Below are 57,671 nucleotides of genomic sequence, written 5' to 3' on the forward strand. Positions count from 1 at the left end.
CCACTTCGTCTTTGGCTAAAATAGTTTCTAAAATTAGGTTTTCGTTTTCTCCAATGGTGTATGCGTTAATTCCTGTTTTGCCTTGATTCTGTCCCATGTTGTAGAAGGTTGGAACAATTAAAGGTGCATTCTGGAAGTTACTATTTTGTTTGTTTATCGGTGCCGAAAAAGCGTAAAACGTTCCCAATCGATTCGTAGTTGAACCTACAAAAACGGAATTGTCTTCGTATTGTAAAATGTTCGTAATTCCTGATAAAGTAAAACTTTCTTTTACATTTGGATATTGAAAATTAGTCACTTTTTTCTCAAAAACCGTTTGGTATAATGGATGATTAAAGTTGATTTTCGTGATTTGTTTTCCAGATGTTGAAAGTTCGGAATAATTCAATCCACCGAAGTTTTTTGCGAAAGCATTTAATAAAGAAGGTGAATTTTTTGCATTCGGAATCAAAACTATATTGCCGCCTTTTTCGTAAAAAGATTTCAGTGTTGTTCCTAAAGCAACTGGCAAATCTTCCAATTCATTCAACACAATCGCATCTTGATTTTCAATTTGATTGTAATCTAAAGTGGCTAATTCGGTGCTTTTAAAATTGAACTCATCAGCTGTGAAAATGCGACTTAAGAAATTGTTTTTATCTGAATTTCCGATAGCGATTATATTTGCTTTTTCAGGTTTAGAAATGCTTAAATAGTAATCGTTATCGTAGCTTAGACTGTTATCTTCAATACTAATATTTCCATGAAAATCGTTTTTTGGAATGGTGATTGCAATTTCAGTTTTCTGGTTTTCAAATTTTGCAATGGTTTTGGCAATCGCTTTGTAATTGCTAAATACAGAAAGTGGCACTTCATTCTCCGTTTCTCCAAAAGCTTGAAGCGTAATCTTTAATTCGTAAAATTGATCCAAAACTTGTGAAATAGCAACCTTGTCAATGCTGATGTTGGTTTTGTTTTGCGCTTCGGATTGGATGAAATACACGACATTATTTTCTGCTAAATCCAATGCTTTTTTACTTTCGGATTGAATGGCATCGGTAATGATAACGTAGTCTTTTTTGGTGTTTTTCTTTTTGGTTTCGACTTGATTAATCAAATAATCCAATTGAAACGGCATTGCTGAGTATTTCAAATTCTGCAATTCTTTTTGAATGGATTTGACATCCGTGTCCCAAAACACTTCGGAATTGGTAAGTAATGAGAATTGTTGGTTTTCAGGTAATTCTTCTAATAAATCTTGGATGCTTCGTTTGAGTAATTCGCCTTTTGCGCCTTTGGCTTGCATAGAAAACGAATTGTCTAATAAAATAATTAACTCGTTGCCTTTGTTTGTGGTGTCTTTGGCGTCAAAAAAAGGTTGGGAAAAAGCTAAAATTAAGCAAGCCAATAACAATAGGCGAGTAGCTAACAACAACCATTTCTTGATTTTAGAACTTTTTCGGGTTTGAATTTGAAGTTCTTTCAGAAGCTTTACGTTAGTAAAATATTCTTTTTTAAAACGACGTAATTGAAATAAATGCACCAAAATTGGTATCACCAACAGAAAAAGAAAGTATAGAATTTCTGGATGTTTGAACTGCATTTATTATTAGAATTTGTCAAAAGTACGAAATTCCATTTAGAATTTAGAAATTAGATTTCAGAAAATGTTTAGAAGCGTTTTGGAAGTGTAATTCCACCTTCGTCACTTCGAGTGTTTTGTATTTGTAAAGCCAAAGATTTACAAATGCAAAATGTATCGAGAACTAATGGAATTAAATCGTTTCTATAGTTCTCGATACAATTTTAGATTTCAAAAACTAGTGTTTTTAAAATCTAAAATCACTCGAAGTGACGATAGTGTTATATCGTTTCTGTAGTTCTCGATACAATTTTAGATTTCAAAAACTAGCGCTTTTAAATTCTAAAATCACTCGAAGTGACGATAGTGTTATATCGTTTTGATAGTTCTCGATACAATTTTTGAAAGTAAAAATTAGCATTTTTACTTTCAAAATCACTCGAAGTGACGGTGGTGTTATATCGTTTTGATAGTTCTCGATACAATTTTTGAAAGTAAAAATTAGCATTTTTACTTTTCAATATCACTCGAAGTGACGGTATAGTTGTAAGTAGTTTTAAAGTTTTTTATATTAATTAAAAAAACAATGGTTAAAGTGATTAGAAAATGTAATTCCACCTTCGTCACTTCGAGTGTTTTTTATAAAATTGCCTTAGCTATTTTGTAAAAAATGTATCGAGAACTAATGAAAATGTTTATTTGTCAAATCTTTTCTTCGCAAGATTTGGAAGTTCTTTGTAGTCACCATTTATTAGAGCTTCTTTTTTAGCTCTTGACCATTTTTTTATTTGTTTTTCTTTGTCAATTGCGTATCCTATATTAGTAAATTCTGCATAAAAGACTAATTCTACTGGTCTTCTTGAAGCGGTATAACAATCTGGAAAGTATGCGGAGTCATGTTGGTACATGCGTTGAACTAAATTGCTTGTTACTCCTGTGTAGTAGGAATCATCAGCGCATTTTAGTATGTAGACGTATGATATTTGCATGCGGCAAAAATAGATAAAAGTTTTTTCAGTTCTTCTCGATACAATTTTAGATTTCAAAAACTAAGGTTTTTAAAATCTAAAATCACTCGAAGTGACGAATGCTTTATATCGTTTCTATAGTTCTCGATACAATTTTAGAATATAAAATCTTAGGCTTTTATATTCTAAAATCACTCGAAGTGACGGCAGTGTTAGAAGGTTTTTACAGTTCTCGATACAATTTAAGATTTCAAAAAAAAAAATGGATTTTAATATCTAAAATCAAGCGAAGTGACGGAGGTGTTATATCGTTTTTATAGTTCTCGATACAATTTTAAAAAGCAAAAATTAGCATTTTTTCTTTTTAAAATCACTCGAAGTGACGGTAATGTTATGCGTAGTTATAAGAATTATTTCTTCTTTCTCTTCTCGTCTCTTTTACGTTCGATATTTCTATTTCTCGATTCAGTTTTACGTGGTTTACGTTTTCCTGGACCACCAAGGTTTACTTTAGCATTTTTATCTTTTTTCTTGTGAAAGGCTTCACCACCTTCTTTTTTAGGTGTTTTCAGCAAGAATTTCATTTTTTTCTTTTCCTTTTCGAAATCCAAATAGCGTTCTTCGATTTTTAAATCTTCGGGAAGTGGAAGTTCTTTAATTTCAGTATTCATTAATAATTCTACCTCAATTTTTGCTTCTACTTCACTTGGTGAAACCAAACTGATTGCAATACCTGTTTTATCAGCACGTCCTGTTCTACCAATACGGTGCATGTATTTTTCTGGCTCTTCGGTAAATTGTAAATTGATTACGTGTGTAATATCGGAAATATCTAAACCACGCGCCATAATATCAGTAGTTACTAAACCTCTTAATTCGCCCGCTTGAAAAGAAGCCATGGTATTTAAACGGTAATTTTGCGATTTATTCGAGTGAATTACACCAAATTGCTCTGGAAATTCTTCGTCTAATGTTTCAAAAACCAAATCAACAATACGTTTGTTGTTTACGAAAATTAAAACACGTTCCATGGTTTCGGTTTCACGAACCAAGTGTTTCAACATGTTTAATTTCGTAAGGAAATTTGGAACTTGATATACAATTTGTTCAATTTGTTCTAATGGAGTTCCACTTTGTGCCAAAGAAACTTCTTCAGGAAATTCGAAGTATTCATCTAGCATCGCATCTACTTCATCGGTCATAGTTGCCGAAAATAAGATGTTTTGTTTTTTCCCACGCATCATCGATAAAATCGAAGTCAATTGGGCACGGAATCCTAAGTTTAAGATTTCGTCAAATTCGTCAATAACTAATTTTTGTAATTCATCGAAACGTAAAACTCCGTCAAGACCTAAATCCATTACACGGCCTGGCGTTCCTACTAAAATATCAACACCTTGCGCTAATGCTTTTCGTTGCGTATTGATGTTAACTCCACCATAAATGCCAAGTGTTCTAACACTCATGTATTTGGTCAATTTTTCAACTTCTTCTACAACTTGTACTACTAATTCACGCGTTGGAACTAAAATAACAATTCTTGCTGATTCGTTATTTTGAAATTTCCATTGTTTTAGAATAGGAAGTAGATAGGCAAAGGTTTTTCCAGTTCCTGTTTGTGCAATTCCCATCATGTCTCTTCCTGAAAGAATTACAGAATGCGATTTTTCTTGAATAGGTGTAGCGTGAACAAAACCTAATTCGTCTAATGCTTTTTGTAGTGATTTTGGTAAATCGAATTCTTGGAACGTTTTCATGTGTGTAAATAAAATTGTTTGCAAAGGTACATAAACTTTTTGGAATGAATTTTAACATCTTGGAAGTGGTACTAAATTTGATTTTATAACGTTTTATCGGAATTGTGTAATAATTATTCGATTTTATAGTAATAGTTTTGTAGGGTGAAAAAGAATATCCTATTTTTTATTGTTTTTATCTTTTGTTTTCATTCTTCGGGCACTTTTGCTCAGAATGTTATACAAGAGAAGGATAGTATTTCTATTTATCAAGATATTAATGATTTTTCAAAAAAAAGTAAGTTTTCACGATTTATTTACAAACTATTATTTAGAGAATCAGCATTAAAAGCTGAGAATTTAATTCCTTCAAAACCTAAAAAGAAAGAAAAAGTTGTAAGTAAATATCAAGAAGGAAAGATTATCCGAAATATAACCATTGAAACACTGGATCCTTTTGGTTATTCCGTTACGAACGAGAAAAAAGTTCCGAAACGAAGTATGGAAAAATTTGGTAATTCAATTCATATCAGAACGAAAGAAGTTACTATTAGAAATATTATGCTTTTTAAGAAGCATGATAAATTAGATTCCAAGTTATTGCTCGAATCGGAACGTTTGATACGAAGTCAACGTTACATTCGTGAAGTTACGATTGTTCCAATAGATATTGCAAACAGTAAAGATTCCATTGATATAAAGATTCGAGTTTTAGATTCCTGGACATTAATTCCAACAGGTAGTTTGTCGTCAAGTGAAAGCAGTGCTAAATTAACGGAGCGTAACATTTTAGGATTTGGACATTTAATTAGTGGAAACATCAAAAATCGTTTTGACACAAAAGAGCGAGCAGTTTATGCGCAATATTCTATCAATAATATTAAAAACACTTACATCCGCTTGGATTTGGATTACGCAAATGATTACAATAACGATAGTAAGAGAAGTATCAATATTAATCGACCATTTTACTCCGTAATTACAAAAAATGCGGGTGGTGCTTTTTTTGAAAACCGATTGAGAACGGAACAATTTCCGGTATTAGACACTATTTCATTGCAAAATGTTTCATATGATTTTCAGGAATATTGGTATGGTAGAGCTTTTAAAATAAATCCAAAATCAAATCCTGAGCGTTATTTTAATAACATGGTTTTAGCGTTGACCTATAATCAAAAAGTTTTTGGACAAATGCCAGCGGCTGTTTTAGATCCTACTTCTTATTTTTCAAATGAAAAAAACTGGATAGGAATGATTGGTTTTTCTAAGCAAAAGTTTTACCAAGATAAGTTTGTTTTCAACTACAACATTACTGAGGATATTCCATATGGAGAAAATATTGCTTTAATTGTAGGTCATCAAGAAAAGAACAGCAATTCTAGATTGTATACTGGATTGAGTGTATCTTATGGAAAAAAATATTCTTTTGGTTATGCTAGTGGTTTTGCCGAATGGGGCAGTTTTTATGATGCAGGTTTAACAGAACAAACCACTTTTAAACTAGGATTGAATTATTTTAGTCCGCTTATTTCATGGGGGAATTGGCGTTTTAGACAGTTTGTGAAACCGACTTACGTTTGGGGAAATAATCGAGATGATTCGTTCAAAGACCGTTTGACTTTACTCGATGAAGATGGGTTGCCCGGATTTAACAATCGTTTGAACGGAACCCAAAAATGGACTGTTTCTTTTCAAACGCAATCTTATATTCCCGGTAGTTGGTATGGCTTCCGATTTAGTCCGTATTTCAACACGACACTTGGTTCTTTGGCAAACGAAAAAGCTTTATTCTCAAGTAAAGTGTATTCGAAATTTAGCATTGGTGCACTAATAAATAATGACTTTTTAGTGTTTAATAGTTTCCAAATTTCGTTTTCGTATTATCCAACAATTCCTTTTGAAGGTGATGGAATCAACAAGTTTAATTCGTTTGAAAACACGAATTTATCACTTTACGATTTTCAATTATCTAAACCAGGCTATATTCGATATGAGTAGTTTTTTGGTTTCAAGTTTCAAGTTTCAAGTTTTTACACAGAGATACACAGAGTTTTTTTTAACTTAGTTAACGTTGAAAGAGATACATGGAGACGTTTGACTTTTTCTTAATTCTCAAAACACTTTACGTCTAGTTTGTCATGCTGTCAAGCATCTCTTTTATGAACTTTACTCAACTTAACAATTCACTTTTTCCTTATATGACTTATATGTTTTTGTTTCAGGTTTTAAGTTTCAAGTTGAACTTAAATCGTCATTGAGAATAATTTAGTTTCTGGAGCTTTTCTAATTAAACGTAAATCAAATGCCATACAAATATTACGAACGAAAGGTTTTCCTTTTTCGGTAACCGTTATCGAGTTGTCTTGAATAGTAAGCAAACCATCCTCTTGCATTTCTTCTAAACTAGTTAAAACTGATGATAATTCAGGAAAATCTAACGCTTCATCTTTCCAAGAAGTAGTAAACTGACACATTAAATTCAAAATATGTCTTCTGATAATTAAGTCTTCGGCCGATAATAAATGTCCTCTAAAAACAGGTAATTGGTCTTCGGCTAAATGCGTATAATAATCTTCGATTGTTTTTTCATTTTGAGCAAAACTGTACCAACTATCGCTAATTGACGAAACGCCTAATCCAATCATTAACTGCGTTTTTGAGGCGGTATACCCCATGAAATTACGATGTAGTTTTCCTTCTTTGAATGAAGTAAACATACTGTCATTTTCTAATGCAAAATGATCCATTCCAATTTCGTGGTAACCATTTTGTGCTAGTTGTTTTTTGCCTTCTTCATACAACATGCGTTTTTCATCATCTTTTGGCAAATCCTCATCTTTAAAACCGCGCTGTCCGTTTCCTTTAATCCATGGCACGTGAGCATAGCTGTAAAATGCTAATCTATCGGGTTGTAAAGATTTGGTTTTGTCTATCGTGTCTTTCACATCGTCTAATGTTTGAAAAGGTAATCCGAAAATTAAATCGTGTCCAACAGAAGTGTAGCCAATTTCTTTCGCCCAAAACGTAACTTTTGCTACGTTATGAAAAGGTTGAATACGGTGAATTGCTTCTTGTACTTTTGGTGAATAATCTTGCACTCCAAAACTCACGCGTCTAAATCCTAAATCATATAGTGTTTGTAAATGGTGTCGAGTTGTGTTATTTGGATGCCCTTCAAAACTAAACTCATGTTCTTCGGCTTTTGTTGCATATTGAAAAATTCCGTTTATCAAGCGTTCTAAATTTTCAGGCGAAAAGAACGTTGGAGTTCCGCCACCTAAATGAATTTCTTTGATGATTGGTTTTCTTGGAAATAAATCACAATACAATTTCCATTCTTTAATTACGGCTGTAATGTATGGATCTTCAACCTCATGACGTTTTGTAATTCGCTTGTTGCAACCACAAAAAGTACACAAACTTTCGCAAAACGGAAGGTGAATATATAAGCTTATACCTTCGGTAGCATTTGATTCTTTAAAAGATTGTAGAAGCGTACGTTTCCAATCTTCTAAATGGAATTTTTCCTCTTCCCAATAAGGAACAGTAGGATAACTGGTATAGCGAGGTCCTGGAACGTTATATTTTTGGACGATTGAGACTGACATGACGATAGATTTTTAGCACAATACAAACTTAGCACGCTTCTAAAGAATAAAAAATGATAATTATCATATTGAACTTGTGTAACAAATATTACAGAAATAAAGTCTTTTGAATTGTATCTTTGAAATTGAAAAAATAAAGATTATGAACGCAAAATTTAATGATATAATTAACGGTAATGATTTGGTTTTAGTAGATTTCTATGCCGATTGGTGTGGACCGTGTAAAATGATGTCGCCTATATTGCAAGAAGTGAAAACTAATTTAAAAGAAGCTGTAAAAATTATAAAAGTGAATGTCGATCAACATCAAGATTTGGCTAGTCATTTTATGGTTCGAGGAGTTCCTACTTTGATGTTATTTAAAACGGGTAAAATGCTTTGGAGACAATCAGGAGTTTTAAGTTCAAAAGATTTAACAGATATTATCAGTAATCATTTGAATTAATTTTTTTGTATATTTAGATTCGAAAACATAAAAAAAATAGAATAATGAAGATAAAAGTATTGAGTTTAATGTTCCTTTTGTTAGGATTTACCTCTTGTTTGAAAAATCAAGCTGATGGTGTGCAAGTTTTAGATGTAGCCACTTATGAGAAAAAAATGACACAACCTGATGTTCAGTTGGTTGATGTTCGTACACCAGAAGAATTTAGTCAAGGTCATATTGAAAATGCTGTGAATATCGATTTTATGGCGGATGATTTTGATGCCAAAGTTGCAAGTTTAGATAAAGAAAAACCTGTAATGGTGTATTGTAAATCAGGTGGAAGAAGTGCTAAAGCTTCTGCGAGATTGAAAGAATTAGGATTTAAGACCATAACCGACTTAGAAGGCGGAATTACAAACTGGACAAGCGAAGAAAAACCAACCGTTAAATAAATTTAATACGTTAGATTATGAAGAAAAATATTGGAACTGCTGATCGTTTTGTTCGAGTTATGATTGGTGTTATTGCTATTATACTAGGACTTTCAGGAATTTTGGAAGGAAATTTAAAATGGATTGCTTTGGGTGTTGGAGCCGTTATGATTATTGTAGCTTCGGTACAGTTTTGCCCGTTTTACACCTTGTTTGGAATCAATACTTGCAAAGTAAAAGCAAAAAAATAAATACGATTTAACGTCTAATATAAGTATGATTTACTTCCGTAAATTGTACTTTTTTATTTTATAAATATGATAACTTGGCATGATTTTGAAAAAGTAGAAATGCGCGTTGGAACAATTTTAGAAGTTCAAGATTTTCCTAAGGCAAATAAACCAGCATATCAATTAACGATTTATTTTGGTGTTGAATTGGGCATCAAAAAATCATCTGCTCAAATTACCAAACGTTATTCAAAAGAAGATTTACTTGGGAAACAAATTATCGCAGTTGTCAATTTTCCTAAAAAACAAATCGCTGATTTTATGAGCGAATGTTTGGTTTTGGGTTCAGTAGGTGAGGAGAATGATATTGTTTTGCTGACTTCTGATGTACCGGTTGAAAATGGGTTACGAATTGGATAAAAAAAAATCCCAAACTCTTTTTTAGAATTTGGGATTTGTATTTTAAAATCTGATGATTAAATATCGTCAAAATCAATATTAGTAAAACTTTCTGCTGATTTTATTTCTTCGTTATCTTCAGCATAGATTTCTCTTTTGAAATCTTTTTGGTGTCTTTCCGAAATTACTTCTTCACCTTTTTGGTCTAAAACAAAATCAGTCATTTCGTCTAAAATTTCTCTGAAAGCAGCGAAATCTTCTTTGTACAAATAAATTTTGTGTTTTTTAAAGTGAAATGAACCATCTTCTTCTGTAAACTTTTTACTTTCAGTAATGGTAATGTAGTAATCATCTGCTTTTGTAGCTCTTACATCAAAGAAATACGTTCTTCTTCCTGCACGCAATACTTTAGAAAAAATATCTTCTTTTTCTAACATGTCATTTTCTCTCATAATCCTACTGTCAATTAATTAGTGTTATAGCGTCTCAAAAATCTAAAAAAAAATCGGATTAAACAAAAGTTTAGTCAATTTCTTTTTCCGAAAGTTGTTTTAAGTATAACTCTTTGTAGTAGCCATTTTGTTCTAATAGTTGATTATGAGTGCCTTGCTCAATGATTTTTCCTTTCTCTAAAATGATAATCCAATCCGCATTTTTAGCCGATGACACTCGGTGACTTACAATAATGGTAGTTTTGTCTTTGCAATATGCTAACAAGTTGTTCAGTATAGTTTCTTCGGTTTCTGTATCAATGGCACTCAAACAGTCATCTAAAAGTAATACAGGAGCGTTTTTAATTAATGCTCTAGCAATGGAAACTCGTTGCTTTTGTCCACCTGATAATGTAATCCCTCGTTCGCCTAAAACCGTTTCGTATTGCTGATTGAAATTCATAATGTTATCATGAACTACCGCTTTTTTTGCAGCTTCCATTACTTCTTCATCGGTAGCATTTTCGTTACCAAATTTGATGTTGTTTTTAATGCTATCCGAAAACAAGAAAGCATCTTGTGGCACCACACTAATTTGATTACGTAAATCGAATAAATTTAAGTCTTTAATGTCTTTGTTGTCGATATAAACTGTTCCTGAATTGGTGTCATATAAACGGCTAATCAAAGTTAAAAGCGTTGATTTTCCAGAACCCGTTTTTCCCAAAACAGCTAAGGTTTTTCCTTTTTTAACTTCAAACGAAATCTTGTCTAGAGCTTTGATATTAGTATCATCATATTCAAACGAAACATTGTCAAATTTAATATCACCTTCAATTGTAGAATGACTGCTGTTGGTGTTTTTAATCTCTGGTTCTTCTTTTAGGAATTCGTTAATACGTTTTTGAGAAGCTTCTGCCTCTTGAACCAATGACGAAACCCAACCTAAAGATGCCACAGGCCAAGTTAACATGTTGATGTATAAAATGAATTGGGCAATTACTCCAATACTATTAATTTCGGGGTCGTTATTAATGTACATAGAACCACCAACATACACCACAACCAAGTTACTCAATCCAATAAGTAAAATCATTAACGGACCGAAAAGCGAATTTACTTTAGCTAAATCCATTGCTTTTACCTTACTTTCATTGCTTAAATCGGTAAATTCTTGTTGTTTTTTATTCTCAATTGCATACGCTTTTATCACGCGAATTCCTGAAAAAATTTCTTGCGTAAAAGAAGATAATGTGGATAAATTTTGTTGAAAATCACCACTCTTCTTATGAATCATAGAGCTAATTTTGAAAATACTGTACGATAAAAGTGGTAATGGTAATAAAGAATATAAAGTAAGTTTAGGTGATATGTTATACATGTAAATCACCACAATAGTAAAACGCATTAAGGTATTTAATGAGTACATAACAGCAGGACCAACATACATTCTTACTTTTCCAACGTCTTCACTAATTCGACTCATTAAGTCACCAGTACGATTGCGTTTGTAGAAACTTTGAGTTAGGGTTTGGTAGTGATTAAAAATTTCATTCTTCAAATCAAATTCTACATGGCGCGACATTACAATTAAAGTCTGACGCATCAAGAATGTAAAAAATCCAGCTATAATAGTGGTAGCTAAGATTAAAAGAATGTTTTTTACTAGTAATTCTTTCTGAAAAGGAATATCATTTGTAGGGTGATTCACATAATCTTCAATCACTTTAATAGAGTTACCAATTAACTCAGGAGTGAATAAAGAAAATATTTGTGCGATTATAGTGATTAATATTCCTAGTAGGAAACGATATTTATATTTGACAAAGTATTTGTTTAAATATTGCAGTTCTTTCATAGTAATCTTTAGTGTGATAATGAATTGTTATCAAATTAATTAAAAAGGTAATCAATTGATAATGAATGATTATCGGTTTTTTTAGCTTTTCATTGCTAAATTATTAAAATAAATATAATTTTTTGAATCAATTTAAAATTATTCGTAATATTGTAATTAAATATTGAATAATTTTCAACCCAACTCAAATCACATGACAGCAGAATTATTAAAAGCGAATGAGCTTCATAAAGTAGACCCAGTATTCGGTCAGGTTTCTTTTGATGGTCATGAACAAGTTGTATTTTGTCACGACAAAGATACAGGATTAAAAGCAATTATTGGAATTCATAACACAGTTTTAGGACCTGCTTTAGGAGGAACTAGAATGTGGAATTATACTAACGAATGGGAAGCGTTAAACGACGTTTTACGTTTGTCTCGTGGAATGACTTTCAAAAACTCAATTTCGGGATTAAATTTAGGTGGAGGAAAAGCAGTTATCATTGGTGACGCTAAAACACAAAAAACTCCTGAATTAATGCGTCGTTTTGGACAATTTGTAGATTCATTATCTGGAAAATATATCACTGCAGAAGATGTAGGAATGGAAACTAAAGACATGGATACAGTAAATGAAGTAACGAAACACGTTGCGGGTATTTCAGTTGAAAGAGGTGGTTCTGGAAATCCTTCTCCTGTAACAGCTTACGGAGTTTTCATGGGAATGAAAGCAGCTGCTAAATACAAATATGGTTCTGATAGTTTAGAAGGAAAAAAAGTATTAGTACAAGGAATTGGTCACGTGGGTGAAGTGTTAGTACAACACTTAACAGAAAGTGGTGCTTTAGTTACGATTACTGATATTAACGAGGATAGAGTAAACCAAGTAGGAGCGAAGTACGGCGCTAAAATTTATACAGGTGCTGATTTATATAGTGCTGATGTAGATATTTATGCACCTTGTGCTTTAGGAGCTACTATTAACGATGCTACTATCAATAATATAAAAGCTTCTATCATTGCTGGTGCGGCAAATAACCAATTAGCAAACGAAGCAATTCACGGAAAAATCTTAAAAGAGAAAGGTATTTTATATGCGCCTGATTTCTTAATTAACGCTGGAGGTGTTATCAATGTGTATTCTGAATTAGTAAAATGGACGAATGCTCAGGTGATGGAAAAAACAGAAAACATCTATAACACAGCATTAGAGATTTTCAAATTTGCAGATGATAACAACATTACTACGCATCAAGCAGCCTTTTCAATGGCGCAAAAACGTATTGATGATGCAAAAAATGAATTAAAGAAGTAATTCGTTTTAAATAAAATTGTATTTTTGCAGAGCGAAAGAGGTAACTTTTTCGCTCTCTTAATTTTATAAAGTTCTTAATTAGTATGTTAAACAGAAGACATATCCGAGTAAAAGTGATGCAAAGTATTTATGCAATGCACCAACACCAATCTGATAATTTGGATAAAGAAGAAAAATTCCTTTTTCAAAGTATCGAAAATACCCAAAACTTGTATCTTTTATTGCTTTCAGCACTTATCGAAATCAAAAAGAAAGAAGAGGAATACATCGAATTGGCTTCTAAAAAACACTTAGCTACTAAAGAAGAGCGTCATCCAAATTTAAAATTCATCAACAATAAAGCTTTGGTTTTATTAACCGAATCAGAAGCATTAGAAACGGCTTTAGATGATAATAACATCAACAACTGGAAATTGAATGATGATATTATTTTAGGTTTAATAGACACTATTAAAGAAAGCGAATTGTACCAAAACTACATGGAAAAATCAACTAGTAGTTTTGAAGATGATAAAAACTTTATTGCCGATTTATATACCGAAGTAATTGCTCCAAGTGATCGTTTATACGATTATTTAGAAGATTATAAATTAACTTGGGTGGATGATTTACCAGGAATCAATACTTTGATTGTGAAGCAAATCAAACAATTAAAATCGGAACATGATGCATTGGTAATTCCAAAAGTGTATAAAGATTCTGATGATAAAGAGTTTGTAAAGAATTTGTTTAGAAAAACAGTTTTAAACGAAGTTGAATTATCTAAAGAATATATCGATAAAACACCAAATTGGGATGTAGAACGTATTGCCGAAATTGATACCATTATTTTAAAAATGGCAATTTGTGAGTTATTGAAATTTCCATCTATTCCTACTAAAGTAACAATTAACGAATATTTAGAAATTGCAAAAGAATATTCTACACCAAAAAGTAGTATTTTTATCAACGGAATTTTGGACAACTTAGTAAAAGAGTTTGACCGAGATGGAAAATTGAACAAAGCAGGTAGAGGTTTATTATAAAATTTTAAAAATATGATAAGAAAATCAGTTGGGTTATTCGCCCTTTCATTAATTGTGTTAGCAACAGCTTGTAAGCAAGAAAGTGCAGCAGATAAAATTACAGATGCTGATATGAAATCGATTGAAGCAGAGAGAGCTTTAATTGGTAAATTTCCTAAAGTAGAATTAGATAAAGAAGTTCACGATTTTGGGACCATTAATGAAGGTGATGTTGTTGAAACTGAATTTATAGTTAAAAATGTAGGTGAAACAGATTTAGTGATATCTGATGCTAAAGGAAGTTGTGGTTGTACAGTTCCAGAACCACCGAAAGAACCTATAAAACCAGGAGCTTCAGCACCAATAAAAGTGTCTTTTGATTCAAAAGGTAAACCAGGATCACAAGAAAAAACAGTAACATTAACGACCAATTCAGAAAATGGTCATGAAACGTTCAAAATTAAAGCAAATGTAACACCAGCTGCTAAGTAGTAGCTAAATAATAAATAAATTATGAATCCAAGTTTAGCAATACAAATTGTATTAATGATTGCCGTGTTTTATTTCTTGTTAATAAGACCACAACAACAAAGAGCCAAAAAAGAGAAAGCATTTGAAGCCGGATTAAAAGTAGGTGATAAAATCATCACTAAATCAGGAATTCATGGAAAAATTGCTGAAATGAATGATGATACTATCGTAGTTGAAACTATGGCAGGAAAAATCAAAATGGAAAAATCAGCTATTTCAATGGAAATGAGTGCTAAATTGAAAGCATAATTTCATTTTAAATAAAAGTAAAGCCGAATTTCAATTAAGAAATTCGGCTTTTTTATAATATATTATGTTTAATTATTTGCTAATTGATCCAGTAATTTCGGCAATTTTCACAATCACTTCAGTAGCTTTTACCATACTTTCAACTGGAACGTATTCGTATTTTCCATGGAAATTGTGTCCTCCAGCAAAGATATTAGGACAAGGTAAACCTTTATAAGACAACTGGCAACCATCAGTTCCACCACGAATTGGTTTAATTAATGGTTTTATGCCTAATTCTTTCATTGCTTTTTCGGCAATTTCTACGATATGAAAAACAGGTTTTACCTTTTCTTTCATGTTATAGTATTGGTCTTTTACTTCCGCAATTACGATTTCTTCACCAAATTGTTTTTTCCACTTTTTATTGAATTTATTCGCTAATTCGTGAATAAATTCTTTTCTTTCTTTGAATTTTTTTGCACTATGGTCGCGAATAATTAATTCTACCACAGTTTCTTCTATACTTCCAGAAATTCCAACTACGTGAAAAAATCCTTCATAACCTTTGGTTTTTTCTGGGATTTCGTTCTTTGGTAATTTCGAAATAAATTGATTCGCTAAAAGCATTGAGTTAATCATTTTTCCTTTAGCATAACCAGGGTGAACGCTTTTTCCTTTGAAAATAATTTTAGCTCCTGCGGCATTAAAATTTTCATATTCTAATTCACCAATTTGACTTCCGTCCATGGTATAAGCCCATTCGCAACCAAATTTTTCAACATCAAATTTATGTGCGCCACGACCAATTTCTTCATCAGGCGTAAATCCTACACGAATTTTTCCGTGTTTGATTTCTGGATGTTGAATTAAATGTTCCATCGCCGACATGATTTCAGTAATTCCGGCTTTGTCATCGGCACCTAGAAGCGTAGTTCCGTCAGTAGTAATTAAAGTTTGTCCTTTATATTGTAACAAGTCTTTAAAGTAACTTGGTGATAAAATGATGTTTTGTTTTTTGTTTAAAACAATATCACCACCATCATAATTTTTTACAATTTGAGGCTTTACGTTAGCTCCAGTAAAATCAGGAGTCGTGTCATAATGAGAAACAAATCCGATAGTTGGAACTTCATGTTTGACATTGCTTTCTAAAGTAGCCATTACGTAACCATTTTTATCAATAGTTACTTCAGTCATTCCCATTGCTTTTAGTTCTTTGACTAGTAAATTAGCAAGGTCTAATTGTTTTTTTGTACTTGGAGTAGTGTCAGAATTAGGATCTGATTCGGTATCAATTGTTACGTAGCTTATAAAGCGATCGATTATGTGTTGCATGAATTTTTAAATTTATACAAATATAGGGAATGAAGTAGTTATTTTAAAATTCTAATGAGTTTAATAAGTATTGTATGAATTGTTTGAAAACTACTAATTTTAGACACATTTCTAAAAACAAAAAATCCCACATTTCTGTAGGATTTAACTTGGTGGGCGATGAGGGGTTCGAACCCCCGACCCCCTCGGTGTAAACGAGGTGCTCTGAACCAGCTGAGCTAATCGCCCCAATAAATTGCTTTACTATTACCGTATTGCGAGTGCAAATATACAAGGAATATTTGTTTCTGCAAGTGTTTTGAAGAAAAAATTACTTTTTTTCTATCTTTTCTAACAAGACTTTGTTGGTGTAATTTACCATTGTAATGGTAATTTCTTCATTATTAGCAGTTTTGCCTTCAATTACATAAATCTTACCTTTTCTATATGGTTCATTACTTTTATCAAAATCTACATCACCATAGCGTAAACTTTCTTTAATATCTTCCATTGTAACCCATTTTTCAGATAAAGATTTCTTAGCAAGTGTATCAATATCTAATGATTTACTTCTTAAATCTTTTAAAACACGACAATTTGGTAAATAGCAAAATTCTACACCTTTATCATTTGCTTTTGCTTTTAAAAACCAAATTACAAATATTGCTCCTAAAAATAATCCAAATAAGTAGTAGGCTAAACGAAACTGAAACTTCATAATAGTATAATTTGTGCAAATTTAGTATAAATTATACACATAAACACGTAGATTTTGTTGTGATTTGAAGTAATATTAAAAAACAATCAAGTTGATATCTCGATATTCTAAATTGAACCAATCGGCAATAGCTTTATTGGTTAAAACACCATGATAAGAATAAATTCCGTGCTTTAAACCTCTGTTGCAACGAATAGCGGTTTCAATTCCTCCATCGTCTGCAATGTGTAATAAGAATGGAGAAATAATGTTACTAATCGACATAGAAGCCGTTTTAGAATATCGAGAAGGAATATTTGGAACACAATAATGAATTACTCCGTTTTTAATAAAGGTTGGTTTTTCATGAGTAGTGACTTCTGAAGTTTCAAAACAACCTCCAGTATCAATACTAACATCTACAATAACAGCTCCTTTTTTCATATGTTCTACCATAGTTTCAGTAACTACAATTGGAGCACGGTTTTTACCTTTCATAGCTCCGATAGCAACATCGCAACGACGCAAAGCTTTTAAAAGCGATTTTTCTTGAATAGTAGAAGTAAATATTCTTTGATTTAATGTGTTTTGCAAACGACGTAATTTTGTTATCGAATTATCAAACACTTTCACAGTTGCGCCTAGTCCTAAAGCGGTTCTGGCAGCATATTCTGCAACTGTTCCTGCACCAATTATGACAACTTTTGTAGGTGGAACTCCTGTAATATTTCCAAACAATAATCCTTTTCCAATGTTTTCACCAATCATCAATTCTGATGCGATCAAAACCGAAGCAGTTCCTGCAATTTCAGATAGTGATTTTACTGCTGGATAGGAACCATCTTCGTCTTTTATGAATTCAAAAGCTAAAGCCGTAATTCTTTTACTAGCTAAAGCTTCAAAATATTCTTTTTTCTGTGTTTTTAATTGAATTGCTGAAATAACAATAGTTTGGGGATTCATCATTTCTAGTTCGGCTAGAGTAGGTGGTTCCACTTTTAAAATCATTGGGCAACCCAATACTTTTTTTGTGTCCTGTGTTATTTCGGCACCCGCATCGCTATATTCTTTATCGGTATAACTTGAACATTCTCCAGCTCCAGCTTCTAACATTACGCGATGTCCGTGTGAAACTAATGAAGAAACCGCATCTGGTGTTAAGCAAATACGACGTTCTTGATAAGAAGTTTCTTTAGGAATTCCAATAAACAACTCACTTTTATGACGCGCCACTTCTAGCTTTTCTTCTTGTGGTAATAGTTGTGATTTCGAAAAAGGACTATAAATGGACATGTTGCGTTGTTTTTTGTGGTACCAATTTAGGAATATTTTTTAAAATAGAAAAGAATCTTTTAGTTCTTCAAGGTCAATTCTCTTTTTCCGTCCGCCATTACTTTTATTGAAATACTGGCGTGGTCTATTGGAATTAAATTGGGTGTTTTTTCTGGCCATTCAATAAAACACCAATTATCAGAATAGAAATATTCGTCTAATCCCATGTCGTAACCTTCTTCTTCTGAATTTAATCGATACAAATCGAAATGATATACGATTTCGCCTTCAAACGTGCGGTATTCATTCACTAAAGAAAAGGTTGGACTACTCGAATTATCTTTTACACCTAATTCTTTAACCAATTCTTTAATTAAAGTGGTCTTTCCAGCACCCATTTGTGCGTGAAATGTAATTACTTTTTTTAAGGAAGGCGTGGCTAATATTTGCTTGGCAACGTTTGTGATTTCGTCTAATGAAAAAATTATCGTCATATATATTCTAAGTTAACTGAACACCATTATCTTGGTTCTAAAACTAAAAACGGAATCACCATTTCTTCTAATGAAATTCCTCCGTGTTGATAGGTATTTCGGTAATAACTCACATAATGATTGTAGTTATTAACGTAAGCCAAAAATAAATCGTTTTTCGCAAAAATAAAAGAGCTACTCATGTTTAGAGCTGGTAAACCAATTTTTTTCGGATCTTTCACAGCATAAACGTCTTTGTCTTCGTAGGTTAAGCTTCTTCCTGTTTTGTAGCGAAGATTTAAACTCGTGTTTTTATCACCAATAACTTTCGACGGATTTTTACAATTGATAGTCCCATGGTCGGTAGTTATAATCAATCTAAAACCAAGTTGTTGAGCTTGCTGAATCATATCTAAAAGCGGAGAATTTTTAAACCAACTCGCCGTCAAAGAACGATATGCTTTATCGTTTGAAGCTAATTCTTTTACCACATCCATTTCGGTTTTTGCGTGCGATAACATGTCTACGAAATTGTAAACAATAGTAGTTAAATCATTGTTTTTTAAAGATTTAAAGTTATCTGCTAATTTTTTTCCCGAAGTAAAATTGGTAATCTTATAATATTCTTGCTTGATGTTTAATCCCAAACGTTTTAATTGCTCGGTTAAAAATTCGCCTTCATACAGATTTTTTCCTCCTTCATCTGGATCGTTTTTCCAATATTGTGGAAATTTCTTTTCCATATCTAAAGGTGTTAAACCTGAAAATATTGCATTACGAGCATATTGCGTAGCCGTTGGTAGAATAGAGAAGTAGCTCACTTCTTTTTCTAATTTGTAGTGATTGTTTACCACACTTTCAAATGCTTTCCACTGGTCATAACGCAAATTATCAATAACAACGAATAGAATAGGTTTGTCTTTTTTACGGATTTCAGGCGCGACTAATTCACCAAAAATTTCATGAGAAAGTACTGGTTTTTCTGCTTTTGGTTGGAACCAATCTTCGTAATTACGTTCGATGAATTTCCCAAATTGCATATTGGCTTCAGCTTTTTGGCTTTCCAAAATTTCTACCATGCTTTGGTCTTCGATATTTTCTAATTCTAATTCCCAAAACAATAGTTTTTTGTACAATTCGACCCAATCTTCATAGGTACGAACCATTGCCATATCCATAGCAATTTTTCGAAATTCTTTCTGATAATCCAAAGTTGTTTTCTCTGAAATCAATCGTGAATGGTCTAAATTCTTCTTTAAACTTAATAAAATCTGATTTGGATTTACAGGTTTTATCAAATAATCGGCAATTTTAGAACCGATGGCTTCTTCCATGATATATTCTTCTTCACTTTTGGTAATCATAATCACTGGAACCGAAGATTTCTTTTCTTTTAATTCAGATAAAGTTTCTAAACCACTTAAACCTGGCATATTTTCATCTAAAAACACTACATCAAAATTATTTTCATCAAACAAATCAATAGCATCTTGCCCGTTATTACAGGTAGTTACATGATAATTCTTCTTTTCTAAAAAAAGGATGTGTGGTTTTAATAAATCAATTTCATCATCAACCCAAAGGATTTTTATTTGGCTCATTTCTTCTTAATTTGTGTGCAAGTTAATATTTATTAAACGATGATTGTATTAAATTTAGTATAAAATTTCCCATTAGTTTTAAACAATTCTTTTTGTAAAAAAACGCTACATTTGTTACTCAAAATTTATACTTGTGAGCCAAACCAACAAACTCAAAATATTCAACGATCCAATTTATGGTTTTATCACCATTCCTAATACTTTAATTTACGATTTAATTCAGCATCCTTATTTTCAACGTTTGCGAAGAATTTCTCAAATGGGAATGTCGTATTTGGTGTATCCTGGAGCGCATCACACGCGTTTTCATCATGCGTTGGGTTGTATGCATATTATGCAAAAAGCGGTGCAAACTTTGCAATTTAAAGGTGTTTCTATTTCGGAAGAAGAAGAAAATGCGTTGTACATTGCTATTTTGTTGCACGATATAGGTCACGGTCCATACAGTCATGCAATGGAACACAGTATTGTGGAAGAAGTGCATCACGAAGAATTATCGCTCTTATTTATGGAGCAATTGAATAAAGAATTTGACGGAAAATTAGCACTTGCTATTCAAGTTTTTAAAGGCGAATATCATAGAAAATTCATGTTGCAATTGATTTCAAGTCAATTGGATATGGATCGAATGGATTATCTAAAACGAGATAGTTTTTACAGCGGTGTAGCCGAAGGAAACATCAACAGTGAACGTTTAATTCAAATGATGAACGTGCAAGATGATTATTTGGTTATCGAAGAAAAAGGAATTTATTCGGTTGAAAAGTTTTTAGTTGCTCGTAGATTGATGTATTGGCAAGCGTATTTGCACAAAACAAGTGTGGTTGCGGAATTAATCTTAACCAAAATTCTAAAACGTGCCAAAGAGTTAACTCAAAAAGGAACGATTTTACCTTGTAGTGAACCTTTGCAATTCTTTTTGCAAAACAAAATTTCATTAACAGATTTCGATAAAAATGTTTTAGATAAGTTTTCGTATTTAGATGATTATGATGTTTTAGGCGCGATAAAAGCTTGGCAATTTCATGATGATTTTGTATTACAATCACTTTGCCGAATGATATTAAATCGTGATTTACTAAAGATTCAAATGACTGATGATAAACCAATCAAAGAGAATCTATTAGCAATAAAAAATAAATACATTGCTCTTGCTGGAATTTCCGATAAAGAAGCGGATTATTTTGTATTCAAAGGCAAGTTAAAAAATCAAGCGTATAGCAAATCAAGTGAGCCTATTCGTATTTTGAAAAAGGATAAAACTATTGAAGATGTAGTAGAAGCATCTGATCAATTACATTTAAAAGCTTTATCAAAACCAGTAACAAAATACTTTATATGTTTTCCAAAAGTGGTCTTAGAAGCATAGCTTTTTAATTTAATTTCATATTTTTGCCAAGATGAAGTGGAATCAATACATTGTATTAAATGAAAATGAGTATTTTTATATCCCCAAAATCTATCTAATTAGATAGTAATAAAATTTTAAAATGAAGTTTACAGCAGCGCAAATAGCAGGCATTTTAGAGGGCGAAGTAGTTGGAAATCCAGATGCTGAAGTTTTTAAATTGTCTAAAATAGAGGAAGGAACAGAAGGGTCTTTGACGTTTTTGGCCAACCCAAAATATATTAATTACATTTATTCTACTCAAGCATCTGTTACAATAGTTAACAATACATTTGAGCCAGAACAAGAAATAACAACTACTTTAATTAAGGTAGAAGATGCTTATCAATCATTTTCAAAGTTGTTAGAATACTACAATCAAGTAAAATTGATGAAATCAGGTATTGAGCAACCTTCAGTAATTTCTGATGGTGTAACTTATGGTTCTGATTTGTATTTAGGAAGTTTTTGTTATGTTGGGAAGAATGTAACCATAGGAAATAATGTAAAAATTTATCCGAATAGTTTCATTGGAGATAACGTAACTATTGGTGACAATTGTGTTTTCTTTGCAGGTGTTCGAATTTATTCTGAAACTGTTATTGGAAATAGATGTACCATTCATTCAGGAACAATCATTGGTTCGGATGGATTTGGTTTTGCGCCTCAAGAAGATGGAAGTTATGTGAAAGTACCACAAATTGGAAATGTAATTATTGAAGATGATGTTGAAATTGGGGCTTGTACAACCGTTGATAGAGCTACTTTAGGTTCAACAATTATTAGAAAAGGAGTAAAACTTGATAATCACATTCAAGTAGCACATAATGTTGAAATTGGTGAAAACACTGTCATCGCTGCACAAACCGGAATTGCAGGAACTACCAAAATAGGTAAAAACTGTTTAATTGGTGGTCAAGTCGGATTTGCGGGGCATTTAACTATTGGTGATGGAGTTAAAATTCAAGCGCAATCAGGTATCGGAAAAAATTTAGAAGCAGGCGAAGTTGTTCAAGGTAGTCCCGCTTTTAATTATGGAGATTTTGCTAAAGCCTTTGTACATTTTAGAAATTTACCTAAAATTGTTTCCGATTTAGAAGAATTAAAAAATACAATTAAATAATTTTAAAACCATTTTTATCATGGCGAAGCAAACAACAATTGCTGCAGAAATATCATTAAAAGGTGTAGGTTTACATACAGGTCAAGAAGTTGCAATGACTTTTAAACCGGCTCCTGTAAACAATGGATTTACATTTGTACGTGTAGATTTAGAAGGCCAACCAATTATTGAAGCTGATGCAAATTATGTTGTAAATACGCAACGAGGAACTAATTTAGAAAAATTAGGAGTAATGATTCAAACACCAGAGCACGTATTAGCGGCGCTTGTGGGTTGCGATTTAGATAACGTTATTATAGAATTAAATGCTTCTGAACTTCCTATTATGGATGGTTCTTCAAAATATTTTGTTGAAGCCATTGAAAAAGTTGGAGTTGTTGAGCAAGAAGCAGAAAGAAAAATATTTGTAGTTAAAGATGTAATTTCTTACCTAGATGAAGCTACAGGAAGTGAAATTACGGTAATTCCTTCAGATGAATATTGTGTTACAGCAATGGTTGATTTTGGTACTAAAGTTTTAGGTACTCAAAACGCTACAATGAAAGGAATTAAAGAATTTAAAAAAGAAATTTCAAATTGTAGAACTTTTAGTTTTTTACATGAATTAGAATCACTTTTGAATAATGGTTTAATTAAAGGTGGTGATTTAAATAATGCCATTGTTTATGTTGATAAAGAAATTTCAGCTGAAACAATGGAAAACTTAAAGACAGCTTTCAATAAAGATACCATTTCGGTTAAAGAAAATGGAATTTTAGACAACCTAACATTACATTATCCGAATGAGGCTGCAAGACATAAATTATTGGATATTATTGGTGATTTATCTTTAATTGGAACTCGTATTCAAGGAAAAATTATTGCTAACAAGCCTGGACATTACGTAAACACTCAGTTTGCTAAGAAAATGGCTAAATTAATTAAGATTGAAGAACGTAACAATGTTCCTAGTTATGATATTAACAAAGAACCAGTAATGGATATTCACGGTATTATGAATTTATTACCACATCGTCCACCATTCTTGTTAGTAGATAAAATTTTAGAACTTTCTGAAACGCATGTAGTTGGATTGAAAAATGTAACAATGAATGAAGATTTTTTCGTTGGACATTTTCCAGGAGCTCCAGTAATGCCAGGAGTTTTACAAGTAGAAGCAATGGCGCAAACAGGAGGAATTTTAATTTTAAGTACTGTTCCAGATCCAGAAAATTACTTAACGTACTTCATGAAAATTGATAATGTTAAGTTCAAAAATAAAGTCTTACCAGGTGATACCTTATTCTTTAAATGTGATTTAATTTCTCCAATTAGAAGAGGAATTTGTCACATGCAAGCGTATGCGTATGCAAACGGAAAATTAGTTTCAGAAGCCGAATTAATGGCACAAATTGTTAAAGTAAAATAAAGACATATATGAATCAACCATTAGCTTATGTGCATCCAGGTGCCAAAATAGCAAGAAACGTTGTAATTGATCCTTTTACAACCATACATAATAATGTTGAAATTGGTGAAGGAACTTGGATTGGTTCAAACGTTACCATCATGGAAGGCGCTCGTATTGGTAAAAATTGTAATATTTTTCCTGGTGCGGTAATTTCAGCGGTTCCTCAAGATTTAAAATTTGGTGGAGAAGAATCGTTAGCTGTTATTGGCGACAATACCACAATCAGAGAATGTGTTACTATCAATAGAGGAACAGTTGCTTCTGGTCAAACAAAAATTGGAAAAAACTGTTTGATTATGGCTACAGCGCATATTGCACACGATTGTCATATTGGTGATAATGCTATTATTGTAAATGGTGTTGCTTTAGCTGGACACGTTACTGTGGGAGATTTTGCAATCATTGGAGGTTTAGCTGCGGTTCATCAATTTATTTCTATTGGTGATCATGCTATGATTTCAGGTGGTTCATTAGTAAGAAAAGATGTTCCTCCTTTTACAAAAGCGGCAAAAGAACCTTTGTCTTATGTGGGAATTAACTCAGTAGGATTAAGAAGAAGAGGATTTTCAACAGATAAAATCAGAGAAATTCAAGATATCTATAGAATTTTATATCAAAAAAATTACAATACAACGCAAGCATTAAGCATCATTGAAGCTGAAATGGAAGCAACAACAGAAAGAGATGAAATTTTAGACTTCATTAGAAATTCTTCACGTGGTATCATGAAAGGATATACAAGTTCAATGTAATCTCAAAATAAAAGAATAAATAAACATCAAATAAAAACAAAATGGCAAGTACATCAGATATTAGAAACGGATTATGCATCAAATACAATAACGATATTTATAAAATCATCGAATTTCTTCACGTAAAACCAGGTAAAGGGCCAGCTTTCGTAAGAACAAAATTAAAATCGTTAACTAACGGAAAAGTATTAGATAACACATTTTCTGCTGGACACAAAATTGATGAAGTACGTGTTGAAACACATACATTCCAATATTTATATGCTGAAGGAGATCAATTTCACTTCATGAATAACGAATCATTTGAACAAATTACGTTAGACAAAAAAGTGTTAGATGCTCCAGATTTATTAAAAGAAGGAACAAACGTAATGATTCAGATTAACGCTGAAACTGAAGCACCATTATCAGTAGATATGCCAGCTTCTATCGTTTTAGAAGTTACTTATGCTGAGCCAGGAGTTAAAGGAAATACAGCAACAAATGCTACAAAACCAGCAACTGTTGAAACTGGAGCAACTGTAAACGTTCCGTTGTTTATTAATGAAGGGGATAAAATCAAAATTGATACAGCAACCGGAAACTATATGGAAAGAGTAAAAGAATAGTTTTTATTAAAAGTTAAGAGTAATTAGTAAATAACCAAGCAACTGATTACTCTTTTATATTTTACTAATCACTAATTACTATCCACTAATCAATATTTAATGAAATTTCCAAAAGTTTATCCTCTAAAAGAAATTGCCCAAATTATCAATTGTAATTTTGTGGGTGATGCTGATTTTCCAGTTCACGGTATGAATGAAATTCATGTGGTAGAACCTGGAGATATCGTATTTGTAGATCATCCTAAATATTATGACAAAGCACTTCAATCGGCAGCTACAATTGTTTTAATCAACAAAGAAGTAGAATGTCCGGAAGGGAAAGCGTTATTAATTTCAGATGATCCTTTTAGAGATTTCAATAAACTAACGAAACATTTCAGACCATTTCAAGCTTCAAATGCTGCTATTTCAGATTCAGCTAAAATCGGAGATGGAACGGTTATTCAACCAAATTGCTTTATCGGACACAATGTTCAAATTGGTAAAAATTGTTTGATTCATGCAAATGTTACGATTTACGATAACACCATAATTGGTGATAACGTAATGATTCATGCTGGAACCATTTTAGGAGCTGATGCTTTCTATTATAAAAAACGTCCTGAAGGTTTTGACCAATTGATATCGGGTGGGCGAGTGGTTATTGAAGATAATGTGGGAATTGGAGCACTTTGTACGATTGATAAAGGAGTTACTGGCGATACAACCATTGGAGCTGGAACTAAAATTGACAATCAAGTGCATGTTGGGCATGATACTGTTATTGGGAAAAAATGTTTAATCGCTTCACAAACAGGAATTGCAGGTTGTGTGGTTATTGAAGACGAAGTAACACTTTGGGGACAAGTTGGTACAACAAGTGGTATTACTATAGGAACAAAAGCAGTAGTAATGGGACAAACTGGTGTTACTAAATCTATTGAAGGAGGAAAAACCTATTTTGGTACTCCAATTGAAGAATCAAGAGAAAAGTTGAAACAATTGGCTAATGTGAAACGCATTCCAGAAATAATTGAAAAATTAAAACAAAATGACAAATAAAGAAAGCATTGAGTTTTTGTACAAAGAAGACGGAATAAGAAATGCATCATTTCTTGATACACTTTTGCACGACGATTTTATTTTAGAATGGGACAGTTCAGAAGGGAAGTTATTACTTCAAAAAAGTGCCATCATCAATTTGGCTAACGAATTGAGACAAAATTACATTGATTCTTTCATGGAAATTTCACATTTCATTGAACAAGAAAATCAAATTGTAGTAAAATACAATCACAAGGTAACAACTATCGAAAACCCAAAAGAATTTGTTTTAATAGCTAAAATAGTAGCCATTTGGGAATTTGAAGAAGGAAAAATCAAAAAAGGATACCAAATTAGCAAACCTAATTAAAAAAATACTATAAAAAATATGTGATTATTTGGTAAAAAACTTACTTTTGCATCACAAATTTAAACACAATTTAATTCATATATCATGAGCGTTTTAGTAAATAAAAATTCAAAAATAATTGTACAAGGATTTACAGGTAGCGAAGGAACTTTCCACGCTTCTCAAATGATTGAGTACGGAACTAATGTTGTAGGTGGTGTAACTCCAGGAAAAGGTGGTTCAACACATTTAGACAGACCAGTTTTTAATACAGTTAAAGATGCTGTTGAAAAAGCGGGTGCTGATACTTCAATTATTTTCGTTCCGCCAGCATTTGCTGCTGATGCAATTATGGAAGCTGCTGAAGCTGGAATCAAAGTAATCATTTGTATTACTGAAGGTATTCCTGTCGCAGACATGATTAAAGCTTATGATTATATTAAAGGAAAAGATTGCCGTTTAGTTGGACCTAACTGTCCAGGTGTAATTACTCCAGGAGAAGCTAAAGTTGGTATTATGCCAGGTTTCGTTTTCAAAAAAGGAACAGTTGGTATTGTATCTAAATCAGGTACTTTAACATACGAAGCTGCTGACCAAGTAGTAAAACAAGGTTTAGGAATTACTACAGCTATTGGAATTGGTGGTGACCCAATCATCGGAACAACTACTAAAGAAGCTGTTGAATTATTAATGAACGATCCAGAAACTGAAATTATCATCATGATTGGTGAAATTGGAGGTCAATTAGAAGCAGATGCTGCTCGTTGGATTAAAGCTGACGGAAACCGTAAACCTGTTGTTGGATTCATCGCAGGTGAAACGGCTCCAAAAGGAAGAACAATGGGTCACGCTGGTGCAATTGTAGGTGGAGCTGATGATACAGCAGAAGCTAAAAAACGCATCATGAGAGAAAACGGAATTCACGTAGTAGATTCTCCAGCTGAAATTGGTAAAAAAGTAAAAGAAGTTTTAGGTTAATACTTTAACTTTTAGATATAAAAAATCCCGCAAATAGCGGGATTTTTTATTTATATAATTTCTGCACTTAATCCAGCATCTAGTAATGCGGAACATTGTGGTTTTAATTGGTCAATCGGACCCGTTTTAACCGTGCATTGGCCTTTATAATGTACTAATATAGCACATTGTTCAGCTTGTAATTCATCGTGTTTGCAAACTCTCATTAATGTATCAATAACGTGGTCAAATGTATTTACATCATCGTTGTGTAATACAATTTCGTTATTAACACCAACAGCTTCTGCTACTAAAACTTCTTCTTGTACTTTTTCTATCGTGCTCATTTTCTTTACGTTTGAAAGTTCTTTACAAAAATACTGAATCAAATTCAAATTCAAAAATCAAATTCAAAATTCCAGTAATTTCAAAAATCAAATTCAAGATTTAAAAGAGTTAAACTCCTAACTTCCATCTACTAACTCCTAACTATTTCACAAATTTCAAAGCAACCCAGTTGTTTCTTTCAAATTGTTTTAAATAGGTTAATCCTTTAGACGTACAACTTTCTGAAATTACTGGAATATCTTCTGTATAAAAACCACTTAAAAATAGTATTCCATTTTCGTTAAGACAATCTACATATTGTTGCATATCGTTTAAAAGAATATTACGATTGATGTTTGCAATAATAATGTCGTATTTTTTACCAACTAATAAAGAAGCATCACCTTCGTAAACCGAAATATGCTTACAATTATTACGTTCTGCATTTTCAATTGAGTTTAAATAACACCAATTATCAATATCAATGGCATCAATAGGTTGTGCACCTTTCATCTCAGCTAAAATGGCTAAAATTGCAGTTCCGCAACCCATGTCTAAGGTTTTTTTATTGGTAAAATCGGTTTCCAAAATATGTTGAATCATCATATGAGTCGTTTCATGGTGACCCGTTCCAAAACTCATTTTTGGTTCAATTACAATATCATATTCGGCATTAGTTTTCTCGTGAAAAGGCGCTCTAACGTGACATTTTCCGTCTACTTCAATTGCTTCGAAGTTTTTTTCCCATTCTTCATTCCAATTTACTTGCTCAATTTCTTCAAAAGTATAATTGATTTTAAATTCAGGATTATCTAAAATTTGAATATCTTCTAAGATAGTTTCGCTCCATAAATCTTTTTGAACATAAGCAGAAATTCCTGTTTCGGTTTCAATAAAACTTTCAAAAGCTTTTTCTCCTAATTCAGCAATTAAAATTTCGCTACCTAATTCAATAGGTTCTATTGTAAAATGATATCCAATGTATATATTTGACATAACGTTAATTTTTTGCAAAGGTAATATTTACTTAACATACTTAACCTTGTTTTAATGTTAAGTTTGCGCAAAATAAACAACAACATAACAAATGAAAAAAATAGTAACCCTTTTATTGCTTGTAATCAGCGCTATTGCTGTTGCTCAAGATATAAAAGTAACAACAAAAGACAACGATTTAAAGTTGGCAGCACTTCCATATTATAGCTATGGAAAAGGATTAGGAATAACATCGCCAGATAGTTTATTTCAATTAAATATTCGCTTTAGAATGCAAAATCGTGTTACATTTATTCAAAATGAAGATGAGGATGCAGCTTATTCAGGAGAAATTAGACGTTTACGTTTGCGTTTTGATGGTTATGTAGGTAATCCACACTTTTTATATGTAATTCAATTGTCTTTTGCACCAGGAGATGTGGGCGAAATTCAAGATGGTGAAAATATCAATATTATTCGTGATGCTGCTGTTTTTTATCGTCCAAATAAGCATTGGAGTTTCCTTTTTGGACAAACGAAATTACCAGGAAATCGACAACGTGTAAATTCATCAGGAGCTTTACAATTAACAGATAGAAGTATTAATAATGCTCGTTTTACAATTGATAGAGATTTTGGTTTTCAAGCCTACTATTTGAATGAAAACAAAGATAAATTTTCATACAATGTAAAAACGGCAGTAACTACTGGAGAAGGAAGAAACTGGACAAAATCAGCTGATGATGGAGTTGCTTTAACTGGAAAACTAGAGTTGATGCCTTTTGGTTCATTTAAAAATGATGGAACTAATTTTGAAGGAGATGTAGCTAGAGAAAAAACACCAAAATTGTTATTATCAGGTGCTTTTCATCAAAATAATTTGGCAAGAAGAACGCAAGGTCAACTTGGAGGAGACTTGTTCGAACAAAAAACAATGAAATCTGTTTTATTAGATGCTATGTTAAAATATAATGGATGGGCTCTTATGTCGTCTTACATGTCGCGTTCTGCAAAAGATCCAATTGCTTTTAATCCAGATGATATTACCGAGTTTAATTATGTTCCTGTTGGAAGTGGAATGGATTATCAATTGAGTTATGTTTTTCCAACGAACTATGAAATCATTGGTCGTTTTTCTACACAAAATATGCATGATGATATTAAAGCATTAACACCAGATTCTAAACAATATTCGTTAGGTGTTACTAAATATTTATGGGAGCATGCTTTTAAATTACAAGGTGAAGTTACGTTAAGTGATTTGAATTATTTCGACGGAAGTAACAAACAAAATTGGTATGTTCGTTTTCAATTAGAAATCGGAATCTAAGTTTTAGAAAATATAACATAAAACCACAAGTCAGTAATTGATTTGTGGTTTTTTCATTTTCTGGATTTCCGATTTCTAAATTCTAATTTTTAAAATGCTTACCTTTGCACTTTATTTATTTTATTATGTTACATATAGGAGAGTTCAATACGTTAAAAATATTAAGAGATACTAAAGTTGGTTTGTTTTTAGGAAGTGAAGAAACACAAGAAGATGATGTTTTATTGCCGAATAAATACGTACCAAAAGAATTTTCTATTGGAGATGATTTAACTGTATTTATATATCTTGATCATGAAGAACGTCCTGTAGCAACTACGCTTAAACCTTATATCAAGCTGAATGAATTTGCGCATTTAAAAGTAAATTACATGAATCAGTTTGGTGCTTTTTTAGATTGGGGATTAGAGAAAGATTTATTTGTTCCGTTTAAAGAGCAAGCGCGTCCTATGGAAGTTGGAAAGCGTTATTTGGTTTACATGCACATGGATGATAAAACGAATCGTTTGGTAGCTTCAAGTAGAACTAACAAGTATTTGACGAATGAAAATGTTGATTTGGAACCCAATGAAGAAGTAAATATTTTAATTTCTCATATTACAGATGGTGGAATCAATGTTATCATTAATCAGAAATACAAAGGCTTAGCTTATAAAAATGAAGTATATACGGATGTAAAACCAGGAATGAAAACCGTTGGTTACATCAAAAACATTCGCCCTGATGGGAAAATTGATGTCTTACTTCGTAAAGTAGGAGTAGAGGCAATTGAACCTTCATCTCAAATTATTTTAGACGAATTAAAAGCAAATCGTGGTTTTTTGCGCTTGACAGATAATTCGCATCCAGAAGACATTAAAACGGTATTGAAAATGAGTAAAAAGAATTTCAAAAAAGCCGTTGGAAATTTATACAAACAAAAGTTAATCGAAATCAAGGAAGACGGAATTTATTTGGTTTAAAATGACAACAAAGAATAAAATATATCTTTTTCTAAGCATATTAGTTTTATTACTAACGTTTGTTGGCATTTTTCAAAATTTTGATACCATTCATTTTATTGGTTTTGAAACCGAAATCATTTGGATTCCAATTTGGATAGCTATCGTAGTTTTACCACTTTTAAATTTGTATGAAATTGCTATAAATACTGATGATTATAACAAGTATTATTGGTTAGCTCTTGTAATTAATTTAATTTCTATTTTCTTCATTTTGAGATATTTCAAAATAGAATTGCTTTCCTAATTTTTTTCTAAATAAGTATTTCGTATTCTTTTTATTACTAAATTTGTATATACAAATATTAGTTTATGAATCGCAAGAATTTCATAACATTACTTTCAGGAGGAATCGCTATGGCAAGCATACAACCGTTCTATGATTGGACAAAAGGATTAGGAGAAGAAGAGGAGAAGATGCCCGTTTTATTCATCGGACACGGTTCGCCTATGAATGCTATTGAAGATAATGAGTTTTCACAACGTTGGCATCAAATGGGTAAGGAAATTCCAACACCAAAAGCAGTTGTGGTAATTTCGGCGCATTGGTTAACAAAAGGAACATTAGTTACTGCAATGCCAAATCCAAAAACAATTCACGATTTTGGAGGTTTTCCACAAGCGTTATTTGAAGTGCAATATCCAGCGCCTGGAAGTCCTGAATTAGCTTCAGAAATTCAAAAATTAATTACAAATCCGGCAGTGGAATTGGACCACGATTGGGGATTAGATCACGGCACTTGGTCGGTAGTAAAACATATGTACCCTGATGCAGATATCCCGGTTTTACAATTAAGTATCGATTATTATAAACCTGCTGCTTATCATTATGAATTGGCAAAACAATTACTTTCACTTCGTAAAAAAGGAGTTCTAATTATCGGAAGTGGTAATATGGTACACAATTTACGAATGGTAGCTTGGGATAAATTAAACGAACCCGAATACGGATTTGATTGGGCTTTAGAAATGAATGATATCTTCAAAAATAAAATTTCAAATGGCTTTCATAAAGAATTAATTCAATATGAAAAACTAAATAAATCAGCTACATTAGCCATTCCTTCTCCAGACCATTATTATCCATTACTCTACATTTTGGCATTACAAGCTGATAATGATAAAGTAGAATTCTTTAACGATAAAGCAGTTGGTGGTTCGTTAACGATGACTTCGGTGAAAATAGGTTAATTATTCACCTTCTTCGTCATTAAATTTAAACGGATAATCGCCAAATTTTGGAGCCAATCTCTTTGTTTGATAAGGTTTTCTTGTGAATTTATTAGAAATCGCTATTATCGTAACCGAATCTTTTACCAGTGTTACATAAGATGAAGTATTTCCATGCCACCAACCGTTGTGAAAGAAATATTGCTGTCCACTTTCAAATTCTAACATACGAATTCCTAAACCATAATTTCTGGTTCCTTTACGTTCGTAGCTATACCCTTTTAACATTTCTGCCTTCATAGCAGGGCTCAAAAATTTATCTGAATATAAAGCCAAATCAAATTGTAATAAATCTCGAGGTGTTGAGTAGATGTTTTTATCTCCATACACTTGGTCTAAATATTCAAAAGCCAATCGTAAATAATTATTTTTGTAGGACTGACTCACACTATCTTGCTTTGTTAAATCATCAAAAACAAACGTGTTTTTCATGCCTAATGGATCAAAAATTAATTCTTGAAGCACTTTTGGATAAGTCTTTTTCTCAACTTTTTCAATGATTAAAGCTAATAAAGCATAATTGGTGTTGCAATACCCAAAACGAGTTCCAGGTGTTGATTCTAAACCAATGTTTTTTGTAGCTAAAAGTGTTAAAACATCTTGATTGGTTAGTGTTTTCTTTTTATCCCAAACGCCTTTATCATCAGTAAAATAGGCATAATTTCGTAAACCACTTCTGTGATTTAACAACATCCTCACGGTTGTTTTTTCGTGTGGAAATTCAGGTAAAATAGAAGTTACAAAATCGTCTAATTTTAGTTTTTTAGCATCAACTAATTTTAAAATGGTTACAGCCGTTATAACTTTACTCACTGAAGCAATGTGCAAAGGTGTATTTTGTTTGATGGAATCGCCTTTTTCTTTGTAGGCATATCCGCTATAATTTTCATATAGAATTTCGCCATTTTTTGCTACTAAAAACGAACCACTAAAATCTTTTGAATTGAATTTTGAGTCATAAAATGATTCCACTTCATTTCCCATTCTTTTTTTATAAATAGTGGTAAGAGGTGAAAAATTAACAGCAAATTCAGATACATTCCCTTCCTTATCTTTAATAGTGGATTCTTTTGCTTTGTCTGGCTTATCTTGGCAACTTGTAACTAAAAATAATAGGCTTATGGTGAGTAATTTATAAATCATATGGGGTATTCTTAATCGTAATATTTGGGTTTGTTTCTAATAATTGTGTAATAAATTGTTCGCTTTTTTCGGGCGAAATGTAAATGTCATCATATTTGTTATAAGTGATAATTAAACCTATATGACTTAATGCTGGTTTCCAAATTGTTGGCACAATAATTCCTTTGTGATATTCAATTTTATTGATATTCTTTATGTCAATAGTCCCCTTAAATGGGCCAGATTTCCATATTAGCGTATCATTTTTTAAAATATAAAAAGTAGTTTTATATGTCCAAAGCAAAAATAGTGTAATGATTAGATTAATTCCAAAAATAATAAGGAAAGGCTCAATCGAATCGTCAAATAATGTTGGAATTGTCATTAAAAACATAAAAACAATCGCACCAATTAAAATGTACTGATTTATTTTGCTTGTGGCCGATTTAAAAATCATATTACAATCCTAACTTCTTCTTAGTTTCTTTTGAAATTCCATCTTTGTGAACCATAACTGATATTGCTTTTAATTTCATATAAGGCACACTCATGTAAACATAACCACCGTTAGCCACTTTCTTTTCGTCAGTTCCCCAAGAGTTTTTTACTTTGTAATATACGTTTCCTTTTTGGTCTTTTACTTTTCCAACGATGTGCATTAAATGGTCGTCAGTGGTAGATAAATTTTCAAATTCTTGTTGGCGATATTCAGGTGTGATATTTTTTTCAATGATAATTTCACCCAACCCCGTTTTGGTATCTTCTTCTTTTTCTGGAACAAAAGCCACTCCATATTTTCCTGAAAATGTTGCTTCCGAAACATCACAATCTAATGAAAGCGAATAGCCGTTTGCTAATGCATTATCAATATTGGCAATAAATTCATCCAATGGTAAATTGTACATACTACCGTTTGAAAAATTATCTGGAATATTCAAAATGAACGGTTTGTAATTCGCTTCATGAGTAAATGAAGTCAAGGTAACATAATTTTCAGGCTTAATTTTAGTGAATTCAGCAAATGATTTTGGAGTATAATTTTTGCCTTCGTATTCAAATTTGGTTGGAATACTTCCCAAATAAATATCCAAAACGGCATTAACCGCTTGTTTCCAATTTTTAGATAATTTACCACTTGGATTTGAAACATACGTTTTCAACATGGCTTCCAAAACCGCGACCATTTCAGCATGATTGTGTTTGTTGGCATCATCATTTAATCCATCATAAATGGTATTGGGAACTAATCCGTATTTTGTTAGACTATTAATTACATCGTGAGCCAAAGCACCTTCACTAAAATTAGCTTTTCCTTGACGCATTACGTAGTTTTCGGCTTTAGCCAAATAAGTGGTTCGGGCTTGAAACATCTCTGAAAGGTCGATTTTCTTTCCTGTTAAGCGAATAATTTCGGATTCTAAAAACGAAGAAGTTGAGAAACTCCAACACGTTCCTGTAATATCTTGAGAGATGACCGGCAAAGATTCGACATCATTAACTTTCTGAAATTCATAGTTTTGAGCCGAAGCCGAAAATAGTCCAGATGCAAACACTAATCCTATATATAGTTTTTTCATGAATCTAATTGTTTTGAACTTGCAATATAATGCAAAAAATGAATTATTTTTACGGAAATTTACATTTAAAAAAAATTACAATATCTATTTTAAATATTTGAAAAATGAGCAATATCAATTGGAAAACCGTTAGAGAATTTGAAGATATAACTTATAAAAAATGTGATGGCGTTGCAAGAATCGCTTTCAACCGACCAGATGTTAGAAATGCATTTCGTCCAAAGACAACTAAAGAATTAATCGAAGCATTTTATGATGCCCAAGAAGATACGTCAATTGGAGTAGTGTTACTTTCTGCGGAAGGACCAAGTTCTAAAGACGGAATTTGGAGTTTTTGTAGTGGTGGCGATCAAAAAGCACGTGGACACCAAGGTTATGTTGGAGATGATGGTTACCACAGATTGAATATTTTAGAAGTACAACGTATGATTCGTTTCATGCCAAAAGCTGTTATTTGTGTAGTTCCGGGTTGGGCTGTTGGTGGTGGACATTCGCTTCATGTGGTGTGTGATTTAACGTTAGCGAGTAAAGAACACGCTATTTTCAAACAAACGGATGCAGATGTAACTAGTTTTGATGGTGGTTACGGTTCGGCTTATTTAGCTAAAATGGTAGGACAAAAGAAAGCGAGAGAAATTTTCTTCTTAGGTAGAAATTATTCAGCGCAAGATGCTTTTGAAATGGGAATGGTAAATGCCGTAATTCCTCATGCTGAGTTAGAAGATACTGCTTATGAATGGGCACAAGAAATTCTAGCGAAATCACCAACATCAATTAAAATGCTAAAATTCGCTATGAATTTAACCGATGATGGCATGGTAGGTCAACAAGTTTTTGCAGGTGAAGCTACTCGTTTAGCGTACATGACAGACGAAGCAAAAGAAGGAAGAGATGCGTTCTTAGAAAAACGTAAGCCTAACTTTGAAAAGAAATATTTACCATAATTAGATAATAGAATAAAGAGAAAAGACAATCGACCTTTAATTAACTATTTCTATGCAAGAATTCACAAATAATCCAATCGAAATTGACCAACTTCCAAAATTTGAAGAAGTTCATTTAAAAGGACTTCATCCAAAGTATATAAACGTATTACTTTTTAATTTTTTATTGCTTTTTATTTTAATAATTGGTGGATTTTCTACCTTATTTTACTTTAAAAAAGATGCTTTTTCAAATAGTACTTGGATATTAATTCTTGTAGGTATTTTGGTTTTTCTTGCTGGATTAATAGTTTTTACGAAGCTTAGTTTCAATAAAAAAGGTTATGCTTTTAGAGAACATGACACCATTTATAAATCAGGTTTAATTTCTGAAACGACTACAATTATTCCTTTCAATAGAGTACAACATGTGGCTTTACATCAAGGGTTTATTTCTCGAAAATTAGGTTTGGCTTCCATTGAATTATTCACCGCGGGTGGTAGTAGTTCCGATTTAGAAATTCCGGGTTTGCTTTTGGCTGATGCCCAAATTATTAAAAATTTGGTTTCCCAAAAAATCAATCCACCTAAGAAGGAAGAAGTTATTGAACCATTTTCAAGTGAATCATTCTTAACTGCAGAAAATGAATAACTCAACCAATTTCTCACAACCGCAACGTCAATCACTTCCTGGGATTTTGGTCATGTTTGCCAATTCCTTGCAGAAGACGGTTCGCGCTTTGTGGCCTATGTTGTTAATTTGGTTGGTAAAGTTTGATTCCTTAAATAAACTCGTTTTTTTTGGAAGTATAGCAGGAGTTGTGATAATAATTGGTGTGATTTCATACTTACAATATTTGTTTTTTACGTTTCATATTGATGAAGAAAATAACGAATTTGTCATTCAGAAAGGTGTTTTCAATAAAACTAGAATCACCATTCAGTTACATAAAATTCAGCAAGTTAATATCAATCAAAGTTTAATTCAGCGATTAGTTGGTGTTCATAAATTAGAAATTGATACTGCTGGAAGTGATAAAAAAGAAGCTTCTATTAGTGCTATTTCACATGATTTAGCCACTATTTTAAAAGAACGATTAATTAATCATTCGCAACAAGAAACGATTGCCGACTCTGAAAAAGTTGCTATTGAAGAAAGTCCAACATCTTTCATTAAAATTGGTTTGTTGAGTTTGGTGAAGATTGGTTTCACATCAAACTATATCAAAAGTTTTGCTTTAATTTTTCTGTTTTTTACCACAATTATAGAGAATTTACAACAGTTAAATACAGAAGTAATTGATGAAGATAAAGTCACTGATTATTTAGATACATTGCCAAGTATTACTTCATTTATGATAGTTGTCGGGATTTTTATTGTTCTTATTTTGATAGTAAACTTATTTCGTACCATTTTAAAATATTTCGATTTTACCATTCAAAAAAGTAAGCAAGCTATTGTGTTATCTTACGGATTACTATCTACAAAAAACACGTTGTTGAATCCTAATAAAGTTCAAAAAATTAAAATAACGCAAAACTATTTTCAAAAGAAGTTAGATGTTACCACTATTGGAGTTCATCAGGCTTCTAGCGATGTAGAAAAAGTGAAGGAAAAAGACCAAATTGAAGTGCCAGGATGCTCAGCAAGCGAGCGCGATATTATTCTGAATTTGTTGTTAAGTCAATTGCCAGAAAAAGGGAAGAAGTATTTACCTAATTGGAGAAAATTTGCAGTCAATACCTTTTTTCTTCTTGTAGTACCAGTTTTAATTTCAATAGCAATAAATTATAAATTGCACTTTATTAGTTGGAATGAATGGATGCTTTACACAAGTTTTTTTGTCATTTTTGCTATTGCTTTGATATGGTTTTCGTTTAAAAATTATAAACTTTTTGTTTCCAATGATTTTATCATCAAGCAAAATGGAGCTTGGGATATTGATACAATAATCATTGAACCCTATAAAATTCAGGCTATTGAAACCCAACAGTTTTTTTGGCAAAAGCCAGCTGATATTGGTTCAGTTCGTCTTTCAACAGCTGGAGGAACAGTTAATTTTTCAACAACAAATTATTCGGAAGTAAAAAAACTAACTAATTATTGGTTGTATCAAGTGGAAACTTCTGATAAGAATTGGATGTAATTAAATTTATAAATGGAACTAGTTTCGAAAAGTATCGTTTTTGCCTTTGGATTATTTCTGATATTCTCTGGATTTTTAATGTTTTTAAATCCTGAAAGAGCAAGATCTATAATTGGTAAAGCAGGAAGTACTATTGTAATTAATTATGGAGAATTGATTGTTCGTTTGTTATTAGGAATAAGTTTTGTCATTTCGGCCAAAACGAATGCTTATGAATTATATTTTCGCATTTTTGGCTACTTTTTAATCATTTCTGCTGTAATTTTGATGCTTACACCAATTAAAACACATCACAAATTTTCAACAAAAGCTGCTGAAACATTAAGACCAATATACTTGAGAATTTGCGCGCCATTTTCAATAGCTTTTGGAATTTTGATACTGATGGCAATTTTTAAATAACAAGATATATAATGAAACACTGGATACAAGCCGCACGATTACGAACCCTACCACTTTCCGTTTCTGGAATCATCGTGGGAAGCGCTTATGCCTATTATCAAGGATTTTCCGACTGGAGAATTGTGGTTTTAGCATTGTTAACTACTTTGGGATTGCAAGTTTTGTCCAATTATGCCAACGATTACGGAGATGGCGTAAAAGGAACCGATGCTAATCGAATTGGCGAAAAACGTTTGGTAGCGGCTGGTGTTATCACAGCGGAGCAAATGAAAAAAGCCGTAATTATCACTGCAATTTTGACATTCATAATTGCTTTATTATTGATTTACGTTGCATTCGGAAAAGAAAATTTTGCATTAAGTTTAATTTTCATCTTGTTAGGAATTGGCTCTATTGGTGCTGCTATTAAGTATACCGTTGGAAAAAGTGCTTATGGCTACAGCGGTTTTGGCGATTTTTTTGTGTTTATTTTCTTCGGATTGGTTTCGGTTGTGGGTTCTAACTTTTTGTTTACCCATTTTGTCGATTGGAAATTATTTTTACCCGCAACAGCCATCGGATTATTAAGTGTAGCGGTTCTAAATTTGAACAACATGCGCGATATTGAAAATGATAAAATCTCTGGTAAGAATACGTTGGTTGTTAAAATGGGATTGGAAGGAGCTAAAAAATATCATGAATTTTTAATTTTAACTCCTTTCATTTCGATGATTGTATTTTCGTTAGTAACTAAATTGAGTTTTTATGCTATGATACTTGTTTTTTTTATGCTTGCAATTCACTTGAAAACGGTAAAAAAATCAAAAAAATACGAAGATTTTGACCCAGAACTTAAAAAAGTTGCTTTAAGCACATTTGCATTAAGTATATTATTTTGGTTAACTTTAGTCTTTCTAAGCTAATCACTTTTTAATAAAAAATAAACTATGAAAATCACATTCTACGGACACGCTTGCATAGGAATTACAGTAAATGATGTTCACATTTTAGTTGACCCATTTATTTCAGGAAATCCAAAGGCTTCTCATATTGATATCAATACGTTGGAAGCCGATTTTATATTACTAACACATGCCCATCAAGATCATATTTTAGATGTGGAAGCAATTGCTAAACGTACAGAAGCGGTTATTGTTTCTAATTACGAAATTGCATCACATTACGGAAATAAAGGGTTTAACTACCATCCAATGAATCATGGTGGAAGTTGGGATTTTGAGTTTGGAACCGTAAAATATGTAATTGCACATCACACTTCGTCTTTTCCTGATGGAAGCTATGGAGGGCAACCTGGCGGATTTGTTATTGAAGGAGAACACAAAAATATCTACATCGCTGGCGACACCGCTTTAACAATGGATATGAAATTAATTCCAATGCGAACTAAGTTAGATTTAGCCATTTTACCTATTGGAAGTAACTTCACAATGGATGTTGAAGATGCTATTATTGCTTCAGATTTTGTACAATGCGATAAAGTGTTAGGATATCATTTTGATACGTTTGGTTACATCGAAATCAATCATGAAGACGCTAAACGCAAATTTTTCGATAAAGGAAAAGATTTGATGTTGTTAGAAATCGGGCAAAGTATTGAATTGTAAATTTGGTACAAAAATTGAATGGTAATTAAACACAATAGGCACATAGTATTTTAAATTATGTTTTCTATGTAAAGTGTAACGCCTTAAAAAACACACACAAAGTAGAACTATGATTCTATGTGTTTAAAAAAAAATAAAATGAACAAACTTTTATATTTAGTATCAGCCTTATTATTTACAACTTCGTTTTTTGCTCAAAAAGATGGATTTTGGGATAAAGAACGCGCTACTACAAAAGAAATAACACTTTCTGCCGGAAAACGAACATTAATTAAAACAGAAGATTTACCCGTTGGAACCACCGAATTCGTATACCGAATTACCGTTTTAGATGAAAATCAAAAACTAACATCAAGTTTGGTTTCGGTGTTAAAAGCCATTCCTGATCCAACCGGAATTAGTCAAGGAACAGCAGGAGCTATTCATTTAACATCTGCAATTTCGGGAGATGATAAATGTACGTTTGCCTTATTTCAAGAAGCAAATGCAGCTAATTTATTTTTGAAAGAAGGAAAAACGGATAGAGCGTGTTGGGAACAAAAAGAAAAAGTAAACAAAGACGCCAAGTTGATTTCGTCATCCTCTTTATGTTTAACTAATTTACCTAATTTATGGTTCGGATTCGAAAGTCAGAATTGGGTTATGAACCAAAAAATTGTTTTAGAAGTAGTGCCATGGGTGGATTATAAAGCTAGTAGAGGTTGGACCAAACAAAATAAGAAAGAACTTGAAGCAGAAATTACAAGGTTAGATTTTGTTAGTTCGCTTTCTAAAAAAGAAATTTTTTCTGGAGAATTTATAGATTTAATAATTGGAAAATATAAATACAAGGAATTTAAAGATTTATTGCCATCTGAAAAAGCAAATAGTATTCAAAATCTTGCGATTCAAGCAGTTCAAAACACCAAACAAATGAACGATTTTTTAGAATTTAAAAGAAAAACAGCTTGGGATTTTTATAAGAAAAACCAACATCAGAAAGCGATTGATTATATTTTAAAAGAAATTGTAGATAACAAATGGGCACAAGCTAAAGATTACAGTGCTTTAGGAGATATTTATATAGAAACGAAACAATTTGTTAAGGCTAAGGAATCCTTTTTTAAAGCGACTCAATTAGATAATAATCAACTTTGGTATCAGTTAAAATATGCAAATGCTTTAGTGTTTAATGAAGATATTTCTGAAGCTAAAGAAATACACAAAAAATACAAGAGTAACAATATTGATGTAAAAACCTCTTGGATTCAACAGGCTAAATTTGATATAGATTTTTATAAATCAAAAGGGTTGAATGTTGATGATTTCAAGAAAATATTGAGAATATTAGATTAATTTCAAAATAATTTTATGTCAACTAAGAAAATAATATTTCATATTTTAATTTTGTTTTTAGCTTTTTCAACGAAAGCTCAAGACGCTATTTATACAGGTAAAGTTGATAGTTTAAAAGCAAAATCTGTAGAAGTTTATAGACAAACATTTTGGGATAATTTGCCTAAACCACTTAACTGGACAAATGATTATGAGAATTTATTTTCTGATGAAGAAGAGATTAAATTGAATCAAATTATTTCTGATTTTGAAAAAGAAACAACAGTTGAAATAGCAATAGTTACTATAGATACTTTGAAAGTTTCTCAAGAAAATTTTGAAGATTTAACACTACATATTGCCAGAACTTGGGGTGTTGGAAAAAAAGAAAAATCGAATGGTATTTTAATCGCGATTTCTAAAGGATATAGCCAAATAAGAATTCAAAATGGAGATGGAATTGCTCTTGTTTTATCAGATGAAGAAACTGCAGAAATTCTTCAAAATCAATTCTTTCCTTATTTCAAAAAAGAAGAATATTTTGTAGGAACTCAAGCTGGTTTATTGAAAATAATGGAGTTATTGAAAACTCGATTGAAATAAAACTTTTAAACTCATAAACACCTAAACTTTTATACTCAATTTGAAAGCAACCTACAAAAAATACATCCTCAATTTCAAACGCCCAAGTGGCACTTCTCGTGGTATAATGACTGAGAAAGAAACTTGGTTTTTAATCTTGGAAGAAAATGGAAAAATAGGAATAGGTGAGTGTGGTATTTTACGAACACTTTCTATTGATGACCGACCGGATTATGAGGAAAAATTGCAATGGGTTTGTCAAAATATTCATTTGGGAAAAGACCAATTGTGGGATGAATTAATGGAGTTTCCTTCGATTCAATTTGGAGTGGAAATGGCGTTTCTTTCTTTACAATCTAAAACTCCTTTCGAATTATTTCCATCGGAATTTACAGAAAGTAAAAAAAACATGTTGATTAACGGTTTGGTTTGGATGGGCGAGGAGCAATTCATGAAAACCCAAATTGAAGAAAAACTAGCGCAAGGATTTTCGTGTATAAAGCTAAAAATTGGAGCCATTGATTTTGAAAAAGAATTAGGATTATTGCGATTTATTCGTCAAAATTTTGATGCTAAAATCATTGAAATTCGGGTAGATGCTAACGGTGCTTTTAATTCAAGTCAAGCTTTAAGTAAGTTGAATCAATTAAATGAATTTGAATTACATAGTATAGAACAACCTATAAGAGCGAATCAAATTCAAGAAATGAAATTATTGTGTCAACAAGCACCATTTCCAATCGCTTTAGATGAAGAATTAATTGGTGTTTTTGGAACAGATAATAAACGAAAACTACTTGAAGTAATTCAACCACAATACATCATTTTGAAACCTAGTTTAGTTGGAGGATTCAAAGGAACTTTAGAATGGATTTCCATTGCCGAAAGTTTAAATATTGGTTTGTGGATTACTTCCGCTTTGGAAAGTAATATTGGATTGAATGCAATTACCCAATTTACTTTTACCTTAAATAATCCAATGCCGCAAGGCTTAGGAACTGGTGGTTTGTATACGAATAACTTTGATTGCCCTTTAGAAATTCAAAACGGACATATTCAGTATGATGTCACTAAAAAATGGGATATTTCTAATTTAGGAATTTCAATTTAAATACGATAATTTTGCAATATTGATTTGGTTCAAGAAATAGTTTTATAGTTTTTAAAATCAACTTTTCACTTTCTTCTTTTCACTTATTACTTAAAAATATGTTTCGTTTAAAATTACCAACCGATCCAAGATGGGCCAACATAGCAGAAGGAAATCTAGAAGAAATTCTTACTGATCACGCTTGGTGCGAAATCAAAGCGGCATCAAATGCAATGATGTTAATTAATTTATTACCTGAATTTACAGAAATTACTACTGAGTTAACATCAATCGCGAAAGAAGAATTAGATCATTTTGAACAAGTGCATGAAATCATCAAAGCTCGTGGTTGGGTATTAGGACGAGAACGAAAAGACAGTTATGTAAACGATTTATTCAAGTTTATGAAACCTGGAAATCGCAAACATTTAATTGTTGAGCGTATGTTATTTGCTGCAATGATTGAAGCTAGAAGCTGCGAACGTTTTAAAGTACTTTCAGATAATATCAAGGACGAAGAATTAGCTGTTTTTTATAGAGAATTAATGATTTCGGAAGCCAATCATTATACTTCATTTTTACAATTTGCTCACGAATTAGCAGAAGAAGGTTACGACGTTAAGAAACGTTGGGAAGAATGGCTAGAATTTGAAGCCAAAGTAATTGAAAGCTACGGAAAATCGGAGACGATACACGGATAAAAGTTTTCTTTGTCATGCTGAACTTGTTTCAGCATCTCTCTTGCTAATAGGCAGATTCCGAAACAAGTTCGGAATGACAAAAGTCCCAACTCCTAACTATTCTTTGATTCAATCCATTTACTCATGTACTTTGTACTTTGTAAACTTTGGTGTTGTAGTATTTGCCCCAAGAAGTTTTTGCTACGATGTGCGTTTAAATTTTCTTTGAGATTTTCTATTTTATTCATGAAATCAGTTTCATATAATTCCTTTTTGAATCGTTTTTCAATTATTTCATAACCTTTTTTTTGAGCGGTTTCCCAAACGTTTTTATTAGTATACAATTCGACTGCTTTTTCAATAAAATCATCTTCATTTGAAGTGATGAATCCGTTCCAATCTAAATTGCCGTTCATTGCTTCAGCTCCCATTTCTGTGGTTATTGAAGGTAATCCCAATTGCATGGCTTCAAACAATTTGCCTTTCAAACCAGCTCCGTAAGGAATAGGGGCTAACAAAACTTTTGCTTTTGAATATACATCAGCAACACTTTCGGCTCTTCCTATAATTAAAAAACCTTCTTTTTCATTGTGCAATTGCTTGGCTTTTTCCGAAACATAAGCGCCATAAACATGAAGTGCTGCTTCGGGAAGTTGTTTTTTAATAGATTTCCAGTATTGTTTTAATTGTAAAACAGTTTGCCAATTGGGTTCGTGTAAAAAGTTGCCAATACTTACAAAATGGTTTCGTTCTTCAAATGAAGGAATATTTGTTTGAAATTCTTCGGATAAAAAAGGTAAATAAAACAAAAGAGAAGCATCAATTTTGAACGTTTCAGTTGCCAATTGCATTTCGTATTCCGAAATCAATAAAGTCAAATCGCATCTGTAAATGGAAGCCATTTCGCGTTTAAAAACATCGGAAATATAATCTTCAAAAACTAACTCGCGATTTTGTTTGAAAGCCATTTCTCTGGCTTTTCGTAAAAAATGTAAATCTTCAGTGTCTAAAACTCGTAAAGCATTCGGACAATTTTCCATCACTCGCCAACCGTATTGCTCTTCAATCATGAATCGGTCAAATAGTACAACATTCGGATTTAATGCTGTGATTTCAGAATCAAAACTGCTATCATTCAGTTGAATCACTTTGGTTTTAACCGAAATCTGACTCAAATCAAACGAAAAATCTGATTTAGAAGCCGAACACAAAAACGTAATTTCATAATCTTGCTTTTGAAACAACGAAATGAGTTGTAACATTCTGCTTCCCGCTGCGGTTGAAGTTGGTTCTGGCCAAACGGCTCCTATGATGACTAAATCCTTCATGTGACAAATATAGTTATATAGTTTCAGGTTTCAAGTTTCAGGTTTTAAGTTCAAATTGAAAATTTAAAGTAAATTTGTGCAATAACTAATCACTATAAAAATGACTTTTTTTAAATTTTGTCCAAGTTGTGCCTCTACTCATTTTACGTTTCCTGATAATCGTCGGTTTTTATGTGATGATTGTGGTTTTACGTATTATCATAACATAGCGGCCGCTGTAGCGATTGTTTTTACGTTTGAAGACAAAGTATTGTTTACAGTACGAAATGTCGACCCAGACAAAGGAAAATGGGATTTACCAGGCGGATTTATCGATCCAAATGAAACGGCAGAAGAAGCAGCTTGTAGAGAAATTAAAGAAGAATTAGGAATTGAAATTTCAAACAGCGATTTAAAATATATCACCACTTCACCAAATAATTATTTATACAAAAACGTTCCTTATAGAACGATGGATATTTTTTACGAATGTGAATTAAATTCCGATGTAATTAAAGTGGAAGCAGAAGACGAAATTCAGGATTTGATTTGGGTAAAGCGTACAGAAATTGATTTGAATCAAATAGGTTTTGTTTCGATTCGAAAAGTTATTGGTGAAAAATATTTAGGTTAAGCACAATTAAAATGTCCGTTTGGCATTGGACGATAGGCGTAATATTGTAATACTTCTTCGATAGCTAATTTGAGTGCTTTATTTATCGGAACAATTACATTTCCCAATTGAAAATCGATTTGCGATAGGTTCATGTAGTAATCAGTAAAAATGGGAACTGGTAAGCCTTTGTTGATTAATTCTGTTGATTTATTATAATTTTCGGCTTGTCCTTCTTTGATAATTTTACAAGTTGCCAATCGCAATTGACCATATTTATCAGTGTTGGCTCCAAATCCGAAAAGGCGACAAATTAAACCTCGATATTGGTAACTGCTGCAGTTTCCTTTGTTTTTATCCAACAATGAAAGCGGATTATAGATAAAACATCGGTTTACTGACGATTTGTTTAGGGTGTTTAATACTTTTTCGGCTTCTCCATTTAAAAACAAGTGAAAAGCCCAAGGTAAAAACTCTAATGGAGAAGCGTCAAGTTCGGGATGATTGCAACATTTGCCACAGCCAGCTACGCAACTTAATTTAGTGTGTGATTGAAATTCTTTTATCTCAACATCCAAATTTTGGAATAATTCTTCTACCAAAACAACACGTTGCTCGATGGTCATAATTTTTTACCGAAGGTAGACTATAATTTGGTAGTTTGTTTGATTTGTTACTTTTAATTCAACAAACTGAAAATAAATCTTTTATATAGATTTTTTGTAGTTATCAGGAAAAGGTCTGTACGCATAATATTGTAAAACTTCTTCTAAAGCGGCTTTCATAGCTTTATTTACTGGCAAAAAAACATTTCCAAGTTTAAAATCTATTTGCGAAAGTTGCATGTAATATTCTGTAAAAATTGGCACAGATAGATTAGTATTTATAGCAATAGTGGCGTTTTCAAAATTTGTTGCTTGTCCGTCTTTGATGATATTACAAGTTGCTATGCGTAATTTTCCGTATTTATCAGTTGTGGCACCAAAACCAAAAAGTCTGCAAATTAATCCTCTATATTGATATGTACTGCAATTTCCGGATGTAAATTCTGCTAACGATTTTGGGCGATATAAAAAGCAAGTAGCTGTTGTGCTTTGTTCTAATTCTAAAAGCGTTTCTTCGGCTTGACCGTTTAAAAATATATGAAAAGCCCATGGTAAAAATTCAAGAGGCGAAGCGTCGATTTCGGGTGTTGAGCAACATTTTCCGCAACCTGCAATACAACCCAATTTCGTTTCTTTCTGGAAATCTATAATTTCCACATCGAGATTATGAAACAATGTTTCCACTAATCTTACGCGATTTTCTATAGAATTATCCATGTTTTTTGTAGATTTACACTGAGTTAAGATATAAAAAAAAGCGTTCAAAAAGATTGAACGCTTTAGTATTTAGTGACCTCGACTGGATTCAAACCAGTAACCTTCTGAGCCGTAATCAGATGCGCTATTCAGTTGCGCCACGAGGCCTTAATGCGGGTGCAAATATAGAGATAAATGTGTAAATTGCAAACCAATTACAGAAAAAATATATAAAAAATGAACTTAGAAAACTATATACGTGATATTCAGGATTTTCCGAAGCCAGGAATTGGATTTAAAGATATTACTCCTTTATTAAGTAATCCTGAAGCAACTTCTGCCTGCTTAGAATTGTTAGCCAGTACTTTAGCTGATAAAAATATTAATAAGGTAATAGGAGTTGAGAGTCGTGGCTTCTTTTTTGGGATTTTATTGGCTCAAAAATTAAATGCAGGCTTTGTTCCAGTTCGTAAACCTAAAAAGTTACCTTTTGAAACAATTAGTGCTTCATACGAATTGGAATATGGTACCGATACTTTAGAAATGCATATTGACGCCATTCAAAAAGGGGATAGGGTTTTAATTCACGATGATGTTTTAGCTACTGGAGGAACTGCAACAGCCGTTTGTGAGTTAGTAGAGCAATTAGGTGGCGAAATCGTACAAATGAACTTCTTAATGGAATTATCGTTTTTAAACGGAAGAGAAAAATTAGGGAATAAAGAGATTTTTGCTGCTTTGACATATTAAAATAAAAAACCATCCGCTACAACGGATGGTTTTTTTAAACAAACTAAACCAATTAATTGCTGTATTAAAAAGCGTATTTATTTTCGCTAATAATTTTTGCAGCAATTTTTTCACGAAGACCAATTACATTTGGCATGTTCGTATATTTTGTAAAACGTTTTAATCCCATTAACATCATACGTTGTTCGTCGCCTTCAGCAAAAGAAACAATTCCTTCTTTTCCTTTTTGGTTTACGATATCTACTGCATGATATAAGTATAATTTTGCCATAGCAATTTGCTCTTGAACTTTGTCTTCACCTTCTTTTTTGGCTAATTTTTCAGTTCTAAGAATTGTACTTTCTGCCATGTAAATTTCGATTAAGATATCAGAAGCAGCCATCAATAATTGTTGGTGTGATTCTAATTCTGCTCCATATTTTTGAACTGCAGCACCAGCTACCATTAAGAATACTTTTTTCAATTTGGCAACCATTTCCTTTTCTTCAGCAAATAATTCTGAATAATCCGGAATGTCGAAAGATGGAATTCCCATTAATTCTTCAGCCACAGCCATTGCAGGACCTAATAAATCAACGTGACCTTTCATTGCTTTCTTCACTAGCATTCCAACCGATAACATTCTGTTGATTTCGTTAGTTCCTTCGTAAATTCTTGCGATACGAGCATCTCTCCAAGCACTTTCCATTGGTGCATCTTCTGAGAATCCCATTCCACCAAAAATTTGGATTCCTTCGTCTGTACATGCTTGAACATCTTCAGAAACCGCAACTTTTAAGATAGAACATTCGATTGCGAATTCTTCAACACCTTTTAATTCTGCTTCTTGGTGCGTATTTCCTTCACTAACTCTGATGTTTATTCTGTTTTCAATATCTGATGCAGCTCTGTAAGTAGCACTTTCTCCAGCATATGAATTTGTTGCCATTTCAGCAATTTTAGCTTGTATAGCTCCAAAACTTGAAATAGGCGTTTTAAACTGAACTCTTTCGTTAGCATAATTAACTGCTCCAGTAATGGTTCTACGTTGTGCTTCTAAACAAGCTGCTGCTAATTTAATACGACCAACATTTAAAGCATTCATAGCAATTTTAAAACCTTCGCCACGACCTGCCAACATATTCTCAACAGGAACTTTTGTTTCGTTAAAGAAAACCTGACGAGTAGAAGAGGAACGAATACCTAATTTGTGCTCTTCATCACCCATTGAAATTCCGTTTGAAGGATCATTCTCAACAATGAAACCAGTAATGTTTTTATCGTCTTCAATACGAGCGAAAACAATCATTACGTTACAAAAACCAGCATTAGAAATCCACATTTTTCCTCCTGTGATTTTATAATGTGTTCCATCTTCTGAAAGAACGGCTTTTGTTTTTCCTGAATTCGCATCTGATCCTGCTCCTGGTTCTGTTAAACAATAAGCACCAAACCATTCGCCAGAAGCTAATTTTGGCACATATTTTTGTTTTTGTTCTTCTGTTCCGTATAATGTAATTGGCATTGTTCCAATTCCGGTATGAGCTCCAAAAGCTGTTGAAAACGAACCAGTTGCTCCTGAAATATAATCACAAACTAAAACGGTGTTTACGAATCCCATTTCCATTCCGCCATAAGCAGCGGGAACAGCAACACTTAAGTAACCTAATTCACCAGCTTTACGCATGATGTCTTCGGTTAAAGCGTAATCTTTCTTTTCGAAGCGTTCTTTGTTTGGCCAAATTTCTTTGTCTACGAATTCGATAACCGAATCACGCATCATTACTTGTTCTTCATTGAAATCTTCTGGAGTGAAGATGTCTTCGCATTTTGTTTCTTTTACAAGGAATTGACCTCCTCTGATGATATCTGACATAACTTTTATTTTTTTAAGAAAAAAGAGAAAAGAAGCAAGAGAAAAGATTAAACCAATTTACTGATAAAACCAGTAGTCATTTTTTGGAATTCAATAATCTTATTTTCTACTTCAAGCCCTTTTTCTTCGGTTAAGTATTTATTTTGTATTGCAATTAATAATTGTGTTTGTAATTCGAAAGATGAACCAAGACTAATGTTTAAAAAATGTTTGAAATGAGTGTTTTCTCTATTTGAACCTTCTGCAATATTAGAAGGTATTGAAACTGCAGCTCTATTCATTTGACTGATTAAACCATATACTTCATTTTTAGGAAATTCTAATGTTATTTTGTGAATATCAGATGCTATTTCCATTGATAAAATCCAAATTTTAAGATTTTTGAAATTATGCTTCATAAGTCTTTCTTCTTGTCTCTTTTTTCTTTCGTCTATTTTTATTTTAAAAATTCGTAAATTCCTGCTGTTCCTTGTCCTGTTCCCACACACATAGAAACGATTCCATATTTACTTCCTCTTAATCGCATTTCGTCAAACAATTGAACAGAAAGTTTTGCACCAGTACAACCTAGTGGGTGGCCTAAAGCGATAGCTCCTCCGTTTACGTTTACGATTTCAGGATTTAAGCCTAATTCTCTAACAACAGCTAACGATTGAGAAGCAAAAGCTTCGTTTAATTCAATTAAATCAATATCAGACTGTTTTAAACCTGCTTGTTTTAATGCTTTTGGAATTGCTTTTACTGGACCGATTCCCATGATTCTTGGTTCTACACCTGCTGAAGCAAAGTTTACTAATCGAGCAATAGGTTCAAGATTTAATTCTTTTACCATTTCTTCGCTCATTACTAATACGAAAGCTGCTCCATCACTCATTTGAGACGAGTTTCCTGCTGTTACACTTCCGTCAGCAGCAAATACGGGTCTTAAACCTGCTAATGCCGCAACAGAAGTTCCTGCTCTTGGTCCTTCATCTTTGTTAACAACATAAGAACGCGTTTCTTTTTTACCATTTTCATTGATAAAAGTTTCTTCTACTGTAATAGGAACTATTTGAGCATCAAATTTACCTTCTGCTTGTGCTTTTAAAGCCTTCATATGTGATTGATATGCAAACTCATCTTGATCTTCACGAGAAACGTTGAATTGTTTTGCAACCGCCTCAGCAGTTAATCCCATTCCCCAATAATAATCTTCGTGACCTGCTGCTGCAGCTTTATAATCTGGTGTTGGTTTGTAACCTCCCATTGGAATATAACTCATACTTTCGGCACCACCTGCAATGATACAATCTGCCATTCCGGATTGAATTTTTGCCGTTGCCATTCCGATAGTTTCAATACCTGATGCACAATATCTATTTACTGTAACACCTGGAACATCTTCTACTTTTAATCCCATTAATGAAATTAATCTACCAACGTTTAAACCTTGTTCTGCTTCAGGCATGGCATTTCCTACCATAACATCATCAATACGAGTTTTATCAAAATTAGGAAGCTCTTTCATCATATGTTCGATGGTTTCTGCTGCTAATTCGTCAGGTCTTTTAAAGCGAAAAACTCCTTTTGGTGCTTTTCCTACTGCTGTTCTATATGCTTTTACTATATATGCTGTTTTCATCTTTTAGTTTCTTAACGGTTTCCCTTTGGTTAACATGTACTGAATTCTTTCTAAAGATTTTCTTTCTCCAGTTAATGATAAAAATGCTTCTCTTTCTAAATCCAATAAATATTGTTCAGAAACTAAAGTTGCTTCTGATAAATCACCACCAGCCATTACATAAGCTAGTTTGTTGGCAATTTTCTTATCGTGTTCAGAAATGTATTTACCAGCTTCCATTTGGTCAGTTCCTACTAAGAACATACCTAAAGCTTGTTTACCTAATACTTTGATGTCTTTTCTTCTTACAGGTTGTGTATAACCTTGTTCTGCCATTTGTAAAGCCACTTGTTTAGCTGTTGCGATTTGGCGGTCTTTGTTCACGACAACAATATCTCTTCCTTTTTGTAAAACTCCCGTATCAAAACCTTCGTAAGCTGAAGTAGCTACTTTTGCCATACCAACAGTTAAGAAATATTCTTGTAAAACGTTTAATTCTACATCATTTTTACGGAATAAATCAGAAGCTCTCAAGGCCATTTCTTTAGAACCACCACCACCAGGAATTACTCCAACACCAAATTCTACTAATCCGATGTACGTTTCTGCTGCGGCAACAGCTCTATCAGCGTGCATGGTTAATTCACAACCACCACCTAATGTCATTCCGTGAGGAGCTGCAATAACTGGAATAGCTGAATAACGACAACGCATCATCGTGTCTTGGAACATTTTGATAGCCATGTTTAATTCGTCATATTCTTGTTCGACTGCCATCATGAAAATCATTCCTAAATTAGCTCCAACAGAGAAATTTGCGCCTTGATTTCCAATTACTAAACCATTGTAATCTTTTTCAGCAATGTCAATGGCTTTGTTGATTCCTTGTAAAACACCAGCGCCAATTGAATTCATTTTAGAGGTAAATTCTAAATTGATGATTCCATCACCTAAATCGGTAATGATTGAATCGCTGTTGTTCCATATTTTTTTGCTTTCGCGAATGTTATTTAAGATAATGAAGGCATCTTGACCTGGAATTTTCTCTACTTTTTTGTTGGTGATAGAGTAGAAGTGTGTTGCTCCATCTTTAATCGAATAGAAAGAAGTGTTTCCTGAAGCTAACATATCGGTTACCCAAGAAGCAGGTTGAAAACCTTCCGCTTTCATTAATTCGATTCCTTTTTCAACACCGATAGCATCCCAAATTTCGAATGGACCGTTTTCCCAACCGAATCCAGCTTTCATTGCATCATCGATTTTGTAGAAAGCGTCTGTGATTTCAGGAATTCTGTTTGAACAATATTGAAACATAGAAGCGAAGTTTTTTCTATAGAAATCACCTGCTTTGTCTTTTCCTGTAACTAAAACTTTGAATCTGTCAATTGGTTTTTCAATCGTTTTAGTTAATTCTAAAGTTGCGAAAGATGCTTTTTTATTGGCTCTATATTCTAATGTATCTAAATCTAAAGTTAGAATGTCTTTTCCTTCTTTTTTGTAGAAACCTTGTCCTGTTTTGCTTCCTAACCATTTGTTTTCCATCATTTTGTTTACAAATTCCGGAAGTTTGAATAATTCATGAGCTTCGTCGTTTGGACAATTTTCATAAATTCCGTTAGCCACATGAACCAAAGTATCTAAACCAACAACATCTACAGTTCTAAAAGTAGCTGATTTTGGACGACCTATTACTGGTCCTGTTAATTTATCTACTTCCTCAACTGTTAATCCCATTTCTTTTACTTGGTGGAACAAACTTTGAATTCCGAAGATTCCGATTCTATTTCCAATAAAAGCTGGAGTATCTTTTGCTACGACTGAAGTTTTTCCTAAGAATTTTTCACCATAACCATTCAAGAAATCTAAAACTTCATTAGAGGTTTTTGGACCAGGAATAATTTCAAATAATTTTAAGTAACGTGCTGGATTGAAAAAGTGCGTTCCACAGAAATGTTGTTGAAAATCTTCGCTTCTTCCTTCGCTCATGAACTGAATTGGAATACCAGACGTATTTGAAGTAACTAAAGTTCCTGGTTTTCTGTATTTGTCAACTTGTTCGAAAACAATTTTCTTGATGTCTAATCGTTCTACAACCACTTCGATAATCCAATCTGCAGTTGCAATTTTTGACATATCATCTGTTGTGTTACCAGTAGTAATTCTCGAAGCAAAACTTGGATGATAAATAGGTGAAGGCTTCGATTTTAAAGCGTTAGCTAAATGATCATTAACTAATCGGTTTCTAACGGCTTTACTCTCTAAAGTCAATCCTTTTTTCTGTTCGGCTTCGGTTAGTTCGTTTGGAGCGATGTCTAATAATAAGACTTCTACACCAATATTAGCAAAATGGCAAGCGATACCACTTCCCATAATTCCGGAACCAATAACAGCAACTTTTTTAATATTACGTTTCATGTTTATAGGTTTGTTGTTTTATTTGTCGTTATAGATTTTTTTGTCTGCAATTAATTCGTTGATGATTTCTGCAACTTCCATGAAGTGTTGAAGTTTTTCTTCACTAATATGTTGTTTTACGGTTTCATTAAAACGAAGTACGGTTTCTTTTGAAAGTTCTCTTTTTTCTTTTCCTTCTTTAGTTAATTGAATAATTACGCCACGTCCATCGGTTGGATTTTTTTTACGAGTGATTAATCCTCTTTCTTCCATTGACTTTAGCGTTCTGGTTAAGCTTGTGGCTTCCATTCCCATTTTTGGGCCTAGAGTTGTTGATGGCGAACCATTTTCTCTATCGATACTTAAAAGAGCAAAACCCGTTGCCATAGTAGCATTGTATTTTGCTGCTTCTTCGTTGTACATTCTGGCAACCGCTTGCCAAGTTGCTCTAAGTATATAGTCTATTGTTTTATCTTTCATAGAATTATCTATCTAAACTTTTTCAAATATAAAAAAAAATACTATGCATGCATAGTATTTTTAACATTTTTTTCAAAATTTAACATTTTAAAATAGTAAAACCCACGAAATGTGGGTTTTACCGTTTTTATCCGTAAATTTTTTGATATAAGTCGTTATATTTTTCTTTAATGATTTTACGTTTTAATTTCATGGTTGGAGTAAGGTGACCATCAACGATTGACCAAACATCAGGAGTAAGTTCAAAACGTTTTACTTTTTCCCAATTTCCGAATTTTTCATTGCTATGGTCAATTTCTTCTTGAATTCTATCAATTACCATTTTATTAGCACATAATTCTTCATTGGTATTAAATTTAAGATTATGTCGATTTGCCCAATCTCTCACAAATTCAAAATTTGGTTGAATGAAAGCAGCTGGCATTTTTTCGCCATCTCCAATAACCATGATTTGTTCAATAAAACGCGATTGTTTAAAAGTATTCTCTAAAATTTGAGGTGCTACATATTTACCACCAGAAGTTTTGAACATTTCTTTTTTACGATCGGTAATTTTTAGGAAACCATCTGAATCAATTTCACCGATATCACCTGTATGGAAGTAGCCATCTTTTAAAACCTCAGCAGTTTGTGTTTCATCTTTGTAATATCCCATCATAACGTTTGGACCTTTACATAAGATTTCACCGTCTTCAGCTATTTTAACTTCAACTCCGTCTAATACTTTTCCAACAGATCCAACTCTGAAACCACCATTTCTCATGTCGTTTACAGAAATTACAGGAGAAGTTTCTGTTAAACCATAACCTTCCATAACTGGAATATTAGCCGCGCAGAAAACTTTTGTTAATCTACTTTGTAACGCAGCACTTCCTGAAACTAATAATTCTAATTCGCCACCTAAACCTTCTTGCCATTTAGAGAAAATTAATTTACGTGCAATTTTTAATTTGAATTCGTAGAAAGCTCCGTTTTGTTTATAAGGTTTGTAGTCCATACCTAAATTTAATGCCCAAAAGAAAAGTGCTTTTTTGATTCCAGTTAAATCTGCTCCTTTAGCATAAATTTTATCGTAAACTTTTTCTAATAAACGAGGAACAACTGACATAACGTGTGGTTTTACCTCTTTTAAGTTATCAGAAATCTTCTCAATACTTTCAGCGAAGTAAATAGAGATACCATAATATTGGTATAAATACGTCAACATTCTTTCGAAGATGTGACAAATAGGTAAGAAACTTAAAGCTCTTGTATCTCCGGCTCTTAATGGAACTCTAGGAGCACTCATTAATACATCAGAAACAATATTTTGATGCGTTAACATTACACCTTTTGGTCTTCCTGTTGTTCCAGAAGTATAAATAATAGTAGCTAAATCTGTAGTTAAGACATTATTTTTTCTATCTTCAACTACATCTTGATTTTCTTTATCAGCACCTAATTCTAAAAGTTCTTTCCAACTTTTGCATCCAGCAATGTCATTATAAGAATACACTTCTTTTAATGCAGGAACATTAGCTTTAATGCTTTTTAATTTTTCATACACTTCATCATCAGAAACAAATACATATTTTGATTCAGAGTGATTTAATATATATTCATAATCTTCAGCTGAAATTGTAGGATACATGGGAACTGTTTGCGCTCCTGTTTGTAAAACTCCAATATCTGTAATGTGCCATTCCGTTCTATTGTTAGAAGAAATGATAGCAATTTTATCATTTTTATTTACGCCTAATCGTAGTAATCCTCTAGAAAGGGCGTTGGCTTTGTCTAAATATTCTTGGGTAGATGTTTTAATCCACTGACCGTCATATTTAGTAACTAAAGCATCTTTTAAATTATACTTTTCTAATTGATAGTAAGGAAAGTCAAATAAGCGTGTGATATTGTTCATAATTCGCAATTATTATTTTATGCAAATTATAAAAATAAAATTAATTATACAATTTTTTAAATAATTGATAATCTTGTGGTTAGAATTTTAATAAAAATAAAATACTATGCCTGCCTACTAATTTTTACTTTAATTGTGAAAGTGTGATGATAATTATTGAAATAATTGCCAAAAGAATGCCAAAGTAGTTCCATTTGGTCATTTTTTCTTTAAACAGAAGTATTCCTGCTAAACTTCCTAGAATTATTACACCCATATTCATACCTGCAAAAACAGTGGATGGATTTTCAGCTAAGGCTTTGTGTGCTTTTAAATAAAAAAGAATGTTTCCAAAATTTAAAATTCCTAATGCCAATCCCCAAAGTATATTTTTCATTTCGAGTTTTTCTTTTTGGACAATTATTTTTCCAATCAAAAATAAAATAGAAATAATAAATGCACCACAAAAAATTAAGAACAGGGAAGTAGTAAAACTAAACTCTTTAAAAACGGCGACTTTCTTAAATAAAATATCAATAATTCCAAATCCCAATAAAACTAACAGAGGATAAACCCAATTGGAAGATTTTTTTTCTGATTTTTTGTTCAATGTAAAAAATATGGCTGAAAATCCGACAACAAACCCAATCATTTTAAGAGAACTGAAAGTTTCATTAAATAGATAATAAGAAGCAATTAATGGAATAAATAACGAAAGACGTTGCGCAATATCGGTTTTTACGATTCCAGTAAGTTTGATAGATTTTGCTTGAATAAAAAATACGATAGGTAATAAAACAGCTAAACTTATAAAAAGCGAAAAAGGAACCGATTTTTGTTCAATTACTAAATTTGGTTGGTACGTAAAATAGTTGAGTAATAAAGCCGAAAAATAATTAAAAGTGATGATTTGAAATACATTCAACTGAAATCGTTTGGCTACTTTTAAAAATATCCCAACGGTAACACTACAAATTACACTTAAAATGACAAACCACATGATGTTTTATTTTTTGCAATATTAGTAAAATTATAAAGAAAAAAGAGGTTTGAATACGCTAAACCATTATTGCTTTTCAATATGAAATGTGATTTATGTAAATAATAAATAAGATTTTGTAATGATTATGCCAAATATTTAACCACCTTTGAATAGAGTTGTAATTTGAATTTAAAGTTATAAAGCAATTCAGCCAAAAAAATGAAAAAGCCAAGCGAAGTTGTTGAAGTTGAAAAAGGGAAAATACACATTGTTGTAGAACTAATTGAATACATACCAAATGCAGTGGTAAGTAAAACAATTATAAAAAAAGTAACTGGAAATGTTACGGCTTCTTCATTTGATGCAGGAGAGGAGTTAGACGAAAAAAGATCGCCATTTGATACGTATATTCAAATTATTGATGGTGTAGCAGAAATTACTGTTGATAAGAAAAAATTCAAATTAAAACTAGGAGATGGTATGGTTATTCC

At 32.3% G+C, this 57,671-nt stretch carries 60 protein-coding genes and 2 tRNA genes (2 of these 62 running past the window's edge); 34 read left to right on the forward strand and 28 right to left on the reverse strand.

Annotation, left to right across the window (positions count from 1 at the left end; all coding sequences use genetic code 11):
* The 3 genes from AAEO58_RS06610 to AAEO58_RS06620 all read right to left on the reverse strand — a co-directional run.
* Positions 1-1,582: the 5' portion of a BatA domain-containing protein gene (locus AAEO58_RS06610; RefSeq protein WP_341682746.1), read on the reverse strand. The gene continues 344 nt to the left of window position 1, outside the view; the window shows 1,582 of its 1,926 coding nt (coding positions 1-1,582); the start codon lies at positions 1,580-1,582; its stop codon lies beyond the left edge, outside the window.
* Between the two features lie 674 nt (positions 1,583-2,256).
* Positions 2,257-2,550 carry a GIY-YIG nuclease family protein gene (locus AAEO58_RS06615; protein ID WP_341682823.1) on the reverse strand — a complete coding sequence of 98 codons (294 nt, stop codon included), beginning with the start codon at positions 2,548-2,550 and terminating at the stop codon, positions 2,257-2,259.
* Positions 2,551-2,939: 389 nt separating this feature from the next.
* Complete coding sequence (locus AAEO58_RS06620; protein ID WP_341682824.1) at positions 2,940-4,286, reverse strand: DEAD/DEAH box helicase; 1,347 nt, start codon at positions 4,284-4,286, stop codon at positions 2,940-2,942.
* A gap of 144 nt (positions 4,287-4,430) precedes the next feature.
* Between AAEO58_RS06620 and AAEO58_RS06625 the strand changes: the two genes are divergently transcribed.
* Positions 4,431-6,263 (forward strand): BamA/TamA family outer membrane protein, encoded by a 1,833-nt coding sequence (locus tag AAEO58_RS06625; RefSeq protein WP_341682747.1) that lies wholly within the window; start codon positions 4,431-4,433, stop codon positions 6,261-6,263.
* Between the two features lie 245 nt (positions 6,264-6,508).
* Here AAEO58_RS06625 and hemN read toward each other — a convergent pair whose 3' ends face one another.
* Entirely contained in the window at positions 6,509-7,873 is a 1,365-nt protein-coding gene (gene hemN, locus AAEO58_RS06630) for an oxygen-independent coproporphyrinogen III oxidase (RefSeq protein WP_341682748.1), read from the reverse strand.
* Between the two features lie 124 nt (positions 7,874-7,997).
* On the opposite strand from hemN, the gene trxA reads away from it, so the two are divergent.
* From trxA to AAEO58_RS06650, 4 genes are all read left to right on the forward strand, one after another.
* Complete coding sequence (gene trxA, locus AAEO58_RS06635; protein ID WP_341682825.1) at positions 7,998-8,318, forward strand: thioredoxin; 321 nt, start codon at positions 7,998-8,000, stop codon at positions 8,316-8,318.
* 44 nt (positions 8,319-8,362) lie between these two features.
* A complete protein-coding gene (locus AAEO58_RS06640; protein ID WP_291135223.1) occupies positions 8,363-8,752 on the forward strand; it encodes a rhodanese-like domain-containing protein in 390 nt (129 codons plus the stop codon).
* A gap of 17 nt (positions 8,753-8,769) precedes the next feature.
* Positions 8,770-8,982, forward strand: a complete 213-nt coding sequence (locus AAEO58_RS06645; RefSeq protein WP_133607348.1) for a YgaP family membrane protein — start codon at positions 8,770-8,772, stop codon at positions 8,980-8,982.
* Between the two features lie 66 nt (positions 8,983-9,048).
* A complete protein-coding gene (locus tag AAEO58_RS06650; RefSeq protein ID WP_341682749.1) occupies positions 9,049-9,381 on the forward strand; it encodes a tRNA-binding protein in 333 nt (110 codons plus the stop codon).
* A 56-nt stretch (positions 9,382-9,437) separates the two neighbouring features.
* On the opposite strand, the gene AAEO58_RS06655 is transcribed toward AAEO58_RS06650, so the two are convergent.
* Positions 9,438-9,812 (reverse strand): PUR family DNA/RNA-binding protein, encoded by a 375-nt coding sequence (locus AAEO58_RS06655; protein ID WP_133607344.1) that lies wholly within the window; start codon positions 9,810-9,812, stop codon positions 9,438-9,440.
* A 70-nt stretch (positions 9,813-9,882) separates the two neighbouring features.
* The gene (locus tag AAEO58_RS06660; RefSeq protein ID WP_341682750.1) at positions 9,883-11,649 is read right to left on the reverse strand and encodes an ABC transporter ATP-binding protein; all 1,767 of its coding nucleotides are present in this window, start codon (positions 11,647-11,649) and stop codon (positions 9,883-9,885) included.
* A gap of 193 nt (positions 11,650-11,842) precedes the next feature.
* Here AAEO58_RS06660 and AAEO58_RS06665 point away from each other — a divergent pair, with 193 nt between their 5' ends.
* The 4 genes from AAEO58_RS06665 to yajC all read left to right on the forward strand — a co-directional run bounded on the left by AAEO58_RS06665 (position 11,843) and on the right by yajC (position 14,730).
* Positions 11,843-12,946 (forward strand): Glu/Leu/Phe/Val dehydrogenase dimerization domain-containing protein, encoded by a 1,104-nt coding sequence (locus AAEO58_RS06665; protein WP_133607340.1) that lies wholly within the window; start codon positions 11,843-11,845, stop codon positions 12,944-12,946.
* A gap of 83 nt (positions 12,947-13,029) precedes the next feature.
* Positions 13,030-13,971, forward strand: a complete 942-nt coding sequence (gene nusB, locus AAEO58_RS06670; RefSeq protein ID WP_162845027.1) for a transcription antitermination factor NusB — start codon at positions 13,030-13,032, stop codon at positions 13,969-13,971.
* 12 nt (positions 13,972-13,983) lie between these two features.
* Positions 13,984-14,442, forward strand: a complete 459-nt coding sequence (locus tag AAEO58_RS06675; RefSeq protein ID WP_341682751.1) for a DUF1573 domain-containing protein — start codon at positions 13,984-13,986, stop codon at positions 14,440-14,442.
* A 21-nt stretch (positions 14,443-14,463) separates the two neighbouring features.
* Positions 14,464-14,730, forward strand: a complete 267-nt coding sequence (gene yajC / locus AAEO58_RS06680; RefSeq protein ID WP_133607336.1) for a preprotein translocase subunit YajC — start codon at positions 14,464-14,466, stop codon at positions 14,728-14,730.
* Positions 14,731-14,802: 72 nt separating this feature from the next.
* On the opposite strand, the gene pepT is transcribed toward yajC, so the two are convergent.
* The 6 genes from pepT to porX all read right to left on the reverse strand — a co-directional run bounded on the left by pepT (position 14,803) and on the right by porX (position 20,069).
* Positions 14,803-16,047: a peptidase T gene (gene pepT / locus AAEO58_RS06685; protein ID WP_341682752.1), complete on the reverse strand. Its 1,245-nt coding sequence runs from the start codon at positions 16,045-16,047 to the stop codon at positions 14,803-14,805.
* 150 nt (positions 16,048-16,197) lie between these two features.
* A tRNA-Val gene (locus AAEO58_RS06690) sits at positions 16,198-16,275 on the reverse strand.
* Between the two features lie 82 nt (positions 16,276-16,357).
* On the reverse strand, positions 16,358-16,744 hold the full coding sequence (locus AAEO58_RS06695) for a DUF4258 domain-containing protein (RefSeq protein WP_290819654.1): 387 nt from the start codon (positions 16,742-16,744) through the stop codon (positions 16,358-16,360).
* 75 nt (positions 16,745-16,819) lie between these two features.
* On the reverse strand, positions 16,820-18,016 hold the full coding sequence (locus AAEO58_RS06700) for an alanine dehydrogenase (RefSeq protein WP_341682753.1): 1,197 nt from the start codon (positions 18,014-18,016) through the stop codon (positions 16,820-16,822).
* A 59-nt stretch (positions 18,017-18,075) separates the two neighbouring features.
* Positions 18,076-18,489 (reverse strand): tRNA (adenosine(37)-N6)-threonylcarbamoyltransferase complex ATPase subunit type 1 TsaE, encoded by a 414-nt coding sequence (gene tsaE, locus AAEO58_RS06705; protein ID WP_133607326.1) that lies wholly within the window; start codon positions 18,487-18,489, stop codon positions 18,076-18,078.
* A 26-nt stretch (positions 18,490-18,515) separates the two neighbouring features.
* The gene (gene porX / locus AAEO58_RS06710) at positions 18,516-20,069 is read right to left on the reverse strand and encodes a T9SS response regulator signal transducer PorX (RefSeq protein WP_341682754.1); all 1,554 of its coding nucleotides are present in this window, start codon (positions 20,067-20,069) and stop codon (positions 18,516-18,518) included.
* A 133-nt stretch (positions 20,070-20,202) separates the two neighbouring features.
* Between porX and AAEO58_RS06715 the strand changes: the two genes are divergently transcribed.
* From AAEO58_RS06715 to sucD, 8 genes are all read left to right on the forward strand, one after another.
* Positions 20,203-21,438 carry an HD domain-containing protein gene (locus AAEO58_RS06715; protein WP_341682755.1) on the forward strand — a complete coding sequence of 412 codons (1,236 nt, stop codon included), beginning with the start codon at positions 20,203-20,205 and terminating at the stop codon, positions 21,436-21,438.
* A gap of 121 nt (positions 21,439-21,559) precedes the next feature.
* Complete coding sequence (gene lpxD / locus AAEO58_RS06720) at positions 21,560-22,579, forward strand: UDP-3-O-(3-hydroxymyristoyl)glucosamine N-acyltransferase (RefSeq protein WP_133607320.1); 1,020 nt, start codon at positions 21,560-21,562, stop codon at positions 22,577-22,579.
* Positions 22,580-22,598: 19 nt separating this feature from the next.
* Positions 22,599-23,987 (forward strand): bifunctional UDP-3-O-[3-hydroxymyristoyl] N-acetylglucosamine deacetylase/3-hydroxyacyl-ACP dehydratase, encoded by a 1,389-nt coding sequence (locus AAEO58_RS06725; RefSeq protein ID WP_133607318.1) that lies wholly within the window; start codon positions 22,599-22,601, stop codon positions 23,985-23,987.
* Positions 23,988-23,995: 8 nt separating this feature from the next.
* On the forward strand, positions 23,996-24,781 hold the full coding sequence (gene lpxA / locus AAEO58_RS06730; RefSeq protein WP_133607316.1) for an acyl-ACP--UDP-N-acetylglucosamine O-acyltransferase: 786 nt from the start codon (positions 23,996-23,998) through the stop codon (positions 24,779-24,781).
* A gap of 41 nt (positions 24,782-24,822) precedes the next feature.
* Complete coding sequence (efp, locus tag AAEO58_RS06735; RefSeq protein WP_026725820.1) at positions 24,823-25,389, forward strand: elongation factor P; 567 nt, start codon at positions 24,823-24,825, stop codon at positions 25,387-25,389.
* Positions 25,390-25,488: 99 nt separating this feature from the next.
* Complete coding sequence (locus tag AAEO58_RS06740) at positions 25,489-26,430, forward strand: UDP-3-O-(3-hydroxymyristoyl)glucosamine N-acyltransferase (RefSeq protein WP_341682756.1); 942 nt, start codon at positions 25,489-25,491, stop codon at positions 26,428-26,430.
* Positions 26,420-26,782 carry a nuclear transport factor 2 family protein gene (locus AAEO58_RS06745; protein ID WP_341682757.1) on the forward strand — a complete coding sequence of 121 codons (363 nt, stop codon included), beginning with the start codon at positions 26,420-26,422 and terminating at the stop codon, positions 26,780-26,782. The genes AAEO58_RS06740 and AAEO58_RS06745 overlap by 11 nt, the downstream gene beginning before the upstream one ends.
* An 84-nt stretch (positions 26,783-26,866) precedes the next feature.
* Positions 26,867-27,739, forward strand: coding sequence for a succinate--CoA ligase subunit alpha (gene sucD, locus AAEO58_RS06750; RefSeq protein WP_264369475.1), 873 nt, complete (start codon positions 26,867-26,869; stop codon positions 27,737-27,739).
* A gap of 50 nt (positions 27,740-27,789) precedes the next feature.
* On the opposite strand, the gene AAEO58_RS06755 is transcribed toward sucD, so the two are convergent.
* Positions 27,790-28,065, reverse strand: coding sequence for an ATP-dependent Clp protease adaptor ClpS (locus AAEO58_RS06755; protein WP_341682758.1), 276 nt, complete (start codon positions 28,063-28,065; stop codon positions 27,790-27,792).
* 142 nt (positions 28,066-28,207) lie between these two features.
* On the reverse strand, positions 28,208-29,041 hold the full coding sequence (gene prmA / locus AAEO58_RS06760; RefSeq protein ID WP_341682759.1) for a 50S ribosomal protein L11 methyltransferase: 834 nt from the start codon (positions 29,039-29,041) through the stop codon (positions 28,208-28,210).
* 91 nt (positions 29,042-29,132) lie between these two features.
* Here prmA and AAEO58_RS06765 point away from each other — a divergent pair, with 91 nt between their 5' ends.
* The 4 genes from AAEO58_RS06765 to ygiD all read left to right on the forward strand — a co-directional run bounded on the left by AAEO58_RS06765 (position 29,133) and on the right by ygiD (position 32,542).
* The gene (locus tag AAEO58_RS06765) at positions 29,133-30,350 is read left to right on the forward strand and encodes a porin (protein WP_341682760.1); all 1,218 of its coding nucleotides are present in this window, start codon (positions 29,133-29,135) and stop codon (positions 30,348-30,350) included.
* Between the two features lie 125 nt (positions 30,351-30,475).
* Positions 30,476-31,312, forward strand: coding sequence for a CvfB family protein (locus AAEO58_RS06770; protein WP_341682761.1), 837 nt, complete (start codon positions 30,476-30,478; stop codon positions 31,310-31,312).
* A gap of 1 nt (position 31,313) precedes the next feature.
* Positions 31,314-31,598 carry a hypothetical protein gene (locus AAEO58_RS06775; RefSeq protein WP_341682762.1) on the forward strand — a complete coding sequence of 95 codons (285 nt, stop codon included), beginning with the start codon at positions 31,314-31,316 and terminating at the stop codon, positions 31,596-31,598.
* 110 nt (positions 31,599-31,708) lie between these two features.
* A complete protein-coding gene (gene ygiD, locus AAEO58_RS06780) occupies positions 31,709-32,542 on the forward strand; it encodes a 4,5-DOPA-extradiol-dioxygenase (RefSeq protein WP_481129024.1) in 834 nt (277 codons plus the stop codon).
* Here the strand turns inward: ygiD and AAEO58_RS06785 are convergent, their stop codons facing one another.
* The 3 genes from AAEO58_RS06785 to AAEO58_RS06795 are packed head-to-tail and all read right to left on the reverse strand — an operon-like array spanning position 32,543 to position 35,280.
* Positions 32,543-33,724 carry a serine hydrolase domain-containing protein gene (locus AAEO58_RS06785; RefSeq protein ID WP_341682764.1) on the reverse strand — a complete coding sequence of 394 codons (1,182 nt, stop codon included), beginning with the start codon at positions 33,722-33,724 and terminating at the stop codon, positions 32,543-32,545.
* Entirely contained in the window at positions 33,714-34,160 is a 447-nt protein-coding gene (locus tag AAEO58_RS06790; protein ID WP_341682765.1) for a PH domain-containing protein, read from the reverse strand. Before AAEO58_RS06790 ends, AAEO58_RS06785 begins: the two co-directional genes overlap by 11 nt.
* 1 nt (position 34,161) lies before the next feature.
* Positions 34,162-35,280 carry a C1 family peptidase gene (locus AAEO58_RS06795; RefSeq protein WP_341682766.1) on the reverse strand — a complete coding sequence of 373 codons (1,119 nt, stop codon included), beginning with the start codon at positions 35,278-35,280 and terminating at the stop codon, positions 34,162-34,164.
* Between the two features lie 104 nt (positions 35,281-35,384).
* On the opposite strand from AAEO58_RS06795, the gene AAEO58_RS06800 reads away from it, so the two are divergent.
* The 10 genes from AAEO58_RS06800 to AAEO58_RS06845 all read left to right on the forward strand — a co-directional run bounded on the left by AAEO58_RS06800 (position 35,385) and on the right by AAEO58_RS06845 (position 44,043).
* A complete protein-coding gene (locus AAEO58_RS06800; protein WP_133607285.1) occupies positions 35,385-36,224 on the forward strand; it encodes a 1,4-dihydroxy-2-naphthoyl-CoA synthase in 840 nt (279 codons plus the stop codon).
* A gap of 52 nt (positions 36,225-36,276) precedes the next feature.
* The gene (locus AAEO58_RS06805; RefSeq protein WP_341682767.1) at positions 36,277-36,855 is read left to right on the forward strand and encodes a PH domain-containing protein; all 579 of its coding nucleotides are present in this window, start codon (positions 36,277-36,279) and stop codon (positions 36,853-36,855) included.
* The gene (locus tag AAEO58_RS06810) at positions 36,848-38,350 is read left to right on the forward strand and encodes a PH domain-containing protein (protein WP_341682768.1); all 1,503 of its coding nucleotides are present in this window, start codon (positions 36,848-36,850) and stop codon (positions 38,348-38,350) included. The genes AAEO58_RS06805 and AAEO58_RS06810 overlap by 8 nt, the downstream gene beginning before the upstream one ends.
* A 12-nt stretch (positions 38,351-38,362) precedes the next feature.
* A complete protein-coding gene (locus AAEO58_RS06815) occupies positions 38,363-38,752 on the forward strand; it encodes a hypothetical protein (RefSeq protein ID WP_341682769.1) in 390 nt (129 codons plus the stop codon).
* 11 nt (positions 38,753-38,763) lie between these two features.
* A complete protein-coding gene (gene menA / locus AAEO58_RS06820) occupies positions 38,764-39,654 on the forward strand; it encodes a 1,4-dihydroxy-2-naphthoate octaprenyltransferase (protein WP_341682770.1) in 891 nt (296 codons plus the stop codon).
* A 24-nt stretch (positions 39,655-39,678) separates the two neighbouring features.
* A complete protein-coding gene (locus AAEO58_RS06825; RefSeq protein WP_341682771.1) occupies positions 39,679-40,356 on the forward strand; it encodes a metal-dependent hydrolase in 678 nt (225 codons plus the stop codon).
* A 138-nt stretch (positions 40,357-40,494) separates the two neighbouring features.
* Positions 40,495-41,691 carry a tetratricopeptide repeat protein gene (locus tag AAEO58_RS06830; RefSeq protein ID WP_341682772.1) on the forward strand — a complete coding sequence of 399 codons (1,197 nt, stop codon included), beginning with the start codon at positions 40,495-40,497 and terminating at the stop codon, positions 41,689-41,691.
* 15 nt (positions 41,692-41,706) lie between these two features.
* Positions 41,707-42,273: a TPM domain-containing protein gene (locus tag AAEO58_RS06835; protein ID WP_341682773.1), complete on the forward strand. Its 567-nt coding sequence runs from the start codon at positions 41,707-41,709 to the stop codon at positions 42,271-42,273.
* Between the two features lie 40 nt (positions 42,274-42,313).
* The gene (locus AAEO58_RS06840; protein ID WP_341682774.1) at positions 42,314-43,363 is read left to right on the forward strand and encodes an o-succinylbenzoate synthase; all 1,050 of its coding nucleotides are present in this window, start codon (positions 42,314-42,316) and stop codon (positions 43,361-43,363) included.
* A 98-nt stretch (positions 43,364-43,461) separates the two neighbouring features.
* On the forward strand, positions 43,462-44,043 hold the full coding sequence (locus tag AAEO58_RS06845) for a MiaE family protein (RefSeq protein WP_133607265.1): 582 nt from the start codon (positions 43,462-43,464) through the stop codon (positions 44,041-44,043).
* 92 nt (positions 44,044-44,135) lie between these two features.
* On the opposite strand, the gene AAEO58_RS06850 is transcribed toward AAEO58_RS06845, so the two are convergent.
* Positions 44,136-45,350 carry a glycosyltransferase family 4 protein gene (locus tag AAEO58_RS06850; RefSeq protein ID WP_341682775.1) on the reverse strand — a complete coding sequence of 405 codons (1,215 nt, stop codon included), beginning with the start codon at positions 45,348-45,350 and terminating at the stop codon, positions 44,136-44,138.
* A 100-nt stretch (positions 45,351-45,450) separates the two neighbouring features.
* Between AAEO58_RS06850 and AAEO58_RS06855 the strand changes: the two genes are divergently transcribed.
* Entirely contained in the window at positions 45,451-45,963 is a 513-nt protein-coding gene (locus tag AAEO58_RS06855) for an NUDIX hydrolase (RefSeq protein ID WP_341682776.1), read from the forward strand.
* Here the strand turns inward: AAEO58_RS06855 and AAEO58_RS06860 are convergent.
* The 3 genes from AAEO58_RS06860 to AAEO58_RS06870 form a co-directional block, all read right to left on the reverse strand.
* Positions 45,960-46,568, reverse strand: coding sequence for a YkgJ family cysteine cluster protein (locus AAEO58_RS06860; RefSeq protein WP_341682777.1), 609 nt, complete (start codon positions 46,566-46,568; stop codon positions 45,960-45,962). The two genes, AAEO58_RS06855 and AAEO58_RS06860, sit on opposite strands and share 4 nt — an antisense overlap.
* An 81-nt stretch (positions 46,569-46,649) precedes the next feature.
* Positions 46,650-47,264: a YkgJ family cysteine cluster protein gene (locus tag AAEO58_RS06865; RefSeq protein ID WP_341682778.1), complete on the reverse strand. Its 615-nt coding sequence runs from the start codon at positions 47,262-47,264 to the stop codon at positions 46,650-46,652.
* Positions 47,265-47,337: 73 nt separating this feature from the next.
* A tRNA-Arg gene (locus tag AAEO58_RS06870) sits at positions 47,338-47,411 on the reverse strand.
* A gap of 69 nt (positions 47,412-47,480) precedes the next feature.
* Between AAEO58_RS06870 and AAEO58_RS06875 the strand changes: the two genes are divergently transcribed.
* A complete protein-coding gene (locus AAEO58_RS06875; RefSeq protein WP_341682779.1) occupies positions 47,481-47,993 on the forward strand; it encodes an adenine phosphoribosyltransferase in 513 nt (170 codons plus the stop codon).
* Between the two features lie 64 nt (positions 47,994-48,057).
* Here AAEO58_RS06875 and AAEO58_RS06880 read toward each other — a convergent pair whose 3' ends face one another.
* The 7 genes from AAEO58_RS06880 to AAEO58_RS06910 form a co-directional block, all read right to left on the reverse strand.
* Positions 48,058-49,848 (reverse strand): acyl-CoA dehydrogenase family protein, encoded by a 1,791-nt coding sequence (locus tag AAEO58_RS06880; protein WP_341682780.1) that lies wholly within the window; start codon positions 49,846-49,848, stop codon positions 48,058-48,060.
* Between the two features lie 47 nt (positions 49,849-49,895).
* Positions 49,896-50,246: a four helix bundle protein gene (locus tag AAEO58_RS06885; RefSeq protein WP_341682781.1), complete on the reverse strand. Its 351-nt coding sequence runs from the start codon at positions 50,244-50,246 to the stop codon at positions 49,896-49,898.
* 38 nt (positions 50,247-50,284) lie between these two features.
* Complete coding sequence (locus AAEO58_RS06890) at positions 50,285-51,469, reverse strand: acetyl-CoA C-acyltransferase (protein WP_290819579.1); 1,185 nt, start codon at positions 51,467-51,469, stop codon at positions 50,285-50,287.
* Between the two features lie 3 nt (positions 51,470-51,472).
* Positions 51,473-53,863 (reverse strand): 3-hydroxyacyl-CoA dehydrogenase/enoyl-CoA hydratase family protein, encoded by a 2,391-nt coding sequence (locus AAEO58_RS06895; protein ID WP_341682782.1) that lies wholly within the window; start codon positions 53,861-53,863, stop codon positions 51,473-51,475.
* 18 nt (positions 53,864-53,881) lie between these two features.
* On the reverse strand, positions 53,882-54,322 hold the full coding sequence (locus AAEO58_RS06900) for a MarR family winged helix-turn-helix transcriptional regulator (RefSeq protein ID WP_291109984.1): 441 nt from the start codon (positions 54,320-54,322) through the stop codon (positions 53,882-53,884).
* Between the two features lie 127 nt (positions 54,323-54,449).
* On the reverse strand, positions 54,450-56,219 hold the full coding sequence (locus AAEO58_RS06905) for an AMP-dependent synthetase/ligase (RefSeq protein ID WP_341682783.1): 1,770 nt from the start codon (positions 56,217-56,219) through the stop codon (positions 54,450-54,452).
* 124 nt (positions 56,220-56,343) lie between these two features.
* Positions 56,344-57,198, reverse strand: coding sequence for an EamA family transporter (locus tag AAEO58_RS06910; RefSeq protein ID WP_341682784.1), 855 nt, complete (start codon positions 57,196-57,198; stop codon positions 56,344-56,346).
* A gap of 201 nt (positions 57,199-57,399) precedes the next feature.
* Here AAEO58_RS06910 and AAEO58_RS06915 point away from each other — a divergent pair, with 201 nt between their 5' ends.
* A protein-coding gene (locus AAEO58_RS06915; protein WP_133607175.1) for a cupin domain-containing protein crosses the window boundary here: on the forward strand, positions 57,400-57,671 show its 5' portion. It continues 82 nt past the right edge of the window; 272 of the gene's 354 nt are visible here — the first part of the coding sequence; its start codon is at positions 57,400-57,402; its stop codon lies beyond the right edge, outside the window.

Source organism: Flavobacterium helocola (genome assembly GCF_038289885.1).
Taxonomy (GTDB): Bacteria; Bacteroidota; Bacteroidia; order Flavobacteriales; family Flavobacteriaceae; genus Flavobacterium; species Flavobacterium cheniae.

Coding starts and splice junctions, on each gene's coding strand:
- tsaE (WP_133607326.1), bottom strand. CDS start 18,489: ATGACGATAATTTTTTCATTAGACGAAATCACAAACGTTGCCAAGCAA.
- AAEO58_RS06740 (WP_341682756.1), top strand. CDS start 25,489: ATGAAATTTCCAAAAGTTTATCCTCTAAAAGAAATTGCCCAAATTATC.
- AAEO58_RS06770 (WP_341682761.1), top strand. CDS start 30,476: ATGTTACATATAGGAGAGTTCAATACGTTAAAAATATTAAGAGATACT.
- AAEO58_RS06640 (WP_291135223.1), top strand. CDS start 8,363: ATGAAGATAAAAGTATTGAGTTTAATGTTCCTTTTGTTAGGATTTACC.
- AAEO58_RS06810 (WP_341682768.1), top strand. CDS start 36,848: ATGAATAACTCAACCAATTTCTCACAACCGCAACGTCAATCACTTCCT.
- AAEO58_RS06725 (WP_133607318.1), top strand. CDS start 22,599: ATGGCGAAGCAAACAACAATTGCTGCAGAAATATCATTAAAAGGTGTA.
- AAEO58_RS06895 (WP_341682782.1), bottom strand. CDS start 53,863: ATGAAACGTAATATTAAAAAAGTTGCTGTTATTGGTTCCGGAATTATG.
- nusB (WP_162845027.1), top strand. CDS start 13,030: ATGTTAAACAGAAGACATATCCGAGTAAAAGTGATGCAAAGTATTTAT.
- lpxA (WP_133607316.1), top strand. CDS start 23,996: ATGAATCAACCATTAGCTTATGTGCATCCAGGTGCCAAAATAGCAAGA.
- AAEO58_RS06700 (WP_341682753.1), bottom strand. CDS start 18,016: ATGTCCATTTATAGTCCTTTTTCGAAATCACAACTATTACCACAAGAA.
- AAEO58_RS06620 (WP_341682824.1), bottom strand. CDS start 4,286: ATGAAAACGTTCCAAGAATTCGATTTACCAAAATCACTACAAAAAGCA.
- AAEO58_RS06890 (WP_290819579.1), bottom strand. CDS start 51,469: ATGAAAACAGCATATATAGTAAAAGCATATAGAACAGCAGTAGGAAAA.
- AAEO58_RS06790 (WP_341682765.1), bottom strand. CDS start 34,160: ATGATTTTTAAATCGGCCACAAGCAAAATAAATCAGTACATTTTAATT.
- AAEO58_RS06785 (WP_341682764.1), bottom strand. CDS start 33,724: ATGATTTATAAATTACTCACCATAAGCCTATTATTTTTAGTTACAAGT.
- AAEO58_RS06660 (WP_341682750.1), bottom strand. CDS start 11,649: ATGAAAGAACTGCAATATTTAAACAAATACTTTGTCAAATATAAATAT.
- prmA (WP_341682759.1), bottom strand. CDS start 29,041: ATGTCAAATATATACATTGGATATCATTTTACAATAGAACCTATTGAA.
- AAEO58_RS06615 (WP_341682823.1), bottom strand. CDS start 2,550: ATGCAAATATCATACGTCTACATACTAAAATGCGCTGATGATTCCTAC.
- AAEO58_RS06910 (WP_341682784.1), bottom strand. CDS start 57,198: ATGTGGTTTGTCATTTTAAGTGTAATTTGTAGTGTTACCGTTGGGATA.
- AAEO58_RS06845 (WP_133607265.1), top strand. CDS start 43,462: ATGTTTCGTTTAAAATTACCAACCGATCCAAGATGGGCCAACATAGCA.
- AAEO58_RS06825 (WP_341682771.1), top strand. CDS start 39,679: ATGAAAATCACATTCTACGGACACGCTTGCATAGGAATTACAGTAAAT.
- efp (WP_026725820.1), top strand. CDS start 24,823: ATGGCAAGTACATCAGATATTAGAAACGGATTATGCATCAAATACAAT.
- AAEO58_RS06655 (WP_133607344.1), bottom strand. CDS start 9,812: ATGAGAGAAAATGACATGTTAGAAAAAGAAGATATTTTTTCTAAAGTA.
- AAEO58_RS06875 (WP_341682779.1), top strand. CDS start 47,481: ATGAACTTAGAAAACTATATACGTGATATTCAGGATTTTCCGAAGCCA.
- porX (WP_341682754.1), bottom strand. CDS start 20,069: ATGAGCCAAATAAAAATCCTTTGGGTTGATGATGAAATTGATTTATTA.
- AAEO58_RS06880 (WP_341682780.1), bottom strand. CDS start 49,848: ATGTCAGATATCATCAGAGGAGGTCAATTCCTTGTAAAAGAAACAAAA.
- sucD (WP_264369475.1), top strand. CDS start 26,867: ATGAGCGTTTTAGTAAATAAAAATTCAAAAATAATTGTACAAGGATTT.
- AAEO58_RS06815 (WP_341682769.1), top strand. CDS start 38,363: ATGGAACTAGTTTCGAAAAGTATCGTTTTTGCCTTTGGATTATTTCTG.
- AAEO58_RS06905 (WP_341682783.1), bottom strand. CDS start 56,219: ATGAACAATATCACACGCTTATTTGACTTTCCTTACTATCAATTAGAA.
- AAEO58_RS06900 (WP_291109984.1), bottom strand. CDS start 54,322: ATGAAAGATAAAACAATAGACTATATACTTAGAGCAACTTGGCAAGCG.
- AAEO58_RS06830 (WP_341682772.1), top strand. CDS start 40,495: ATGAACAAACTTTTATATTTAGTATCAGCCTTATTATTTACAACTTCG.
- AAEO58_RS06850 (WP_341682775.1), bottom strand. CDS start 45,350: ATGAAGGATTTAGTCATCATAGGAGCCGTTTGGCCAGAACCAACTTCA.
- AAEO58_RS06805 (WP_341682767.1), top strand. CDS start 36,277: ATGCAAGAATTCACAAATAATCCAATCGAAATTGACCAACTTCCAAAA.
- AAEO58_RS06765 (WP_341682760.1), top strand. CDS start 29,133: ATGAAAAAAATAGTAACCCTTTTATTGCTTGTAATCAGCGCTATTGCT.
- menA (WP_341682770.1), top strand. CDS start 38,764: ATGAAACACTGGATACAAGCCGCACGATTACGAACCCTACCACTTTCC.
- pepT (WP_341682752.1), bottom strand. CDS start 16,047: ATGCAACACATAATCGATCGCTTTATAAGCTACGTAACAATTGATACC.
- AAEO58_RS06775 (WP_341682762.1), top strand. CDS start 31,314: ATGACAACAAAGAATAAAATATATCTTTTTCTAAGCATATTAGTTTTA.
- AAEO58_RS06665 (WP_133607340.1), top strand. CDS start 11,843: ATGACAGCAGAATTATTAAAAGCGAATGAGCTTCATAAAGTAGACCCA.
- yajC (WP_133607336.1), top strand. CDS start 14,464: ATGAATCCAAGTTTAGCAATACAAATTGTATTAATGATTGCCGTGTTT.
- lpxD (WP_133607320.1), top strand. CDS start 21,560: ATGAAGTTTACAGCAGCGCAAATAGCAGGCATTTTAGAGGGCGAAGTA.
- AAEO58_RS06865 (WP_341682778.1), bottom strand. CDS start 47,264: ATGGATAATTCTATAGAAAATCGCGTAAGATTAGTGGAAACATTGTTT.
- AAEO58_RS06885 (WP_341682781.1), bottom strand. CDS start 50,246: ATGAAGCATAATTTCAAAAATCTTAAAATTTGGATTTTATCAATGGAA.
- AAEO58_RS06645 (WP_133607348.1), top strand. CDS start 8,770: ATGAAGAAAAATATTGGAACTGCTGATCGTTTTGTTCGAGTTATGATT.
- AAEO58_RS06695 (WP_290819654.1), bottom strand. CDS start 16,744: ATGAAGTTTCAGTTTCGTTTAGCCTACTACTTATTTGGATTATTTTTA.
- AAEO58_RS06800 (WP_133607285.1), top strand. CDS start 35,385: ATGAGCAATATCAATTGGAAAACCGTTAGAGAATTTGAAGATATAACT.
- hemN (WP_341682748.1), bottom strand. CDS start 7,873: ATGTCAGTCTCAATCGTCCAAAAATATAACGTTCCAGGACCTCGCTAT.
- AAEO58_RS06650 (WP_341682749.1), top strand. CDS start 9,049: ATGATAACTTGGCATGATTTTGAAAAAGTAGAAATGCGCGTTGGAACA.
- ygiD (WP_481129024.1), top strand. CDS start 31,709: ATGGCAAGCATACAACCGTTCTATGATTGGACAAAAGGATTAGGAGAA.
- AAEO58_RS06755 (WP_341682758.1), bottom strand. CDS start 28,065: ATGAGCACGATAGAAAAAGTACAAGAAGAAGTTTTAGTAGCAGAAGCT.
- AAEO58_RS06745 (WP_341682757.1), top strand. CDS start 26,420: ATGACAAATAAAGAAAGCATTGAGTTTTTGTACAAAGAAGACGGAATA.
- AAEO58_RS06860 (WP_341682777.1), bottom strand. CDS start 46,568: ATGACCATCGAGCAACGTGTTGTTTTGGTAGAAGAATTATTCCAAAAT.
- AAEO58_RS06675 (WP_341682751.1), top strand. CDS start 13,984: ATGATAAGAAAATCAGTTGGGTTATTCGCCCTTTCATTAATTGTGTTA.
- AAEO58_RS06835 (WP_341682773.1), top strand. CDS start 41,707: ATGTCAACTAAGAAAATAATATTTCATATTTTAATTTTGTTTTTAGCT.
- AAEO58_RS06855 (WP_341682776.1), top strand. CDS start 45,451: ATGACTTTTTTTAAATTTTGTCCAAGTTGTGCCTCTACTCATTTTACG.
- AAEO58_RS06795 (WP_341682766.1), bottom strand. CDS start 35,280: ATGAAAAAACTATATATAGGATTAGTGTTTGCATCTGGACTATTTTCG.